This window comes from Leptospira dzoumogneensis (genome assembly GCF_004770895.1).
GTDB lineage: Bacteria > Spirochaetota > Leptospiria > Leptospirales > Leptospiraceae > Leptospira_B > Leptospira_B dzoumogneensis.
This window is the reverse complement of record NZ_RQHS01000022.1, coordinates 1-57,671: the sequence shown is the minus strand read 5'-3', so window position 1 is coordinate 57,671 and position 57,671 is coordinate 1. Positions and strand designations below refer to the sequence as shown.

The window sequence follows — 57,671 nt, the reverse complement described above, 5'->3', positions numbered from 1 at the left end:
TCATCCGCTTCTTCGGAAGGAACGTTTTTGAGTACGATTTCTTTTCCGCGATATAAATGCACTTTGCCAGGGCCCGCACCTACGTAGCCGAAATCTGCATCCGCCATTTCTCCGGGGCCGTTTACGATACAGCCCATGACTGCTATCTTGACCCCTTTTAGATGGCCTGTTTTTTCTTTGATTCGCGCGGTTGTGGTTTGCAGATCGAATAGGGTCCTCCCGCAGGAAGGGCAGGAGATATATTCCGTTTTTGTAAGTCTTAATCTGGTTGCTTGTAGTATATCAAACCCTAGTTGTAATACCGCTTCCGGTTCACTGTCGATTACTTTGATACGAAGCATGTCTCCGATACCGTCGGTCAACATTCCGCCGATCCCGATGGAAGATTCGTACAATGCAGTATCCATATCGGGATATTCCGTGCTCAAGAAGATCGGATAATCAAAATCGCTGAGTATACGTGCGAGTTTTCTGTAATCGTGTAATATATGAAAGGTTTGGATGGAGAATGCTACCGATCCTATTCCTGCATTCTTAAATTCTTCAGGAAGTCCTTTTAGGCTTTCGATTTGGTAGGCTTGGACGTTTAGTTCGGTGATCCCTTTACCTTCTCTTTTATGCAAAAATTCTAATAAAGAATCCCTGTTTTGGAAATGATGGAACGGATCCACTGTTACTTTAGGAAAAGGGATTAGGTCTTCTAATATGTCTTCGAGTAATAATTCGTTTTGTTCTACTATGACTCCCATAGGAACGGATGAGGTTTTAACTGCGGAAATACATTCTTCTCTCAGGAATTCGTCCGTAGGCAAAGGTACTGAAACCATTTCCAATTCTAACGATCTGGATCTTGCATAATTTTTAAGGGAAGCGAGCTCCTGCGAAAATCCACTTTCGGATCCGAAAGGTAATACCGATTCGATCCGAACCGCATGGTTTTCTCCAAGGGAAAGACTTCCTACTTGGATCGGTCTGCTGTAAAATCTTTGGTAGGAGTAAGGGTTTCTGAATTCGGAATATCCTTGGCTTTGTGTTTCCGGAAATCTAAGTTTATTATATTTATCTGCGAGTAATCTTGCGACTGGAACTTCGTGGATCGGATCTTCCGTTAAGGAAACTCTGATAGTGTCGCCTAGTCCGTCTTCTAAAAGAGAGCCTATACCGATTGCGGATTTGATCCTTCCGTCTTTTCCGTCTCCTGCTTCGGTCACTCCTAGATGCAGCGGATAATCCATCTGTAATTCCATGAATCGGCTGCATAATAATCTATAAGCCTGGACCATCACTTGCGGATTGGAGGCTTTCATGCTTACTATAATATCTTTATAAGAAAGACTTTCTGCGATCCGAATAAATTCTATCGCCGACTCCACCATTCCCTGCGGTGTGTCTCCGTATTTATTCATAATACGGTCCGATAAGGAACCGTGGTTGGTCCCTATTCTCATAGAGACTCCCAACTCTTTACAACGAAGTACGAGTGGACTGAATACTTCGGAGATCCTTTCTAATTCTTCTTTGTATTCTAGATCCGTATAATCTCTGACTGCGAATTTTTTCTTATCGGCGAAGTTGCCCGGATTGATACGGACCTTCTCCACCCATTCTACGGATTTCATTGCAACGCTCGGAGTAAAATGGATGTCCGCAACTAGAGGCACCTTACTTCCTAACTTTTTAAGTTCCTTACGAATATTAGGTAAGTTATCCGCGTCCGGTTGAGAAGGTACAGTCAATCGAACGATCTCACAACCCGCTGCTTCCAGTTCCAGAATTTGTCTGACTGAGTTTTCGGTATCTCTCGTATCCGCAGTGATCATAGATTGGATGCGGATCGGATTATTTCCGCCGATCCCAATATCTCCTACTTTTACCTCTCTGGTCCTGCGGCGTTGGTAAGAGAATGGAGAATGATTGTATCGGAAGTTCATGAGTGCTCTCTAGTTCCATTAAGAAGGGCCCGAACCGCTTGTCATTTAGGATTTTTCCCGAATATACCCGAATCCGAGAGGTTTTTATAGAATTTGTAGTACATCCTGCCTCTAAGAGTAGCAGCCAAAAGGGCGGGCAAATTGAATAAATTGACTGGAAAAGTGGAATAAGCAGTATAGCTGGAACCCGATATGAATCTACTGAAACGTTTTTTTAAAAAGATAGAGTCCACGGAAGAGGCGGAGTCTTTCTTAAATTTTTCTTCTTATATTTTGTTTTTGATCGGGTTTTTACAGAGTATTCTTTTCACCTTTCTATTGGGATCTTTCCGGAACTTCTATATGGATGTTCTTCTTATTTTTATCTTCGGGATAGTGGTCCGATTCGCTAGAAGCAGGGTCAGCGTTATTCTTCTTTGTATTTATTCCCTTATCATTCTTCTCGGAACAACATTGACTTGGTTCGGGATTGCGGCAGGAGGCGGAAATAATATATTTCTGGCATTACTTTTACTTCTTCTTTCTATTCGGACCGCACAGGTGAATTTTCAATTCCATAGGATGACGGATACTAAACTTGTTTGGAAAAATATTTGGATCCGGCATCTGATCGCGGTCGGTTTTGCATTTATACTTTCTTCTTCTTTTTTTATTTCTTTTATTATAATTTCTAAATTTTTAGGGATCACCGAGATGAATTCTCTTTATGGAGAGATTATTTTTGAATCTTTTCCAATCTCTTATATTTTTCTTTTGCTTCCGGGACTTCCTTGGGCGAAAAAAAGAAGAATGTACACTGGCGCCTTAATTCCTTCCTGATCGCGGGCTTCTATTCCAATTTTTGAACATGTTTTGGTAGAAGGACCTTTGTAACAGGCGCTATAGTGATTTTGAGCTTTTGCTCACTTTTTTTCTCAGAAGATCAAAAAATCTAAAAATAAAATAATCACGATTTGTTGTGCTATTAACTGGCCGGGGAATCCATATACACACATAACGTTCCGATTTGTCCGAAGTTTTGAGATCAAAACATTTGATCAATTCGTATAACAGACGTTTGTTCCCCGATTTGTGTCGTTCATTCCGAATGACCCTGAGAAATTTTTAAATAACTCGGAAAAATACACCAGGGACGAGCTGATTGGGAAAAACATTAGATGGGAATATAAATGAACTTTTTATATAGAAAACAACGTTTTATAAAGATCTTACCGGTGCTCGGGATCTTTTGCATGTTAAGTTGTTCTTCCGAGGGAGGAGGGTTGGATCCTGTCTCCGCTCTTCTTGCTGCAATTTCCCCCGGTTCTTCCAATCCTGGGGAAAATCCTCCTCCTGGAGAGGCGGGAACTCCTGCATGGCTTAGCGCGTCTGACGCGGTATTCAGTGATAAGGTGGAGATCCGTTGGGATCCGGTCCCTGCCCAGGAATACAGAGTTTTTAAAAAATTAGTATTCGAATCCACTTACCAACAGATCGGTTCAGTGACTGATCCTGTTTTTATTGATCCGGTGTCCAATTCCCAAAGTTTATTCCAGTATGCCGTTCAAGTTGTGGATCCGGAAGGTAAAGTTTCACCTATCAGTCTTTTTGATACGGGAACAGTCGGATTCAATTCTTCTTGTTCTGCGAAATTGAATTCTCTTGGGGGAGGGACTTCTCTTTATTCCAGGTTTAAGAATGGTTTTCCGGGAGCTGCGCTTTCCGTTTCTTCTTTTGGGAACTCAGTGCTTGTTGCAAGCGGTGGAAATGTTTATATGATAAATACGAATGGGGATATGATCGGCGTTTGGACAGGGATCTTTCCTAAGGCGATGGTTGTAGATCCTGCCAATCGTATTTTTGCTTTGGCCGGAATGAAAATATTCGAACTGAATTCCGATTGCACCCAAACAAGTTTGATCGATCTTCCTGCGGATTCTTCACCCAAAGATCTGGCTCTGGATACTTCCGGAAATTTGTATATTAGCGAAGCAAATTTTAATACGGGTACGGATCGTATTTTCAGGTATTCTTCCGCAGGGGATCTGCTAAAGACCTGGGATCTTCCCGGAACATTCAGAGAACCTTATGCGATCTATATCCATCCTTCCGATAATAGTCTGCTGGTTGCGGATAATTCCAATTTCGAGCTGTTCCAATATGATATAAGCGGGGACACTCCTGTTCAACTCGCATCTAAAGAGATTACGGTAGGTCAGATCGTTGATATGACCATGAGTGGTGCTCAGATATTAGTTGCCATTCAGAGGAATACTTTTCCGGATAACGGACCTTATCTGGTTCGCTTTCATAGCGGAATGTCGGGCGGTTCGGTGACTATGAAAATAAATCCCGCCGGACCTTCTACCATCCAAAGTATTGCAACAGATAATCGTAATGGAAATGTTCTGGCCGTAGATACGGAAAGATCCGCTGTTCTTTCCTGTGCGGCTCCTATCTTCTCCAATTGTGCTCCAAGTATAGTTGGGATCTCTCCTTTGAGGATCGTTCGAGACGATAAGAAGAATTTTTACATTCTTCATTCTACAAAACAGATCACTAAGTTGAATGCAAACGGGGCTCATCTTTCCAGTTTTGCCCTACCTTCTTTCCAGGGATCTTCCGTGCAAGGCTCAGATCTGGAAATTGATGGTGACTTCTTATATATTTCAGGCAGAAACTCTTTAGATGCAAAGGTTTTAGTAAAAGTCAAAACTGATTTTACAGGAGCCACTACTCGTACATTGCCCGGGAATTCATTTGTTCCATTTACAAATATTGCCGTGACCGACGGAAAAGTATTCAGCGACTATGTGGATTTTGGAGAAGAAGATACGTTTACTTATTTGAATTTCTCTTCTATCAATGGAGGAGGGGACGGGAATTATTTAGATAATCCTTATAGAGAATTATTCATTATGAGTACCGTAGAATTGGAAACCGATTATTCAGGGAATTTTTATCATATGCTGACCGGAATGGGAGAAAGCGATATCCACACTTCTATTTCTAAATTTAATTCTACTAGTTTAGAATGGAATAATTTGGTCCAGTCTGCTACGACTCCTTTCCAACAGATCACAACCGATAAGTCCGGGAATTTATATACATTAGAAGGAACTTCAGGTAACGGCTACAAATTGTTTAAGAGGGACGGGAATTTTACTGAGTTGAACCAGATATCTATACCTACGAATCAGATCTCTCCGTCTGCATTGTATGTTTCCGATACAGGAGATTCTTCTTTCCTCGCAACCCCTTGGTCTCTGCATAAAATTATGTTACCTTGATGGACGAGGCGCAGAGTTTTAGAAGGCACGGCGGGTTTTTGGCACGCAGAGGCGCTAAGGCGCGGAGGATATAAGGTTTACTAAACCCAAAAATCTCTGCGACTCTGTGGCTCTGCGTGAGAATTGTCCTCTGTGTGAATCCGTTTGTCGGTAGGATTTTAATTTTCCAAAAGTAAAAAAAAAATAGAGGGCCCGAATTTGAGATCGGGGGGTGGGAAATCCGATACTTTGGTTATAGAAAGTCTGGAAAGATTTTCAAAACAAAGGGCCTAGGCATGGAATTTCTGGAACCAAAAGACCTTACGGAAAATAAATCCTACCGGATCCGCCTAACCGTTGCCATCTATAGAAATAATATTTTATCTTATAAGAACGATATAGTAGTTCCTTCGGTTTATATGAGAAGGAACGAAGCGAGAGCTCATATCCGCAAAGAAGTGACAGAACGTCTGGCACATTCTTCTTTTTTCCGTTCTCCTCGTCCGGACTATGATCTGGTTCGTTATTCTGAAGAAGCTACTTGCAACACATTTTTGAGATACAGGATCATCAGCGGAAGTCCCAGCGAAGAAACAATTCCGAAGACTGTTTAAGAAAGATCCGTAACTTAATTGTCTTGAATTCCGGTCTAGGGTTGTAAAAACTTGACTGCGAATCCGGATTATGGCAGGCCCAGACAGAAAGGTCATAGAAAAAAATTCCCATGGAGAGTACGTTCTAACCGCGTACGGGGAATTTTTAAGTTATTTCCATACTCATATCCAACTTTTCGGGACATTGATCTCGGCTAAAAAAATTCCCGCAAAAGAACAAGAAGCCCTTAAGGCAAAGATCCGCTCTTATATTTCCAGTAACGTCCAAAAGACGGATCATTTTTTCGATCAACTTCCTCAGTTCGCTCAATTCCTAGGAATGGGTTCCCAAGAACTTTCTTCTTATATGAATCGGAACTTCTTGGGAGCTTTGAATAAGGTAAAAACCAAACTTATAGAACAAGAGTCTGTCGCAGAACAAACTCCTCGTAAGAAAAAATATTCCAAAATATCCGACGAGATATTAGAAGGACTTGGATTCACATTCCCGGCAGGACATAGATTCGAATCGGAAGAAGGAATGATCTATCTGGTAGAAATTTCTACCGGTAAAAAAAGAGAAGCTGCCGCCTTGGGAGAAGTAGCAAGAGAAACCGCAGCAGCAGGTGCAGCTGCGAGACCGATCCCTGTACCTGTTCGTAAAGGGCCTGAAACTCCTATCTTAGAAGAAATATTAAAAAAATATGGTGAACTATTCTCCGGCAAACCTTTGATCATGAAGGTGGAAGAATTAGAAGAAGATGATTCTCCTATGCAAGTCGGCGAAGATATACTTGCAGATGTGGAAGATCTTCATTTCGACGGGGACTTTGGAGGAGATTCTCCTAGCTTCTCCGAACCTCCTGTGAGTATTCCATTTTCTAAATATATGGACCAGGTAGGAAAGGTAAGAGTTTTCCAAAAAGCAGGACAATTGGAAGAGTATAAACGTTGGGTAGCTTCTTTGCCTGTTGAAGAGAACGCACTTGTTCAATTACAAACTTCTCTTTTGAAAGAATCCAGGGGAGAAGTGGTAGAGTGGGATGGAACCCTAGGCCAGCTCGGTTCTCGCACAGGCCTTTCCGAATCCAGACTCAGAAAAGTATTGGAACTAGGGCGTGATTTTTTCCGTATCAGAAACCAATTGGAAGCGTCTTGGAATAAAGCAAGAACCGCAAGTCCTGCAGTAGCGGAACTAGTAAAAAAAGCTTGGCCTCATATTCTAAGAGTCATGGATGAATATCCTGATTTCTCTCAGATCAAAGGAAAGATGGACCAACTTCTTTCCCGTATCCCTGATGCGAGCCAGAGAAAAATACTCACTGATCTATTCTTGAATCCTGTCCTTTCTATCCGCAGAAACTAATTTCGCACGGAGAGCACCGAGTTCGCTGAGATAAAATGTAAAAATGAATCCCTCTGTGTTCTCAGTGGGCTCTGCGCGAGATAGGGGATTCAATCCAAAACCGAATCTTTTAGTACTGCACTTCTTCCATCTTCTTTTTTGATCTGCCAAAAGATAAAACTGGATGATAGAGTGATGATTCCCATACAAGCGAATGTGCTTCTAAATGCTAAAAGCATATTTTCCGGATCTTGACCGAATAGATCTCTGAATGCTTCCAATGCTCCTGCGGCACATGCGACTCCCATTCCCATTGCCAACATTTGTACCATGGAGAGCATCGTATTTCCGCTGCTTGTAAATTCTCCATTCAGATCTTTTAAAGTAAGAGTGTTCATCGCTGTGAATTGGAAAGAGTTGAATGCACCGAAACAGAATAATTGAACTGAAAAAATCCACCAAATCTCCGAGGATTCTAACCAGAAAAAACTGCTCATACTCAGGCCTATCAGTAATGTATTGGTGACTAAAACTTTTCTATAACCTAATTTATAGATTAATAATGGAGCAAATCTTTTGATCCCGATGCCTGCGATTGCCATCGGTAAAAGCATTAAACCTGCTTTAAAGGGAGGATATCCCATATTCACTTGTAAGAATAATGGGACCAAAAAAGGCATACTGGAACTTCCTAACCTAGAGAATAAATTTCCCAGAAGTCCTATGCTTAATGTAGGGATGGAAAAAATTTTGGGAGAAAAAAGAGGCCTAGAGGTTCTGGCAGCATGGATCCAATAAGCTGCGATGCTTGCCAGTCCAAAGATAGTAAGAAGAATGACTCCCGCCTTCTGCAAACCCAAACTGGATCCTGCATCCAATGCTAATGAAAAGGTAACCATTCCGAAAGCCAGAAGTAGATATCCTTTTAGATCGAATGCGAATGAATTCGGGATCGGATTTCCTTTCATGAAAATGGAAGATGCAATGATCCCTATAACACCCACAGGAAGATTGATCAGAAAGATCCAATGCCAGGAAGCGGTTTCTACTAACCATCCTCCTAAAACAGGACCCACCAGTGGACCGATCAGACCTGGGATGGCCACAAAACTGATTGCTTGTAAGAATTGTTCCTGAGGAACAGAGCGAAGAAGTGCGAGACGTCCCACTGGAAGTAAAAGTGCTCCTCCTACACCTTGCAAAATCCTGGAAAGAACAAGCTGGGTCAGATTCTGAGAAAGAGCGCAGAAAAGAGAACCTATAGCGAATAAGGATAAGGCCCCGATAAAAACCTGTCGTATCCCGAATTTGTCGGAAATCCAACCGGAAGCGGGAATGATCATCGCCATAGTGAGCAGATAGGCGACGACTACGGACTGCATTCGGAGAGGACTCGCATCTAAATTTTTTGCGATCGCAGGCAGAGCTGTATTGACGATTGTCCCGTCCAGAGTCTGCATAAAAAAGCCGCAGGCCACGAGCCAAAGTAAAGCCTTGGTTCCCTTAGATTCTTCTGTCATAGGAACTTAGACGATATAAGTCGTATATATGAGATTTGGCACTGGATTCCTTTAAAAAGATCGTTTTCAAACTAGGCACTCGCAAATTTACTGGTCTAAGAATCGGACATTTGCTACAAAATTCAGCCAAACATCGCGTGGGTGGGGGTTTCCTCTGTCCGTGGACCAAGGCAAGAGCAGTGTCCCGGATTTTATATCAACCCTAAAGAGGAACCTTAGCGGATGTTAAACCTTGACGAACAGTTGCGGATCCAAAAGTACTTGGAGGAAAACGGTCTATATGACAAGTCCTTCGAGCGCGATAACTGCGGAGTAGGCTTCGTCGCTTCTTATAAGGGCGAGTCCAATCACCGAGTTGTATCCATGGGTTTGAAGGCGGTCGCATGCCTTACCCACCGCGGAGCCGTAGATGCAGATATGCAAACCGGAGACGGCGCCGGGATCATGATCCGTATTCCTAAAAAACTGTTTGCGAAGTACATCGAGGAGATGGGTCATAGACGCCCTGACGAAGATTCCATCGGTGTGGGTATGGTGTTCCTACCAAGAGAGGACATAGACAAACAAGATGTTTGCCGAAGCCTCATCGAATCAGCACTTATGCAATTCAACTTCAAGCTTTACGCTTGGAGATATGTTCCTGTAAATCCTGAGGTTTTAGGACCTAAGGCAAATGCTTCTCGTCCTCAGATCGAACAAGTATTGATCGGAAAACCGGATGGGATGTCCAACGAGGATTTCGAGACTAAATTATTCCTGATCCAAAAGAAAGTGATGAGAGATGCTCTCAAACTTTCTATGAGCGAGGACTTCTATATTTGTTCCTTCTCTTCTGAAAGGATCACTTTTAAAGGATTATTTAACGGGAACCAGGTCTCTCAATTTTATGAGGATCTAAAAAGTGAGGAGATGGTTTCTCCTTATTGTATCTTCCACCAAAGATATTCTACCAACACTTTCCCAAGCTGGGCATTGGCTCAACCTTTCCGTGTTCTTGCACATAACGGAGAGATCAATACCATCGTAGGGAACAGGATTTGGATGCTCGCAAGAGAAGAAGAACTCGCCTGTGAAAAATGGGGAGAGTTCCAAAAAGAGATCCATCCGATCATCAGACCTCATTTATCCGACTCCGCAAGTTTGGACAACGCAATGGAAGCGATTGTACGTTCCGGTAAGGACGTTCTTCATGCCAAAGCGATGCTTATTCCGAATGCATGGAGTAAGAACGTTCAGATGTCGGAGGCTTTAAAGTCCTTCTACGAATATAATAACACTTTGACCGAACCATGGGACGGACCTGCTGCTCTCGCATTTGCAGAAGGTGACTGGGTCGGAGGAAGTTTAGACAGAAACGGACTTCGCCCTGCAAGATATGTTGTGACCGAAGACGGACTAGTCGTTATGGGTTCCGAAACTGGTTTAGTTCATATAGACGAAGAGATCATCACCAAAAAAGGAAGATTAGGTCCTGGTGATATGCTAGCGATCAACCTGAAAGAAGGTAAGATCTACTTCAATGAGGACGTCAACGCTCTATTCGAGAAAAAATACGATTATAGAGAATGGTCCAAAGAGAATGTTGAATATCTGGACCAAACTATCGACGAGTCCATCGCTAAAACCGTAACTTACAGCGGAGATGATCTAAGAAGAAGACAGATCCTTTTCGCATATTCTCCATACAAACAAAAAGCGGTGATCAAACCTCAGGCGATCGCAGGTAAAGAAGCGATCGGTTCCATGGGGGATGATACTCCTCTTTCTATCTTGATGCTTTCTCGTATCGGATTGTATACATACTTCCGCCAGAGATTTGCGCAAGTTACAAATCCGCCGATAGATTATCTAAGGGAGAAGGGAGTAACTTCTCTTTATACTCGTCTTGTTAAGAAGACAAATCTATTCGCGGACGAAAAGCCTCAGAACTGTTTAGTACTTTCTCATCCGTACCTGACTAATCTTGGATTACAAAGGATCAGGGAGAAGGACGGAAAACAATACAAGGTTGTGACCTTGGATGCGACTTTCGAAGCTCATCATGAGGAAGGCGCTGCCAGAAATTATCTAGAACTTGCATTGGATCAGTTGCTTGCGGATGCAATAAAAGCTGCAGAATCCGGAGTGAATATCCTAATTCTTTCGGATAAAAAACTGAACAAGGATCGCGCTCCTATTCCTATGGAATTGGCAGTTGCAGCAGTTCATAATCACTTGATCCGCAATAAAAAACGTGCGGCTACAAGCATTCTTGTAGAGACAGGATCTGCATTCGAAATCCATAATGTGGCCGTTCTACTTGGGTACGGAGCTTCCGGGGTGAATAGTTATCTGATCTGGGATACTCTTCACGACCTATGGACCAAGGGAGATTTCGATGCAGAAGACGGCACTCGTCCTTCTTTTGCTTCTCTTTGCACTAACTATCGTGCGGGAGTGGATGACGGACTTCTCAAGATCATGTCCAAGATGGGAATTTCCATCATGTCGTCCTATGTGGGCGGACAGGTATTCGAGGCGATCGGTCTTTCTAGAACCCTGATCTCTAAATACTTCCCGGGAACTTATTCCAGAATTTCCGGGATCGGTATCGGCGGTATAGAGCAGAATATCCTGCGCAACCATGATTCTGCGTTTAACAAAGAGATCAATCCGGAAGACTTTATCTCCGAGAAGGATGACCAACCTCATAGATGGTCCCCTAAAGTAGTAAAATTCATCCGCAAAGCTGCGGTGGATAATGACTACGAAGCATTCTTAGAAGCTTCTAAACTAATGGAAGAAAGTGATCCGATCAATATCCGAGATCTATTCGATTTCGTGGATCGGACTTCTGTTCCAATCGAAGAAGTAGAAACTGTTTCCGAGATCCAAAAACGTTTCTTAACTCCTGGTATGAGCCATGGTGCACTTTCCATCGAAGCTCACACAGACCTTGCCGTAGCAATGAACCGTTTGGGAGCAAAGTCTTCCTCCGGAGAAGGTGGAGAAAATCCATCTCGTTACGTTGTGGATGAGAAGGGAGACTTAGCGAATTCTTCCATCAAACAAGTAGCTTCCGGAAGATTCGGAGTAACTTCCGAATATCTAAACTCTGCAAAAGAGTTGGAGATCAAGATCGCTCAGGGAGCAAAACCTGGAGAAGGTGGACAGCTTCCAGGCAAGAAGAACAACGAGGAGATCGCGACGAACCGTCATACTCCTCAGGGAATCGACCTGATCTCTCCTCCACCTCACCACGATATTTATTCTATCGAGGACTTGTCTCAGCTGATCTACGACTTGAAACAAGCCAACCATACCGCACAAGTATCGGTAAAACTGGTATCCGAAGCAGGTGTGGGGACGATCGCTGCCGGTGTTGCAAAAGCAAACGCCGATGTGATCCTGATCTCGGGGCATGTGGGAGGAACCGGAGCGGCTTCTCTAACTTCTATCAAACATGCAGGATCTCCTTGGGAGCTTGGTCTTTCCGAGACACATCAAGTTTTAGTAATGAACGGATTGAGAGACAGAGTAGTTCTCCGTACTGACGGCGGTATCGTTTCCGGAAGGGACGTGATCATCGCTGCATGTTTAGGTGCAGAAGAGTATGGAATTGGAACTGCTTCTCTTGTTGCATTAGGTTGTATCATGGCAAGAAAATGCCATTTGAATAACTGTCCTACGGGAATTGCTACCCAAGATCCTAAGTTCAGAGCGAAATATAAAGGATCTCCTGACCAAGTCGCTACTCTAATGACACTTCTTGCAATGGAAGTTCGTGAGTATTTGGCGAAGCTTGGATTCCGCTCTATGGATGAGATCATCGGAAGAACGGACCTTCTGAAACAAATTACTCGTTATGAGCAAGACCGCTTGGATTCTTTGGACTTGAATCCGATCCTAGTACGTCTTCCTCTTCTTTACGATCCTAAAAAGAAAAAAGACAGATTCGTAAGAAGAGAATCCGTCGGAGAAGTTCTGGACGACCGTATCCTGAAAGATGCGGAGCCTGCGTTAGAAGGAAAAACTTCCATGTCCCTTTCTTATTCTGTGAAGAATACGAACAGGACTGTGGGAGCAAAAGTTTCCGGAATTATCGCACGTAAATACGGAGCCAAAGGTCTTCCTGGAAAACTGGAGATCATTCTGGAAGGAACTGCAGGTCAGTCCTTAGGAGCATGGCTCGTAAAAGGAGTGCAGATCACTCTTCACGGGGATGCAAACGACTATGTAGGAAAAGGACTCTGCGGTGGAACCATCGTGATCCGCAAACATAGACGTTCCAAACTGAAACCGTATGAGAACGTGATCATCGGTAATACCTGCCTTTACGGTGCTACTTCCGGAAAACTTTTCAGTTCCGGTAGAGCCGGGGAAAGATTCGGAGTTAGGAACTCCGGAGCGGATGCAGTAGTAGGTGGAGCAGGTGACCACTTCTTGGAATATATGACCAGTGGGACCATCGTTTGTTTGGGAACAGTCGGTAAGAATATGGGTGCCGGTATGACCGGAGGAAGTGCTTATTTCTTCCAAAAAGACTGGGAATTGGAGCCTTTAATCAATAAAGAATACGTAAAAATCGTGGATCTTGAAAATGAAGATTACGATATCGTAAAGTCTTTGATTACTGAACACACTAAGTTGACCGGATCCGAACTTTCGGAAGAGATCCTGAAAACTTGGGATGCTTCCAAAAAATATTTCGTGAAAGTTACTCCTAAATAAAGTAAGTTTCTAGAATTAACCTATCAGACCGAAGGGCAAGGTTGCAATGAGTTCGATAAGAATTCGGACTTAAAAGACCTTGCCCTCTCTGTGTACGGATGATAGACTGGTTTAAGCATTCGTCTTGCTGAAAGGAAAGATACGAATTGTTACGATTGCATATAATTCTGGCGTTTGTGGCAACAGCCTTGCTCTTTGCCGTCGCAGATAGACAGCAGAGGCGGGATAGAGAAGAACCTGATTTCTCTTCTTCTCCATTACTAAGTGTGATGGAGGGAGAAATTTCCGACCACAATACTCATCCTACGTTCAAGTTCTCATTCTCGGATCTCAAGGGACGAGCTAGAGCATTATCTAAACTACGTTACATCCCGCCTAAACATTCCACTACGGACTTCTTAAAAGGTCTGCCATGGAACCAATATAAGAACATTTTTTTTCGTCCCGAAAGATCGGTTTGGAAGAAGGAAGGAAATCCTTTCCAGCTACAGTTTTTGCATCCTGGACATTTATATAATACGAATATAAGAGTATTCGAAGTGAGAGGGGATTTTGCGAGAGAGATTGTTTATGATCCTTCTTCTTTTGATCTATCTAAACTGAAAGGTGTGGGAGAGCTTCCACCTAATCTAGGTTATTCGGGATTCAAGATCCATTTTCCGATCAATACTCAAGAACATACGGATGAGTTTGCTGTTTTCCAAGGTGCAAGTTATTATAGGATCATTTCTAAAAAACAATGGTACGGTCTTTCTGCTCGGGGGATCGCAGTTAATACCGGTATGCCTTATCCGGAAGATTTTCCTTCTTTCCGAGAATTTTACGTAGTTAAACCGGACAAGACAGACTCCACGATCACTGTGTATGCTCTTTTGGATGGGAGGACTGCCACAGGCGCCTATGAATTCCAGATCACTCCTGGAAAAGTTTCCGCGGTAAAAGTAAATGCGGAAGTGACTCTTAGGACCAAGGTGGATCGACTTGGGATCGCTCCTTTGACGAGTATGTACTGGTATAGTGAGACAAGAGGGATCCCTAAAGGTCAGGCGTATCCTGAGTCTCATGACTCAGACGGACTACTGATCCATTCCGGAAAAGGAGAATGGATCTGGAGGCCTCTGGACAATCCTAAACGTAGCACAACTTATACTTTCTCGGATGATAATCCGAGAGGGTTCGGACTCATCCAGAGAGATAGAGAATTCCAAAATTACCAGCATAGCGAGATGAAATACCAGCTTAGACCGAGCGCTTGGGTAGAACCTGAAATCCCTTTCGGAAAAGGTTCTATTCATCTTTTGGAAAATCCTACAGTCCAGGATTCGGACGATAATATGGGGGCGTACTGGATGCCGGAACCTATTCCTCAGCCAGGAACTCCATTCGATTTTTCTTATACAGTCCGTTGGCCGGACACGGATCCTCTTCCTGACTCCATCGCAAAAGTGGTTGCCACTCGGATCGGGGACGCGCAGGGAGATCCTGATCTGAAAATGTTTTATGTGGATTTCAAAAGTTCTAATTTAAGTTCATTGGATCCATTCGCATATATCCAAGCAAGGATCGATACAGGAGAAAATGCGGAACTCTCAGAATATTCGGTCCAAAAGATAGAAGAAACCGGAGTATGGAGACTTACCTTCGGAGTGTATCCTAAAAATAAATTTAGACCCTCCGATCTGAAGGCTGCATTAAGCAGAAACCAAGAGATCATTTCTGAAACCTGGAATTTCGTACTTGAGCCGAACTAAAAAAAAGTCAGAAGACTTGGGTACCTCAGGTCTGTCGGAAAATCTTCATCTTTCCAAAGAATGGGAACGTTTGGAACTTTATCTCAGAGGAATGGGGATAGAAGATAGTTTAGAGATCCATAATACTCTTTCCAAGGTTTTCGAAAAGTCCAAATCCTCCGATAAAAATATATTCGAAATTTTTAAAGAAGAAACTTCCGTAAAACTACATCGTGATTGGGAAAGCAGCCTTCCTCCCTTGGAGCCAGGTTCTATGGTGCCAAGACCGATCGATTTCGGGCCGCTTGCTGACCTTGCTTCTCCTTCTGCAGAAAAACCGGAACCGGTTGCATTGGTTTTGACCGCATTATTCTGGGCCGCAGTTTATATATCTTTGGCATTCTGGTATTTCTCATGAACGCCGAAATTTTTCCCACTAGTATACCCGAGCCGGAAGGTATCTTAAAGGAAGCATTCGATTCCAGAAAGTTTACGTATAGAAGATTAGGATTTGTAGGGGTTCTGGGACTTTTATCCTTATTCGGGATCTATTTAGAATATCGTTTTCTTCTAATAAACGGTATCTCTCCTTTGGAATGGGCTACACTTCTGCTCTTCTGCTTTTTATTTCCTCTATTGGCATTCGGAGCTACCACAGCGATCTTTGGAACGATCCAAAGAATAAGAGGAGGAGATCCTACACGTATATCCGGATTGATCTCAGGTCAGAATGCAAGCCCGAAGGAACTTCCGCCAACTGCGGTAGTCATTCCGATCCATTGCGAAGATGTTGCAAGAGTCGCAGCAGGTTTGGAATCCATGATGAAGTCCGCGGCTTCGGTCGGCTTAGGGGAAAACCTAGACTTCTTCTTATTATCAGATACAACCGATCCTGATATTTGGCTGCAAGAAGAGAAAGCGTTCTCCAAACTTTCCAGAAAGCCGGAAACAAAGGGAAGGGTATATTACAGAAAAAGAAGGATCAACTTAAACAAAAAATCGGGAAACATCGCGGACTTTTGCAGAAGATGGGGAAGACGTTATAGATATATGATCGTCTTGGACGCGGACAGTTTAGTGACCGGTGAATGTATGTTGAACCTGATCCGTCTTATGGAAGCAGTGCCTAACGCAGGCATCATACAAACGGTCCCTAAGATCATCCGAGGCAAAAGTTTATTCCAAAGACTAGCACAATTCGGGACCTGGCTAGGCAATCCAATCTTCGGCGCAGGATCTTATTATTGGCAGGTATTCTCAGGACCTTTCTGGGGCCATAACGCGATCGTAAGATTAAAACCTTTTATGGAACATTGCGGACTTCCCGGTTTGCCTGGAGAAGGTGCCATAGGAGGAAAGATACTCTCTCACGACACCGTAGAAGCGGCCTTAATTAGAAAAGCTGGATATACCGTTTGGTTCGCTTACGATTTAGAAGGTTCTTATGAGGAATGTCCTCCGAATCTTTTGGAAAGTCTAAAAAGGGACAATCGTTGGTGCCAGGGAAATCTGCAACATTTCTGGTTTTTATTCGTAGGCGGTCTGCGTATTTCCAGCAGGATACATATTCTATTAGGTATCCTTTCTTACGGAAGTTCTCTTCTTTGGGCGCTGCTGCTTATCGCTACAAGTTTTACGGTCATGGCGGATACCGATTATTACCGTCTGGCTTCCATTCCGGAAGAATGGGCTCAATTCCAAGAGAGTATGTATCTTCCTGTATTTTATGGATTACAGATTTATACTATTCTAATATTATTTATGCCTCGAATTCTTTCTTTTCTGGACGGTTTATTTTTTCGCAGGAAAGAAAGTGGGATCGGATTTTTTTCCTTTATCATCTCATTTTTCGTGGAATTCATACAATCTGTGATCTTGGCTCCCGCCTATATGGTCCAGTATACTAGATTCCTTTGGATGACTTTCTGGAATAGAAAGATCGAATGGGGGCCCCAAAACAGGGATCCCTCTCAAGGTATAGATAGAATGGCCGCTGCTCGCGCCTTACTTCCTCAAGCATTTTACGGAACAGGCATCTCTATCTGGTTATTCGTATATTATCCTGTGCTCTTTTATTGGCTGTTACCGATTACAGGCGGTTGGCTTCTTTCTTATTTCTGGGGAGTATGGACTTCTTCTTCTAAACAAGGAGAACTTTGGAAAAAAAGAGGATTTCTTTTAACTCCGGAGGAATCCAAACCGGATACTCTTTTATCGGATACTGAAACTTTAGAAAAAGAATATTCTGAGTTCTTGGAAGGAATGGAATCCGGCAGAGGGATTTTTCTTTCCGTTGTGGATCCTCTATTATTTCGTTTTCATACTTCTCGTTTAAGGACAAGGAAGAAGGAATCGGACGCACGTAAAAGATATATGGATGTCCTTGTCTCTAACTGGAAAGAATCCGGTCCTGGATCTTTGAATTCAAAAGAGATGAGTAGGCTTCTTTGGGACAAACGTATTCTGAGCGATCTTCATTTTTGGTTTTGGGAAACAGATCTTTCTAAAACCCACCCTTGGTGGAAGGAAAGATTTTTAGAATACCAAACCAGGATACGAAAAGAACAAATCGTCTCTTGGTTTAGATAGAGAGACACAGAGTGATTGGAGACGCGGAGACGGATCACGCAGAGCCGCAAAGACGCAGAGTTTTTTAGGATTATAGTGGCAGGTAAAAAGGTTTGCAGGAAGTCGTATCTATCTCCCCTCTGCGACTCCGTGTCTCTGCGTGCCATTTGCTCGGTGCCTCTTTTTCCACTGCATCTCCGATCACTCTGCGCCTCTACCTCACTGCCTGATAGATTTCCTCTATAGCTCCCTTCGAGAATACAAACTGCCAAAGTTGTATCTTTCTGGAACGAAATGCACCTGCACAACTTAAAAGATAAAACTCCCACATACGTCTGAATCTTTCCCCGTATTTATTCTGGATCTGACTCCATCCTTTCTCGAAATTATTGTACCAGGCCATGAGTGTCTTATCATAGTCCGGGCCGAAATTGTGGAGATCTTCCAATACAAAAAGATTTTCACTCGCCTTAGTGATCTGTGCCGCAGAAGGAAGATGCGAGTTCGGAAAAATATATTTTTCGATCCATCTATCCGTTGCCTTGCTGGATTCATTGGAACCGATCGTATGAAGCAAAAATAATCCCTTCTCCTTTAGGGATTTATAAACTATTTCCATATAGGTCCTGTAATTTTTATAACCTACATGTTCCATTTGTCCTACGGAAAGAATAGAATCGAAATTGTCTTTTACATCTCGATAATCCATTAATTCGTATTTTACTTTCAGGTCTTTTGATCTTTCTTCTGCGAGTGTTAATTGTTCTTTAGAAACGCTGATCCCGAATACTTCTGCACCGTATTCTTTGGCCGCGTGCCTGGCGAGTCCTCCCCAACCGCATCCAATATCCAAAACTTTCATGCCAGGTCTGAGATCCAGCTTCCGACAGATCAGGTCCATTTTATTTTCTTGGGCCTCGTCCAATGTGTTCGCATTCTTCCAATATGCACAGGAATAGACCATTTCCTTGTCTAACATCAGCTCAAATAGATCGTTCCCAAGATCGTAATGCCTTTCTCCGATCACAAATGCTCTTCTTTTGGATTGGCGGTTCAATATTACAGATTCTAGATATAGAAAAAAGTTTCCCCAGGTTTTGGCGGCCTTTTCAATTCCTTTATCTAATAATCTTCTGACTGTTTCATCGAATCTTTCGCATTCGAACCAGCCGTTCATGTAAGCTTCTCCCAAACCTAAGGAGCCGTTACTCAATATTTTTTCGAATAGTCTATCATCCTTTACTTGGATGTCCCAATCTGCATTTCCTCCGAAGCTGACTCCTGCCTTCGCAAATAATTCTTCTACCTTACCGCGGACTTTTTCTTTCCACATGACGCCCTCCCTAAGCAATCGCAGTCGCGGAGTAAAATACTCGATTTTTATAAGGAAGAAAAGTAAAAAAGGAAAAAGAAGATATTAGACTGTATTCTATTCTACCAAACGCTTGTTAGTCGAATACTGTAACTTATTTGAGAAGTTCTAAAATTGAATTTTGGATCTCACGTATCGTATCTTTTTGGAATCTTGGATCAGGAACAACGTTAGAGGATATTGCGGCTTTGGAAGCTTCTTCCCAGCGAAAAGAAAATAGGTCGTCGTGGGAGATATAGGAGGATTTATACTGAGATTGTAACGTTTTTACCAAGTATTTATATTCCGGAAAGTTACCTCTATCCGTATAAAGTATAGGAGTTCCTGCAAAGTAGGACTCACTTAAAATACCGTATCCAGGTTTAGTCAAAACGAAATCGCTTGCCCTGAGTAGATCAGGATAATGACAATTTGGAATGGTCACAATCCCCAGATTATTTTTGGCTTCTATTTTCCATTCTATTCCGCCGATCACGATCCTTCTTTTGGATGGGTCCCATTCTTTCCAATCAAAATGAGAAGAGTCTATTCCATAAGCGCCGAAGGAAAATAAATAATATTCGATATCTTCTTCAAAACCGTAATATTTTCTGGCTTCTTCTTTATTTAGATTCGGTTTACGTCCTAACAAACCGATCTCTTTAGTATTTAGGATAGAAGTAATCGGGCAGGAAAGAGGAAGGACAAGTCCCAGATCGCAGAGTGCATATTCTTTCTTTAATTCTTCCGAATACTTTTGGAATATTTCAGATTCATAATATGAATAGATATAATCCCAGGTAAAATTCCCTAAAAATAAGGAAGGTATCTTTAATTCGGAGGAAATTAAAAAAGGAAAAGAAGAAGAATCCGACCAAATCAGATCCGGTTTTTCTTTTTTGAGATATTCAGTTTCTAATTGTAATAAAGAGTCTTTATTCTTCTTAAATTCTAAAATTTCAGATTCAGTGGAGTCCAGGTCCATTCCTAAAGAATCTTTTTGAACGATCCCCACATCCGATCTTGTTTTTCTGAATTGGATCCTGTTTTTGACCTTTCCCCAGATGCCGGAAATATCTAAGGAAGATGCGAATTCTTCTCCTCTGGGAGAATGAATCGTCGCGGTCCATTCCGGATGATTCAATAAAATTTGAAGGATTGCTTCTAAGCTGCGGCTGATATGACCGAAACCGTGGCCGCTTATATATGCGGAAATATGGATCTTTTTCATTAACGGTTTTGTCGATATAGTAGCACCAAAGCGCACAAGTGCATTGCGTGGGCTTGTATCATCCTATAATTCCTTTCCAATCAATATGAAATACTACCAGGAGCGTACGGAGTATTTCTTAGATACCTTTTATCCAAAGTTCTGCCCTGAATGCAAGATTCAACTCAGAAAGCGAGTGGGGCTGAGAAGCCATCTAATCCCTTGCGAGAGTTGCCACCGCCAGGCTTCGCGATTCTCATATCCGATTCACTTCTTTTGTCAGCAGACGGAATTCATTTACAGCGGAACGAATTAATCTTTGTCTCTGTTCGGTATCTTTCCCGAAGGGCCAATCGAACGGCATAAGGAAAACTAGCAAAATCTGAGCAATAAACGAATGCTCTTCCGATCTGCGAATTGTGGATAATTCCTTTTGATTTGAATCGAATATTTGTAAAGCCAAAGCTAACGAACCTTTTTCCTCTGTCGGAATAATTAATGCCGTAAGTCCCGAAAGAATTAAAATCCCAGTATTTTGGTTCATATATAATCGAATATTTGCAGAGACCTTATAATGAAAAGGATCACCTTCTTTAACTAAGGTATATAGGCCGGTGCTATCTAACTCGTCCTTTATCTCATTATAATACTTCTCACCAATAATAATTTTATTTCGTTCGGTGGTGAGTAACTTACCATTAGTGTAAGAGGCGTAATCTATTTGCAGTAAGACTCTCTTTTTTTCCGTCGGTGCTACAATTATTCTTTCGAACGGAGGAAGTGTAGGGTTTTCGGGATAGACGGTATATCTGCAATTCTCTAAGAAAAAAATAAATGAAACTGAAATAATTCCAAACGAAATTATATTGATAGATGTTCGGTTAATTTTATTCATTTCCTTGATGACGTGTATTCTAAAAAGATTAGATTAATTACTGTTTTTATGTCTTTCGGAGTTGCCGTAGATTTACTCTCACCGGCTATCGATAGCAAAGTGCATTTTGTTACAGACATTTTTCAAGCGATCTCGCGCAAACTCAGGTGAGGGAGGGATACCAACCGATGTGCTAATTGTCAATCTGAGATTTTTGTCGAAGTACTTCGTACATTAAAATTCCGGCGGACATTGCCAGATTTAAACTATCCGCCACTCCCTTCATAGGAAGAGAAATATATTGATCGCTTTGGGATCTTGCATATTCGCTTAGTCCGTACTGCTCGCTTCCAAAAACAAGTGCGACTTTTCCTTTTAGGTCCGCATCCCAATGAAGTGACTTTGCTTCGGGAGTCACTGCAAACGTTTTGTATCCTGCATTTTTAAGAATAGGGTATAGTTCTTTGATGTCCGACTGGAAGACATCTAATGTGAATAAAGTTCCGGTAGAAGATCGTATAACGTTCGGGTTGAATAGATCCAGCCTCGGATCTGCAACGAATACTTTATGAAATCCTGCACCTTCCGCAGTCCTTAGGATGGTGCCTAAATTTCCTGGTTTTTCCACACCTTCGATCACAAGTATAGGATCATCTGAAAGTTTTGTTTTGGATGATAAGGAGAAGTCCGGTAATTCGGCAGTGGCGATCAGACCGTCCGGCCTATCCCTATAAGATATCTTTTCGAAAATTTGTTTAGGAACTAGGATCGTTTTTGCATCTATAGAAGATACAAGATCTTCTTCATTCTCTCCTAGATAACAATCAGGGCAGGTGAGTATATATTCGAATTTTACTTTGCCTGAGATTTGTGCTCTTTGGATCTCTCTAAAACCTTCAATGAAGAATGTGCCGGACTTTTCTCTGTTCTTCTTCTCCTTTAGTCCGGAGATATACTTCAGCTTTTCGTTTGAAAAACTGCTGATTTCCAAAATGTTCTTCTTCAAAGTTTTACTCTGTTGGAATAAAATACGCAGTTGGAACCTGCAGGATGTAATCTTCCGGTGGTTTCTGTGATGGAAAGTTCTTCCGTAAGATAATTCCCGGGAGTTTTGATCCTTCCTTCTAAAATTCTGCGAAGTGCAAGGGGGCTAAACCCTGTTGAGTGGCAGGTCAAGAATACAAACTCGGGTTTATTATCGCAGAGTTTCATGAGAAGATCCATCATCTCAGGTAGATCTTTTTCTATCTTGAAAACTTCTCCGCTGGCTCCTCTTCCGAAAGTGGGCGGATCCAAGATAAAACCTATATATTTTTTTTCTCTTCGGATCTCTCTATTCAGGAATTTTAATACGTCTTCTATGATCCAACGCACTTTTTTATTTGCTAAACCGGAAACCTGCGCATTCTCTCTGGCCCATTCTACCATTCCTTTAGAAGAATCCAAATGACATGCGTCCAATCCTCCGGCTAATACCGATAAGGTGGAAAGTCCTGAATACGCGAATAAATTCAGGACTTCTCCCTGTCCAGAGAGTTGTGAAGAAACGTTTCTGATCCTGTCCCAATTGCTCAATTGTTCCGGAAAGATCCCGAGATGGCCGAATGGAGTAAAACGTATCTTAACCGTTAAAGGCGGTATTTGGATGAGAAACTCGTCTTCCGAATCCGGCCTGGAAGCACCTGATCCTTTCCAACTCCAGTTTCCTCCACCCTTATCGCTTCTATGATATTCTCCGTCAGCGTCCTTCCAAAGAGAAGCCTGGGTAGGGGGCCAAGCAGCAACTGGAGAAGGGCGGATCACTTTATATGGGCCGACTTGTTCTAACTTTTTGAAATTTCCGGAATCGATGAGTTGGTATGTATTTTTATTTATGCTCATATGTTATTGATCCAAGGGCTCGCATTTTTTATAGATATGCACCTTGAAATATTTCCCTTCCGGAAATTCCTTACGTGTAGGATGGTCCGGCTCAGGTTTTAATTTAATAAGATCCTTGTACTTCCATCCTTTGTTTGCCAAGGTTTCTCGGCCAATCTTTTCGAATTCGGACTCTAAGATTCTACCGGAACAAGAAAGTAAGATCAAGTCCCCTCCAGGTTCCAAATAAAAGAGTGCCTTAGTTATTAGACTACGATAAGCTTTTTTCCCTGCAGGAACAGCGGCCTGGTTCGGAGTCAAATTGGGCGGATCCAAAACGATCAGTGAAAATTTTCTGTCTTCTAAAAATCCCCAGTCTTGGAATAGATCCGCTCTGACCAGATGATGTTTTCCTTTGGTGAGGATCGTATTCTTCTTCTCGAAATTTAAGAGTTCTTCCTCCGGCAAAATATGGGATGCAAATTCTTCGAGTGCTTCTTTAGCTCCATCCGCGGAGAAGACTGATTTTGCTCCTGCTTCTTCTAAACATACAGAAGTAAGTCCGGTGTGGGAGAATAAGTGAAGGCAATCTTTATCATGAGCTAATTCCGGTTTTTCTAATATAAATCGGCGTAAATTTCGGACATCCAGAAAGAATCCACCTTTCTGGCCTGGGATCTTAGTTTTCCATTGGACTTGGTTTAGGAAAATTTTTTCCTCATACGGGACTTCTTCTTTACCTCGTAAAAAACGAATAGGTAAAGATTTTTCCGAGCCTATACGCTGTGGAGAGATCCATACGATCTGTTTCGGGATTGGTTCCTCCGACTTGGAAGAAGCGGAATAAAGAAGCCGAACTACTAATCTAGAAAATGTTCTTAATGATCTTGAATAGGTTTGGACCACCCAGGTTGATCCATAACGATCCACTGTGACTCCTGGAATTAGGTCATTTTCTCCATGTAAAAGTCTATATGCGTTTGTTTTTGCCCTAAGAGGTTTTCTGAGTTCTAACGCTTTTTCTATCGTTTGTTGTAATTGAGGAATTGAGAATTCATTTCCTCTTTGTATGATTCTTATTCCAATCGGACCGGAAGAAGAATAGATCCCAAATCCTAATGTTTCATTCGATCCGGAAACAAGTTTCATCCAATCTCCGTCTTGGAATGCGGAGATTGCGGTGGATAATTTTCCGTTTAAGATCCAAGGATGTCCTGAGTGTAAGACTGACTCAGTTGTTTTGTTCAGTTGGTATCGACGGAATCGGTTTTGTTTGGACGAATGGATTTGCAAAACTTTGGGTCTATCTGAAATGTCTAATTAATAGGGACTATGTTATCCTACTTGGATCACACTTCAATTCATTTCGACAATTTGCCGAAAAGAAGCCTTGACAAAGGAAAGTCTTAGAGGGGAAAATCGAGTATGTCTTCTAGACGGCCAAAAACGGATATATTGTCTCCAGAATTACTTCGTCAAGCAGCCGAATCTGCTAGAAGAAAGGCATTTCGCAAAAACCTCCCTATAGCGATTTATGAGAACGGAGTCGTGGTTCTTTTATATAAAGACGGAACGAAAAAATTCCCAGAGGAAGTTTCTAAAAAGATATCTCACGAATAATGCAACCTCGTTTTAGAATGTTTGCAGGGCCGAACGGTTCAGGAAAGAGCACTTTTTATACAAAGTTACGAAATGCAGAAATTATTCACACTGACTTTTATATAAGTGCCGATCGGATCGAGGCCGGACTTAGAGAAAGTAAAAGATTCGTTTTTAACGCGTATCGGATCAGTGTTTCGGAAGAAGAGTTTTTTCAGGCCTTATCTAAATCCAGTTTAATCAATAAACAAAATAATCGGAATCCTTCCGACTGGTTTTCCTTGTCTGGAGGAATTTTGAACGTGAAACCTTCCGGAATAAATTCCTATTCTGCCGCTATGATTGCCGACATTCTTACGAAAAAACTAATTACAAAGCGGCAGAGTTTCTGCTTCGAAACAGTAATGAGCCATTCATCTAAGACAGATTTGCTACGTTTAGCTAAAATGGCCGGTTACAAGATTTACTTTTATTTCATTTATACTCAAGATCCAAAATTGAATATCCAGAGAGTGCTTCAGAGAGTGAATGAAGGCGGCCATAATGTGGATACTAATAAGATACTAGAAAGATATAAAAGAAGTTTTAAATTATTACCTACAGCATTAAAGATTTCAGATCGAGCTTACTTATTGGATAATACGGAAGAATTTGAAACTGTTGCTGAAAAAGAGGGAGAAAATTTTTTCTGGCATACTTCAAATATCCCTAATCCACTTAAACCGGTTAAAAAACTTTATCCATATAGATCCTAATCGTGCAGGACCCCTGAAATAAAAAAGGACAGAGCATAGCCCTGTCCTTTTAAAAATATCAGTCTTGAAAAATCTTACTTTTTCTTAGCGCTATCGTAAGAAGTGTCGGTTGCTCCGGTATAGATCTGACGAGGTCTACCGATTTTCATATCAGGAGATTCGATCATTTCTTTCCATTGAGCGATCCAACCAGGAAGACGTCCCATTGCAAACATTACAGTGAACATGTTCACAGGAATTCCAAGAGCACGATAAATAATACCGCTATAGAAGTCTACGTTCGGATAAAGTTTCCTTTCTACGAAGTAAGAATCTTTAAGAGCTGCTTCTTCCAATTCTTTAGCAATATCTAATAGAGGGTCGTTTACTCCCAATCTGGAAAGAACAGCGTCACATGCTTTTTTGATGATCTTAGCTCGTGGATCGAAGTTTTTATAAACTCTATGTCCGAATCCGGAAAGACGGAATGCATCATTTTTATCTTTTGCTTTTTCCACGATCTTTTTCACTGAAAGACCGGAAGCCTTGATCTCTAAAAGCATTTCTAATACTTCTTGGTTTGCTCCACCGTGGCGCGGTCCCCAAAGAGCGCAGATACCTGCGGAGATCGCTCCATACAAGTTTGCAAGAGAAGAACCGACTAAACGAACCGTGGAAGTGGAACAGTTTTGTTCGTGGTCCGCATGAAGGATCAATAAAAGATTCAGAGCTTTTACGATCTCAGGATCGATATAATATTCTTCACTTGGAACTGAGAACATCATATTTAAGAAATTACTGCAATAATCCAGGTGGTTCATCGGGTGAACTGTAGGTTGTCCCAAAGATTTTTTATAAGCGAATGAAGCGATTGTAGGGAACTTCGCTAAAAGACGCACCATAGAGATATGTCTATGATCCGGATTTTCCGGGTCATAAGAATCCTGGTAATAAGTAGAAAGTGAACCGATCATTGTAGACATGATCGCCATCGGGTGACCGTCTTTAGGGAATCCATTATAAAGACGTTTTAGATCTTCATGGATCAAAGTGTGCATGGTCAGCTCTTTGTCCCAGTCTTGTAATTCCTTGTCGGAAGGAAGATGACCATAGATCAAAAGGTAAGCCACTTCAGTGAAGCTTGATTTTTCGGCTAATTGTTCGATCGGGATCCCACGGTATCTTAAAATTCCCAACTCTCCATCCAGGAATGTAACTGCACTAGTGCAGGCACCGGTATTTAAATAACCGTTATCTAATGTAATGTATCCTGTTTGTTGTCTAAGTTTGGAGATGTCTATGGCCTTTTCGTTTTCTGTTCCCGTAATGATGGGTAGTTCATATTCTTTACCGTCGATTTTTAAGATTGCGGTGTTTGCCATTTTTTACTCCTATTAGATGAATGATATCGGACGAACCGGCATAAGGTAGACCTTAGGACAGAGAGGTGAAATTGAGAACTCGGCCCGGTCCTTAGAACTATTTCACGGATCTGAAATTCTAGACAATCCAAAAAAAAGAATCCGTTTTGTCTGCTCAGCGGTTTTTGTACTGCCTTAAACTTTGGTAATTATAATAGTTCGACGTTACGATCCTGCAATAATCACGAGGTTCCTTTAGAGGAAGTTCCTCTAAAAAATGATTAAAATCTCCATGATAATGATTACGTTTCCATTTTCTGAGATTTCCAGGACCTCCGTTATAAGCGATAGAGGCCCATTTCAAATCGTTTTCATTGGAAGAAAGAAGGTATTTTAGGAATTTTGCACCCATTTGGATAGAAATTTCCGGATCAAAAAGAGAATAAGGACCAAGCCCCAAACCTTGGGCTAATCCCTTTCCGGTAGGTCCCATAATCTGCATGAGGCCTCTCGCATTGGAAGAAGATACGGCATTCTCCTTAAAAAAGGACTCCTGCCTCATCACCGCATATACGATATCTTCTTCGATCCCGAAAGATTTGGAATAATGAGAGACAATATCCCTATGAGGTCTGGGGTAAATTCTGGACGCTAGTTTGGAGGGAAGAAGGATCACATCATCCGGGATCTTTCTTCTTTTCATTAGATTTCTTGTATGGAATACGGTCAAATATTGGTTGCCTGTAACTTCTCCCAGCGCTGCAAAAATTTCGTCTTTTTCTTCTTCGGAAGTTCCGGTCTGTAAAACGAATTTATCCACCAGAGAACTTGCGTGTGCCATCTCTCCGATCTCTAAATATTCTTTAGCGTTTTGTAATAAAGTATTCCCTCTGACCTTACTATGAGCGGAATCGATCCGAACATCCAAGGAGAATGAATCCGGGAAATAAGCGAATTCCAGATCTCTTCCTATAATTTTATCGGAATATTTAGGATCACCCGAAGTTAGAGAAAGATATTCGAATAATGTATCCTTATTTCTTAAAGGGGAATCCGGTTGTTGGATAGAAGAGATCTCAGTTGCAAATTCTTCCCGGATGACTCTTGTATAATAAGAACCCGGAATGAATTTATAATAAGATCTTAACCAAGAGAGAAGTTCATCCTGTTTCCCTTTGGATTTTAAACTTCTCAAATACCAATACACCAATCTACCTTTGACAGGAAGATTCGGGATCCTTTTTAAAGCCTCTTTCCAATAAGATTCCTCTAAAAAATGAGAATGGTCCCCGATTAAAAGATCGATCAGCTCGTCTTGGCGGATCAGGTTATAAGGATTTTTTTCAAGAGAAGAAAGTAATCCGTTAAAATATTTATCTCTTTCTCCCAGGCGTTTATAAGCTCTTGCATACGCATATTCTACTGATTCGGAAGAAGATAGATTTGTTTTTTCCAATAGATCTAAGCCCGATTTTGCCAGGTTCTGATTGGAGAGCTCCACAGACATTGCAGCGGTAAATTCGGGAAAATATTCCGCATAACTTTTATGTTTAGAAAAGAGAGAAGAAAGCCTTTCCGGATAATATTGTACTAAACCTCTCGCGGCAGCCTTCCAACTTTCCGGTCTTTCAAAAACGACAGAGCTGAAATATTGGTGGGAGGATATAAAAGATTTTTTATCACCTGCATCTAAAAAGGGAAGGAATAGCACTCCTTTTTCTAAAGGGATCTGTTTATAAAAGGATTCTCCCTTCCAGGTCCTTAGATCCGTATAAATATCTTTTTTAACGTAAGAAGGAACATTGGCATCTTCTGCCAAAGCGTATAAAAGATTTTCTCCCTTCTGTACTTCTCCGAATTTGTATAATGCCTTGGCGTATCTGTAATAAGCCATAGCACCGAAATATTCTTTTTTATCTTTTTCGGAAAAACTTTCGGCGTAATCTTTTGCTTCTTTGAATTCTCCATTTTCATAATGGATCCGGATAATTTCCCCGATCACATTTTTATAAACAGGATCATACTCTGGAGGAAGTTTTTTAAGATAAGAGATCAGTTCGGAAGAAGATAAACTTTTTCTTTTTACCATTTCCTCATACAGTTTCCAAAAACTCATTTTTGTAACTGCATTCATAGGGGGGAGAGGGTTTTTGATCAGTCCGAGGAGTTCCTCCTTGGTCACTCCTACCACAAGCCTTCCCTTTAATAAGGATACCAGATACCTGAATTTATTTCCATGATCTCCGTCCGGGTGGTGTTCGTGAAAACGAACGAGAGCGTAAACCTCGGATTCTTTAGAAGGGGATCTCTCCCTAAAAATCCTGCGGATTTTTTCTAAACTATAGGATTTGACCAAGTATTTTAGGTCGTCGTCCGCAAAAAGACTGCCGACAACTAGAAACGGGAGTAACCCCAGAATCGTTTTTTTCATGCGATTCTTCTCACTTAATCTGCCTTAAAAAGGGTTCAACTCCAAAAAGGAGTCTTTATGCATATATCGGTATCAAATACAGAATGGCCTGAAATAACTTTAAGGCATCCGGACTTCGAAAGTAAAAAACAGGATCGAAAACCTGATTCTGAAGTCATCCGACTCAAAACGAAAATTTTGGATCATTATAGCGGAAGTATTCTCACACATTTGAGGCCTTCTCATTGTTTCAGAGCGGATTTATTCGGAAGATTTGTATTCCATTCTCCTCGTTTAGATTGGATCAGAGAAGATGGGATTACAGAAAGAGAAGAAAAATTACTACGATTATTCTTCCAAGAGTTACTGGATGAGCTAAAAGGAAATCTGGTTTGGGACCCGGAATTATTTTTCTTATGTTCCGCATTCTTATTATGTGAAGATAGGATCCGTGATTACCAAGAATTGGTCTATTCTTTCGGAGAAGATCTGAAAGAAGCGAAAGAAGGAAGAAGATTACTCTATTTTATAGATGCGATCTCCGGATCCGAGAGCTTTTTGAAAGAAGGTCTGGAAAGAAAAGAAAGGATCTCGTATCGCCATAAACAACAAGGATTGAACCAGGAAGAGCAGAATGAATTATTCGACTTGGTAATTTCTTCCCAAGAACCTGATCTGGCAGGACTTGCTTATTTCTATTTTAAGGATAAAAAAGAAGGGATCCGGAATATAAAAGTTTTAGATGCAAGTATCGCGAGAAGGATAGAGGAATTTTCCAGAACGGAAGCAGACTTCTTCTTAGATCAATATTCTCTTAGACATCCGATCCTGGACAGATTTTTCTTAGTTAAAAAATGTAAACCGAGAGACTTCGTATTCGAATGGATTTCCGAAGAAAAAAAGAAAAACGGAAGAGAAGAGCTGAAAGAAACTCTAAGAGACTCCATCCAAGAAGGAAGCGACGACTCTTTATTCGAACGTTATAAGATCCTAAAAGAACAGGGGATGTCGTACACACTTAGGCCGTTCGAACTTTTGGTTCTTTGGAATTCTACTGTCGCCGGAGAATTGGATTCCGAGATGATCTCGGTTCGCGATCAAACTCCAGGTTCTTATTTAACCCAAAGAGCGATCGCGGTCCAAGAATTTAAGGACAAAAAATTCGAAACATTCAGAGAAAGATTGCTGCTCACTGGAAGATTCCAATATTCTCCTGAAATGGTATACCTAAAAGCGATCTCTCTTTTGGAAACCGGACCTGTGGAAGAGGGAGTCCAGCTTATGGAATCTTTGGTGCACAAATTTCCACAGTCCGATTTTTTGAGATTGGTTTTGGAAAGATATAAGAGTAAGAATTCTTGAATTCGACTCTGTGTTCTTCGTGCTCTCTGTGCGAAACTTCTCCTAATTTGGTTGCCAATCGGCTGGAGAATTTCCTTGCCTTATAACTGTACTTCTTCTAAAATCTGACCTAAAGACCCCATGGCAATCACCCAAGAACAGATCCTAGAGTTACAGAGACACCAGAAGATGATCCAGCAATTGGAAAAGATCCAAAGGTTGTCCAAAAACGACGAACAGAAATACAGGGTCTCCAGGGATCTGGAAAAATATAGGAATCGGATGAGGGAGATCTCTCCGGAGGGAATTCCGGATAATCTAGAAACTGCAGCGGAGCAGATCCGTATGTTCCGTGAGAATCCGGATGCTGCAGGCCGCATTCTTGCCAAGTATCCTATCATGAAAATTTCTCCGAACTCTAATGATACTGAGGTGAATCAGATCGGTACCTGGATCAATGTGCTGGATCGGGAGTATCTTCCTATATTAAACGAAACTCATATTCGTTTCGACTTCTCTCATGGGAACGAAAAGGACGGAGTGGTCAAACATATGGAGAACATCCGACGGAACATCAAAGTTTTGACGGAGACTATCGAAGAATACCAGGCTGCTGAAAAACAAGATTTCAGAGAACAGCTAAGCCGGATGAAGAATAAACAAACCCGGATTTTTATCGCAGAAGCTTTCGAGATGTTCCAGAAATTTAATGAATTCCTTTCCAAGGTTTTGGGAGAATTCAAGGCGGGAGGGGGAGTGATCATGAATATAGAAGATAAGATCACTTTCAATTCTAGATTTGAGAAGGCCACTGAATTGGAAGGCAAATCTATTCCGGATGCCTTGGATGAATTCAGGGAATTCACCGCAGAAGTTTTGGATCGGATCAACGTTCCGAATATCAAACATTAAGATCTGGATTTTTTCAGTTTAGCGCGGAAGTAAATTCCGCAAAACGAATCATGACCTTTACGATCAGAAAACTTTCTTCCGATGAAACTCCACCTATGGATTTGCTACTTCTCGCAGATCCGAACGAAGAGATCGTTCTTTCTTATTTGGATCGGTCCACTGTGTATTTGATGGAGTCGGAGGATCTAGAATTGATCGGAGTGTATCTTCTTCTTCCTACCCGACCACATACTGTAGAGATCGTGAATATTGCGGTCTCTGAAAAATTCCAAGGCAAAGGATTCGGAAAAAAATTACTTTCTCACGCCTCTGAAACGGCGAAGTCGGAAGGGTTTTTTACTCTGGAGATAGGCACAGGAAATTCGAGTATCGCTCAACTGGGTTTGTACCAAAAATGCGGCTTCTCCATTTCCGGGATCGATTTTGGATTTTTTCTCAGGAATTATCCGGAGCCGATTTGGGAAAATGGCATCCAGTGCAAGGATATGATCCGACTAAAGCAGGATTTTCCTTAGGATTTTCCGGAAATTCCGGGGTCACCCTTCCTACAAACTGCTATAATCCGAGACTTGAGTAAAAACCGCATCAAAACTAAAAAATTCCTTTTCCTATGCCCAGGGGGCCGTTTAGCTTGTGTTTACACCGGATCTATTCGATCCGAGTCTATAGGATTCAGAATTCATGGCACTTGTTAAGAACTCCTCCGAAGTTACAAACTCCACAATCGGCGAAAATTCCTACTTTAATGGAAAATTCTTCATCAATGGATCCTTAAAGATTGATGGAAAGTTCGAAGGAAAATCTCTTCAAGCGGAACAATTATATATCGGAGCTTCCGGTAAGGTTCGCACAAACATCACTGCTGCCAGCGTTATTATAGAAGGTATCGTAATCGGAAATATCACCGCTCGTAATAGAGTGATGCTTCTTCCTACATCTAGAATTTTGGGAGATATCCGCACACCGGAATTGATCATCCAAAACGGAGTGGTGCTCGAAGGGCGTTGTATCATTTCCAGCGACCTGAAACATTCCAACAAAGATCATATCGAATTGGAATATGCTAAGGACTCTCTTACCTTAGAAAGACTTTTCGGAAAACAAACAGCAGCTAAGGAAGCTTAAATCCACCGGTATAGGCCTTGATTCCCATCCTTATCACAGAGGGTGACCCTTGTGGGATCGGGCCTGAAATTCTTCAAATGTCTTGGGAGAAGTTAAACATCTTCTCCCAGCAAAGACAAATCTTGCTCATCAGTTCATCTTCTTCTCTTTCTTATCCCGGTTGGCAGGAAATCAAAGATCCGTTTTCCATATCTTCTCCAGGACTTTATCTTTGGAGAACGAATTCACTCTCTTCTTCCGAACAAAAATCTTTGGTGATCGGTAAACCGAGTGCCCTATCCGGCAAGGCTGCGTTTGCAAGTTTAGAAGAAGCGGTCCGTATCCAAAAGAAGATCGGCGGCAACTTGATTACACTTCCATTAAGTAAAGAATGGGTGATCAAAGCCGGAGTGAAAAAGTTCACAGGCCATACCGAGTATTTGGCGGAAGTATATAAGAAAAAAACATATATGCTTATGGCAGGAAAAGAACTGAATGTTCTTCCTTTAACCACTCATGTTCCATTGAAGAAGGTACCTTCTTACCTGAAAAAGATCCATATCTCCAGTTTTATTTCTGCTATTCGTTCCGCTCCGATCTCTAAAGGTAAAATTGCATTCTTAGGTTTGAATCCTCATGCAGGGGAAGGCGGAAAGGTTGGGGACGAAGAGAAGAAGATACTAATGCCGATCATCTCCAAGATGAGAAAGGCAGGTTTAGATGTTACTGATCCACTCTCCGCAGACGGTGCGTTCAGTGAAACTTCCAGAGCGAAATACTCTTTGTTTTTGGCATGTTATCATGACCAAGGGCTTATCCCTTTTAAGATGTGGGAGGGAAAATTCGGAGTGAATGTAACTTTGGGACTGGATTTTATCCGGGTTTCTCCGGATCATGGGACTGCATTCGATATAGCGGGCTTAAGAAAAGCGGATCCGGAGAGTTTTCTGCAATGTTTAGAGTGGGTGTCCGGCCAAGTTTCTGCCGAAAATGATCTTAGGAGATCTCATTGATGTTTCTCGCCCAGTCAGGTTCCTTATTGCAGCAGATCGTATTTCCAATCTTTTTGATTTGGTTCGTGGGTTTGACATTTGTGCTGATCCGAAACGATATAGAGATCATTTGGAAGATCGCGACATTTTTCGTTTTTGTGTTTTACTTCTTCCAATTCTTTCCTGAATTAAAAGAAGCTTATGAAAGATTATCCAAATCTTATCCTTCCGAGATCTTAAGCTGGCTCTACGGGATCCCAAGAGCGATTTACTTTTTCTTATTATTCCTCTGGCCTATCGCAATCGTTCGTATGTACTATACTGCTTCTCCACTTTTAGCGAATATGACTGCGAGAACTTTGGTGGCAGCTACCTTGGCCTATTGGATCTTCTTTTTGATCTATCACCAGTTCACCGGCCAGATCGACGAATTTTTCAAGACTAAGTTTATAGAATGGATTACTATCGTTCCGACCGGGAAATGAATAGGTTGAAATTTTAGCAGATCACTTTAAGATGAGTTTGCTTCTTTTTAAGTCCAAAAAAATGCCAAGGAACAATATATCAGGAAACACAATAATAAGGATATGTTTGATCCTAATTTTCCTGTTGGATTTTTCCTTCTTATCCTTTTTTCAGAATACGGATATCATAGGGACCCGTCATTCTCTAAGCGATACCAAGATCCAAAAAAAAGCTCTGGGTAAAAAATGGATCCTATTTCCTTCGGAAGAAGAGGATAGAATTTCCATGGCTTGGGAAAGTGATTCCACTGAATACGATCCTGAAAGCCGTCTAACGGAATTTTCCTTTTACAGAATTATAATAAATAATAGTAGTTTTAAGTTTTCCCTTCGGTTTTACGAAAAACTTATAAGTTTACTGATTGATATTCCCCCGCCTGCGTTAGCATAATTTATCGATTTATTTTTTCGTTCGAAAGGATCGAGCGAAGCCTGCTAACTTAAATTAAGGGTGCGTTTATGTACGCTTGTGATATCATTTTTCGGAATCGATCTATTCTATTCCTTTTTTTCTTATGTATTGCCTATCTTGAAATATTAGGGGGAGAACTCCCTGAAAACGATCCAAAGGCAAATATTATATTAACTGAATCCGAACTAAAACCTTCTCCGAATAGAAGTAGATCTATCACGTTACAAGATGCGGAGAGAATGTTCTTACGAAACAATCTTTCCTTACTTTCTTCTCGTTTGGAAGTAGAGTCGAAGAAGGCGGAGATCATTCAGGCAGGCCTTTGGGAAAATCCTACTTTTTATGTGGATCAGAATATCTATAATAAAGAGACAAAACAATATTTTGATACTTCTAAAAATGGCGAAACGGTGGTCCAGATCCAGCAGCTATTCTATATGGCGGGAAAGAGAGATAAAAGAGTTCAGCTCGCTAAATGGAATAAAAGTGCCGCAGAACAGATGTTTTACGATACTCTTCGTTCCTTAAAATTGGAATTAAGATCCAGTTTCTTCCAATTGTATTATTCCAGGAACGCATTGGAATTTTATGAGGAGTGTATTCCCCGCGTAAAAAATACGATCAAAGGTGCGGAGAATGTTTATAAAAATAGACAGATCCTTCTTTCCGAACTTTTGAGATTGAAGTCCATACTTTTCCGATTAGAGACGGATCGTTCCGAGCTGATCAAAAATATTTTGGAAAGGGAGAAGGCCCTAAAGATCCTGCTCAACGAACCTGATATGCTCGATGCAGAGGTCGTTCCTGTTTTTTCCGGGATGGAGGATGCCGTCTTTTCTCCCTTAGTATTGGAACCGGATCGTTTGCTCAATGTCGCATTGGAACATAGACCCGATCTGAAAGGACTTGAACTTTTAGTGAATGCGGAAAGAGCAAATCTTACACTACAGAAAGCAATGGCGGTCCCTGATCTTTCTATAGGAGGAAGTTATGACAGGGCCGGTAATTATATTAAAGATTATTATGGAGTCACCATCTCCATGCCCATACCTGTATTCAATCGAAACCAAGGGAATATTAAAGCTTCAGAAACCGCTTTGGCTTCAAAAAAAGCGGAGTTGGAAGAGAAACTTTTATCCGTAAAATCGGAAGTTCGTTCCGCCCTAGGAATAGCAAAAGAGAAGGACCGGCTTCTTCAGGAATATAAGGAATCCTTTACTAAGGATTATAAGAATCTATCCGCTTTGATGATAGAAAATTACAAAAAGAAGTACCTAACTATCTTGGAATTCGCGGATTTTTTCGAGTCTTACAGCGATAGTACGTTAAAAATGATCCGATTACAATCCGACAGAATAGAAGCGGTGGAAATATTGAATTTTACGGTGGGTAAAACCGTTTTTGGCGAGCTTTGACCGAATGGATCGTATATTCGAATTTTATAAAATGAATATAGAGGGAAGGCCGGTGCGTTGGGTGATCCTATTGTTTATAGGCGCCTTACTTCTTTGGGCGAATTCATGGTATTCTTCCTATAAACTCAAACAGGCTTGGAAAGAGGAACTGGATCGAAGTCCGAAGGTGGAACAAAGCGGAGAGAGGATCGTTTTCCCTAAGGATTCTCCCGGTCTTGCACGTATTTCTACCTTGGTTGTGGGAAAAGGAGACGCCGTCTTCTCGGTAGTCGCTCCTGCCAGAGTGATCGCGAGTATCAAAACTTCTGTGAACACAGGGGAGAAGATCATACTCTTTGATTCCGGAGAAACCACTCAGCTTTATGCGGAATACAAGAGAAGCAGGGCTGTCACTTCTAAGGCTTTGAAAGATCTGGCCCGAGTTAAAGACATGTATGTAAACCAGGCGGCAACCGGAAGAGAAGTAACGGAGGCGGAATCCAATTATGCGATCGCAAAAGCGGAAAGTGCTGAAACGGAATCCAAGTTAAGAACGGTAGGATTTAATCCTAAGGAATTGGATTCAGTTTCAGGTTCTACTCTTTGGCTGATCTGCGATGTGCCGGAGTCCAGACTGAATGAAGTCCAAAAAGGAGAGGATGTGAAGATACAATTTTTGTCCTTTCCCGGTAAGAACTTCGTAGGAAATGCGGAAGCGGTAGGAGAAGTAGTGGATCCTGCTTTGAGAGCTGTAAAAGTAAGGGTTACTTTAAGAAATCCTAATGAAAAAATCCTGCCTGGAATGTATGCCAGAGTGGACTTCGGTGATCCTAGGACTTCTGTAATTGCAGTCCCGAATAAGGCGATCATTACCGTGGATGAAAAGAATTACCTTTTCGTATTGGATGAAAACGGGGTTTTTATTAGGAGGAGAGTTACTCTAGGAACCTCCGGTGAGGAGCAAACGATTATTTCCGACGGTATATCCTCCGGGGAAGAGATAGTAACAAACGGTGCGATGTTATTAAAGGGTTTAAGTTTCGGATTTTAATATGATCGAAAGACTCATCTCCTTCTCACTTCATCATAGAGCGCCTAGTATCATACTTGCGATCGCAATTCTTTCATTAGGAGCCTGGTCTTGGATAGAGATCAAAAAAGAGGCATATCCGGATGTGGGAGATACTCAGGTAAGTGTGATCGCTCTTCTGCCGGGCAAAGCCGCATTGGAAGTGGAGAGAAGAGTGACTCTTCCTTTAGAAAGAGAATTAAATGCGGTCCCTTATGTTCTCACCAGAAGATCCAAAACGATCTTTGGATTAAGCGTTTTACAACTTGTTTTCGAAGAAGGTGTAAGCGATTTCACTGCAAGACAATTGGTCTTGGAAAGATTAAGAGATGTGGATATTCCGGAAGAGGCGGAGGTCTCTCTTGCCCCCTTGACCGGGCCGGTTGGAGAGATCTTTCGTTATACTTTGGAAGGTACGGAAGATTTTACTCCTATGGATCTTCGCACATTACAAGATTGGGTAGTGATCCCAAGCCTTCGACAGGTGCCTGGAGTCGCGGACATTATCAATTTCGGTGGACTACAGAAACAATACCATATCATCACCGATCCCGGAAGATTATATAGATACGGTCTTACACTTTCCGATGTTTTGGACGCGGTAAGATCCAATAATAGGAATACCGGAGGAAATATACTCACAAGAGGGGACCAAGGTTTCGTGGTCCGAGGATTGGGGGCCATACAGAATGTGGATGATATACAGAATATAGTAGTCACCGCAGTCAAAGGAACCCCTATCTATATCGGCAATCTTGCATCCGTCGAAGAATATCCAAGAAGACCAGACGGTATTTTCGAATACGTTATCCGACATCCAGTCACCGGAGAGATCCGATCCGGGACAAATAGTGTGCAGGGTATTGTCGCGATGAGAAGAGGAGAGAATCCTTCCGAATTGATAGAAAGAGTAAAGGAAAGGATCAAAACCTTAAACGAGACAGGTCTGCCTAAAGGAGTAAAGATCTCCGCTACTTACGATCGAACTGAGCTGGTACAATATACGGTAAGAACAGTTTATAGGACTTTATTCGAGGGAGTGAGCATAGTAACGCTAGTGCTTATATTTTTCTTGGGAAGTGTACGCTCCGCATTGGTTGTAGCATCTACTATTCCCGTTTCCTTACTTTTCGGATTTCTTATGATGAAGCTGACAGGGATCCCTGCTAACCTTCTTTCTTTGGGAGCGATCGATTTCGGGATCATAGTGGATGGCGCCGTGGTCATGGTAGAGAATATTTTTAGGAAATACTCCGAGGCAAGATCCCAAAGAAAAACAAAATTGAGCTTCGACGAAATACTGAATATCACTCATGATTCTTCTCTGGAAGTGGGAAGAGAGATCTTTTTCTCCATAGGGATCATCATATTCGCATATCTGCCTATTTTCACTTTTCAAAGGGTAGAAGGAAAACTGTTCTCCCCTATGGCATTCACACTTTCTTTTGCGATATTCGGAAGTTTACTTCTGACACTAACAGTCATTCCGGTACTCATGACATTTATTTATAGGAGCAAGCTGGAAAAATACGATCCTAAACCTTTAGAAAGCCAAAATTTCATTCTTATAAAGATCCGGGATTTTTATAACTCACTTCTCGCCTCCCGTTTACGTGCTGCCAAAAAAACCGTGGTTTATTCCGTCATGGGGATTATTATAATATTAGGATTTAGTTATTATAGAATAGGTACCGAGTTTTTGCCTGAGTTGGACGAGGGTGCTATTAATATACGCGGCTTTTTCCCGGTCGGAATGCATTTAAAAAGCGGGGAGCAGTATTTAGGTACGGTGAAAGAGATCCTATTAAAGAACGAACAGGTCTCCGAAGTTTTGATCCAATTAGGAAGAAATGATGAGGGAACCGATCCATACGGTCCGAACCGGATGGAAATACTTGTAGGTTTGAAGGACTACGAACTTTGGAGGGAAAAAATATCCAAGGCAGAACTATTAAAACGTATTAAGGATACACTTTCAGCGAGTCTGCCTGGAACACATTTTTTATTCTCTCAACCGATTATAGATAACGTGACCGAATCGGTGACCGGAAGTGTGTCCGATCTGGCGATTTTTGTGAATGGAGACGACCTTCTTCTTTTGAGAAATTATGCAGGAGAGATCCTAGAGATAGTAAAGTCCATTCCAGGCGCCACAGAATCAGGAATAGAACAAGAAAGAGATCAGGCACAGCTCACAATCGAGATAGACAGGAAAAAATCCGCCCGCTTCGGGATCAATGCCAAGGGAATCTTGGATACAATAGAGGCTGCGGTAGGCGGAATAGAAGTAGGGGAATTATACGAGGGAAGCAGACGATTCGATATTTTAGTCAGGTATACTACTGATTTTAGATCTTCTATAGAAAGGGTGAAAAATCTATTAGTCGCTTCTCCATCGGGAGGAAGGATCCCTTTATCCGAATTAGCCTCGGTGGAATTAAAGGACGGGCCTACGATCATCCAAAGGCAGGACGGCAAAAGACAGATCTCGATCCGAACCAATATAAGAGGAAGAGACCAGGGAGGTTTTGTAAAAGAAGCCAAAGAAAAAGTGGAGTCGAGTATACAACTTCCGGAAGGTATTACGATCGGATGGGGAGGTCAGTTTGAAAATTTATCTAGAGCGGGAAATAGGCTGAGGATCGTTATTCCAGGCACGTTATTCTGCATTTATTGTTTTTTGTTTATGATATTTAGAGACGGGAAGTATGCGTTACTCGCGATGTCCGGGATCCCGATCTCTATGACCGGAGGTATTCTCGCATTATTATTGAGAGGTATGAACTTCTCCGTTTCCGCAGGAGTCGGTTTCGTATCCTTATTCGGTATTTCCACTATGACCGGAGTGTTATTTGTTTCTAGAATGATCCATCTTTTAAAAGATAAGGATCATCCGGATCCCGAACAATCGGTATTGCAGGCAGCGGCATTACAATTCCGCCCTAGACTGATGACTGTACTACTCGCATTACTCGGGTTGATCCCCGCCGCAACTGCGTCCGGCATTGGCTCCGATGTACAGAGACCTTTAGCGACCGTGATTGTGGGAGGACTTACCTTGGAATTATTTACTCTGATCTATCTACCTTGTATTTTCTATCTTAGTATTAAAGGGAAGAAGATCTAATGGAAAAATTCTTCTTTAAGGTCTCAATCTTTCTTTAATTTAATCCCTTTATGTAAAAATTCTAACGGACCTTCCGAGATACGATATGCATCGTATCCTTCCGTTCTTAAAATTTTAACTGCTTCTTCCGAAAGGACACAATATTTCCCTCTACAATAAGCGAAGATCTTTTTACGTTTGGAAAGTTTGTTTAACTTTGATCTGAGTTCTTTAAGCGGAATAGATATAGAACCTTGCAAATGCCCCGAGTTATATTCGTTTTCGGGTCTTACATCTATCAACGTAATATCCTCAGACAATACGCGCTTTAAGAAGCCCTTATATTCTAATTCTTCCATTTCTAATTCCGGATCGAAAAATGAATTCATCTCTATTTGTATCTCTGCATTGAATTCTTTTCCTGCAAAAGAGATCGTATCAAAAATTTGGATACCGGCCTTTTCTATTTGATAGAAAATATTTCTGCCTTCTTTTCTATCTCGGACTAGTCTTGTCTCCTTTAAGATCTTTAGATGATGGGATGTTGCGGCAATGCTCATTCCGATCTCTTTGGACAATAGATCCACGTTCTTTTCCGCTTGAAGCAAAAGATCCAGTAATTCTATCCTTTTAGGATCGGAAATTGCCTTTCCATATTTTGCTAGGGAAGAATAGATAAAATCCTTAAATTCTCGCCCGGTTTTTCCTGAGTTCATAATTCCTCAAATATTCAAATATGTATTTGAATATTTTATTGACTGAGGTCAAGTTGTTTTTTACAAATGGTCTATGAAGGTAAGAGATAGCGGGATGCCGGAAGCGGCTTATTGGGACACACTTTTTAATGTCCCATTGATTTTGGATAGAATGGGTGTATCTCAAACTAACGGGCAAATTGTAGAATTCGGGTCCGGATACGGGACTTTTACTCTTCCTTTGGCTGAGAAAAATAAGAATAAGATCCATGCTTTCGAGATAGAGACTGACCTAGTGAACGATCTGGAAGAAAGAGCGGAGTCGTCCGGGATTAAGAATATATTCTCGATCGAAAGAGATATTATTTCTTTAGGAACGGGACTTGAGGATAACTCTGTAGAGTATGTGATGATCTTTAACTTATTACATCATGAAGATCCTGTCTCTATTTTAAAAGAAGCGTTTCGGATCTTAAGACCAAGAGGGACTGCAGGACTTGTGCATTGGAACTACGATCCAAATACTCCACGAGGACCAAAGATGGAGATCCGTCCTAAGCCGGAAGGGATCTATAGACAGGCCATTCAAGCGGGATTCAAACTAGGATCTGAAAAGCCTATCGATCTTCCTCCTTATCATTACGGATTTATTGCGACTAAGCCTATGTAAAATTCACGCCTGTTTTAGGCGCGAATTAGTTTAGATGAGTCTTTACTAGGTAATACTTTCTTGTAGATTTGTTTGTTCCGGTTTTTTAGAAGTCAATTCTGCAAAAGTTTTTTCATACTCCGGATGAACCGTTCCGAATAGATAATCCCAGACAGTGGAATAAAGTCCGTAATTATAACGGAAACTTTGGTGGTGCATATCATGATTCGTATTCGAATTCACCAGTTTCAGGATCTTATTCGTACCCATCCAGCTCGGAAAAATTTCATAACCGCTATGACCCAATACATTTCGTATAATTTGGAATGTCATGAAGATCATCAAAGCTAATGGATGAACGGGAAATAAGAGTGCTACGATCGGCATGATGAGAGAATGGACCAACGCCTCCCAAGGACTGAAAGAATAAGCGGTCCAAGGAGAAGGTGTAACCGAATCATGATGGACTTTATGCACTGTTTTATAGAACAAACGGGTATGCATTAATCTATGTGTCCAATAAAAGTAAAAATCCTGTATACCTAAGATCATGATCGTACTTAAGATCAGATATCCCCATCCGTAATCTTCTATACGTTCGTAAAACTTAAAGTAACCGTATTTTCTGAAAAGAAATACGATCAATGTCACCGAAGTGTATACGATTACGGAAGAAACAGAATATAAAAATTCTTTTCTGAACTGAGAAGGTTTCGCATTCTTCTCTTGGATCTTTCTAGATTGAAAAGGATGTTTCCAAATATAGAATACCAAAAACGCAATGCCTGCGAATAGAAAGTATCTTAGAAAATCTATTAGGAATATGATTGGGATTTGGGGAACCAAATCCATCATGTATTGGAATAATTGTTTGTGAAAGCACATATTCGATCCTTTGCTCCTGTGTAGGATTTGATGGATCATTAAAACATTTTTTCAGATTTACATCCGATGGATTTCGGACAATCGCTGATCGATTCCGGATTCGATCGGCTATTTTACGAGATTGTTTTGTTTTCTGAAATCGCTTGGGGTCATTCCTACAATTTCTTTAAATGCCCTATTGAACGGTGCCAGGGAACCATAGCCCAAATCCATTGCGATCCTAAGTACCTGGAAATCGTTTTTGCCGGGATCTGAGAGTATAAACCTTGCTTCTTGTATTCTGTAATGATTTAGGAATTCGTTGAAGTTCCTGTATCCAAGTCCTTTATTGATAAGTCTACGGACCTTCTTTTCCGGAACATTTAACTTTTTTGCCAAGGATAAGATTGTAAGGTTTTCTTGTAAGAATACTTTTTGGTCTTTTAATAGAGAATCCAGTTTTTTGAGCAGGCCCTCATCTAAGGGCTCTTCGGCTGCTTCTTCCTTTTGTATTTCTCCGACTGGAAATACATTCTCTCTAAATTGGAAAATCCTAAATGAAATGAAAAATACCAAAACAAATATAAAGGAAGAATTGATCAGATCTAATTGTGCGGAATATCCTGCGTCCTTGGTGATCACTTCCATTAATACGACCGATATGCTATAAAGTCCGGTGACCCAGGAGAAGATGACCCTGAACTCTCTTCTGGATTCCAGCAGATCTATACTCTTATCTTTTAATACTCTTCCTAAGGTGGCTAGGATAATTCCGAGATAGAATACTTGAGGCATGCTGAATAATACTTTTGCAAAGACGGAATCTTGGCCTCTTATGTCTGAGATCAGAAAAATATAAAAACAGAATATATTCAGAGAAAGAAATAATACCGCATGCCGGATTTTAAGTTTGAATCCATCTTCGAATAGGCTGGATACGAATAGATAGAAAAATATAGAAACCGAAAAACAACCGATATGTACCAGGATCAGTAAGAATATATTTGTAGAATGGTCCAGCCAAGGACAAATAAAATAAGCTATCAGAGAAGAAGTGAATAAACTTCCGAGTAAACTTTGAATACTTAGTTTTACTCTAATTATAAAGTTTAAGATCAGAAAGCCCAGTTGAGCGATCGTGGCCGCTTTTAAGTATTGGATCAGATTTGTAGTTTCGAACATTAATCTAGGATAGGCAATGAAACTGTGGCGAGTACCACTTCGACAGGTTTTTCTCCCAGAGAATGATCGATAACATTATGTATGGAAAAAATCCCGCCGTGTTTTTTTATTACGAAGTCCACAATCGTCAATCCTAAACCGGTAAAATATTCCTCTTCTTCCAAATTTTCATCCACAAATCCGGCGAGTCTATAGAACGGTTGTTTGACCAGTAGTTCCTTGTTTTTAGGAATACCCGGGATCGATTGTGGATCGAATTCGTTTTTCAGATTGATATTCAAGTATCCCCCTGAAGCGGAGATGTAAATGTTTATGACCGAATTATTAGAAGAATATTTCAAAGCATTGACTAATAGTTCCGTAAATATTCTGCTGAGTGAATCCGGATCAGCATCTATATCATATCCGTTCGCAGGAAGTGAAATCTGAGGAATTAGTACATTCTTCTTTTTGCTATATTGTTCATTGGAACTTTCCAGTTTTAATCTGGACTTTTCCAATAGATCGTGTATCTGTTCGCTGTTTGTTTTTTGAAAAGAATCTTGAAAGTTTTTATTAAGTATCTCTAAACTTTTTTCAAGGGAACGAAGTCCCTTTTTGGTATAATAAATATTTTCGAAAAGTAATTCGACTACATCTGAAGAAAAATTATAAGATGAATTTTCTTTTTTGGCACTTGCTTGGAGTATTTCTACTATGCTTACGATTGCTCCAAAACCTCCTCCGCTAAAAAAACTTTGTTTTAGGTTATTAAGTGTACTTTTGGAAAGATCTATATTTTTATCTAGATCGGTAAGCCAAGACTGTTTGTAGAGTATCCAATTTAACTGAGCCTTAAGACGTTCTTCATTTTCCTGCGTCAGGATCCTTTCACTTTCTTTAAGGCGTATAAATTCCGAGATCCTTTCCAGAATTTGGTAAAATCTATCTCTGTCGATCGGTTTGATAATATAATCGAATATCCCTAATTTCATAACTTTGATGATGATCTCCGGAACATCATTGCCGGAGATAACGATGAATAACGACTCTGGCTTTTTTTCTTTTATCGTTTTGATAAACTCGAATCCGTTCATGACAGGCATTTCCAGATCCACTAAATACAGCGAATATTCTTTTGATTCCGCCATTTCGCAGCCGACTTTTCCGTCCGGAGCGGTATCTGCATCTACGCCGAAACCTTTTGCTAATCTTGCGATAAGATCTCTAGTTTCTTTTTGGTCTTCTACTATCAAAATCGGGTTATGTAGGTTTAATCTAAGTGCCATTGTTAAAGCAGAGCGTGTTTTAAATATTTTGCATATATAAATATTCTAAATAAGAATTTTAAATTTTCGTTATGCCGGACCAATTGCAGTGAATTTACGTAACTTTGTAAAGATGAAAATGTGAAACATTTTTCTTAAATCAGGAATAATGAATGGACGAAGTTTGGGATTATGCGTTATCCGCCTTTTCTTTGGCAAAAAAAAACCTATCGGGAAAAATAAAGCACAGATCAAAACTCTTTTCCCTATCAGCATCATTTCTCCTTATTATTTGCCAAAACGGCATAAATTAACATTGTATATAGATTCAGTTCCAGGGAATTTTAATATTAAAAAGTGTCCAAACTTATAAATTTAGAAAAAGCTATCATAAAAATTTTATACTATGATCTATGCTGACTTATATAGGGTCTATGTATATAGGAACTTTTTATGAGGCTGCCGATAGCAAACTGGATGGGAGTGAAACTTATAGATTAAATCAATTCCGAACTTGGAGGTTCGCCATGGAGCCAAAACTCATTTTAGAAAACTTGCTCAATCCGCCTGTTTTATTTTTCTTCTTAGGAATTCTTGCGGTATTGCTTAAGTCTGGCCTGGAAATACCTGATACATTATCCAAATTTTTTGGTATGTATTTGATGTTTGCTATAGGCTTTAAGGGGGGATTCGAATTAGCAGAAGCCAAGTTTACCTCTGCAAATTTATTTACTTTGATTGCATGCAGTGGGATGGCATTATTAGTCCCCCTTTACACATTTTTCATTCTTAGATTAAAATTAGACGTACATAATGCGGCGGCGATCGCGGCGACTTACGGTTCCGTAAGTGCAGGTACATTCGTGACTGCTCACGCTTTCTTGAATAATTTGCATTTGGAATTCGATGGATTCTTAGTAGCAGGTCTCGCTTTAATGGAATCTCCTGCGATCATTATCGGAGTGGCGATCGATCGTATTGCAAAGAAGAATATAAGCGGCGAGTTCTCTTGGAAAGAACTTTTGAGAGAAGCTTTCTTAGGAGGATCTATTTTTCTTTTAGTAGGTTCTTTGGTCATAGGGATGTTGACTGGAAAAAGCGGCTGGGATGCGGAGAAACCTTTTGCGGATGCTCTTTTTAAGGGAATGCTTTCCTTCTTTCTTTTGGACATGGGCTTAGTTGCCGCAAAAAAATTGAAGGATTTGAGAACTGCAGGTCCCTTTTTAGTGATCTTTGCGATCTTGGTTCCTTTGATGAATGCCTCAATCGGATTAGGACTTGCTAAACTGATCGGTATGACTGCTCCGGATGCGTTCATGTTCATGATACTCTGCGCTTCCGCTTCTTATATTGCAGTAGGTGCAGCGATGAGAACTTCCGTCCCGGAAGCGAACCCGAGTTTGTATCTTCCGATGTCTCTAGCGGTTACTTTCCCTTTTAATGTGATCATCGGGATCCCATTGTACTGGTTTGTAGTCCAACACTACTTGTGAATAATTTAGAGAAGATTACTCTTTACAAAAAAGAATACCGAATTAAAACTCCATGGGATTTATATCCTAGGAGAGAATGGAATGATATTAGCAGCAAGAATTTTAGCGGCTATCGTCGGCTTATTGCATGTTTGGATCTTCATCATGGAAAGTGTATTATGGATGCGTCCTCGTATTCACAGAAGATTCGGAGTAACGGATACAAAATTAGCGGAAGCGATGAAAGGGGTCTTTTTAAACCAGGGATTCTATAACTTATTTCTTGCAATCGGTGCATTATACGGTGCGATCTTTTTCGAGATACATTCATGCCATGCCCCTGCGATCCTAGCATTCTCTTGTCTTTCTGTTTTCGGAGCCGGACTTGTATTATTAGTTTCTAAACCTGCGATGGCAAGGGCCGCAATTATACAAGGACTTCCTCCTTTGATTGCTGTTGTATTATATTTTATTTCTATCTACGGGTAAAATTTATGACCTTTCGCTCGGAAGATCCAAGCAAGGTTCTTGTGTTTTTCGGGCGAAACCATTTTAGCTTAATCAATTACTTAAGGTAGAATTTTCGGGACCGGCCACGGCACTAAGACACGGAGTTGTAATCTATCTTTCAAAAATGTACTTGTGGGAATTGTTTGAAATCGGATTCTTAAGCTAACATTCGCAAGTCGAAAAATAAAAAGCGCAAATCCTGTAGATTCGAAATTCTATTTTCAATCCAAGGAATACCCGATGCAGATCCGTTCCGCAATCGTCCTAATATCTATATTATTTTTTCCATATTTACTTTTCTCAGAAGAGATCCAAGAGATCGGATCCTTTGATTCGATTACCAGCTTAAATTCAACGGATAATCATACCTGGGAAATCACGGAAGAGGCTTTAGATCCGAAACAATTCTCTCTTTCTTACTTAAGCGGAGAAGATCCCGGAATTAAAACAAATCCGTACAATGCACCCGGAGTGTATAGGGTTTCCCAAGAATCAATACGTAAGGTTTATATAATTAAGAAATTTATTGCTCCTGAAGTTTGGAAAGCCGCTGGAGTATCTGTTCGTCTTGGAACTTTGACGGATAAGGATAGAACTTATCTAAACGGAAAACTGATCGGAGAGACAGGGGATATGAATTCTTCGCAACCCCAGGCTTATGATAAGATCAGAATATACTCTATTCCTCCGGGGTTAATACGAAGAGGGAAGGAGAACATACTCGTTCTGGAAGTGCAAAAATATTTTCATCCGGAAGCGGGGATAGAACAAGATAGGACGGAAATCGGAGATACACAACTCATTCAGGGGGATTATTATAGGACAGAATATACCAAAATTGCACTGCTAATGATCTATCTCACCGTAGGGGGTTATTTTCTTTTTTTATTTATAAGAAGAAGGACAGATACCGAAAATCTGTATTTCGGACTGTTTACTATCTTTCTTGTGGTTTATCAATTCCTCAGAAACCAGATCAAATACGAGCTGGGAATTCCGTTCTTATATATGAAAAAAACGGAATATATTATTCTGACTGCTCTTATTCCTATATTCGCGAATTTTATCCGATCTTATTTTAAATTCCCAAGAGGGAAGTTTATCAACGTATTGGATGGGATTTATGGGATTTTTATACTCTTCTATCTGGTTTCGAACGATGTTATTTTATATAATAAGCTGAATAGTTCCGCGGTGCAGCTAGGCTGGGGAGCTTATATGGTTCTGATCTTTTATTATTTGATCCATAAGATCAGAACAAAAGACAGGGATGCACTTCTCATCTTGATCGGAGTTTCTATCGTAGCCTTGTCCACAATTTTGGATACGATGTCCAATCGGAACCTATTTGTTTTTCCTAGAACTGTGGGTTACGCATTCTTCTTCTTTGTTATCAGTATCGCTACTATTCTCGCGAATAAATTCGTACGTCTAAATGAACAAGTTGAAGAACTGAATGAACATTTGGAGAATAAGGTGGAAGAGCGGACCCAAGAATTAAACGAGTCCCTTGCCAATGTTAATAAACTGAAGACCCAGCAAGACGGGGATTATTTTCTAACTTCTTTACTGATTCGCCCTTTGTTCACTAATAATACTGCCAGTCCCTCTTTGAAGATAGATTTTTTTTCTAAACAGAAAAAGGCGATTTTGTTCAAAGAGAAACATTATGAGATAGGCGGGGATATCAGTATCTCCGGAAACATTTCCATCCAAGGAGAGAAATACACGGTATTCGTCAACGGAGATGCGATGGGAAAATCTATCCAGGGCGCTGGCGGGGCACTTGTGATGGGGACGGTTTTTCAATCCTTATTAACCAGGACCAATCGTAACGGTGGATATTCCAAAGCTCCCGAATCCTGGTTAAAAGAATCCTTTTTAGAACTCCAAGGCATTTTTGAATCTTTCGACGGATCTATGTATATTTCAGTAGTGATCGGTTTATTGAATGAAAAGACCGGAGCGCTTTATTATATCAATGCGGAACATCCTTGGCCCGTATTGTACAGGGACGGTGCGGCGGGATTTTTGGAGAATGAACTCACTCTCCGTAAGATAGGTATTCCAGGGAACGAAGAGAACTTCTTCGTAAAATTTTTTCAATTACAAAAGTATGATGTTCTGATCTTGGGTTCGGACGGTAAAGACGATGTTATGATCGGAACTGACGAAAGGGGCAGGATCGTAAACGAGGACGAAACGAAATTTTTGAGAACTGTAGAGGAATCGAACGGAGATCTAAAACAGATATATGAAAAGACTCTTCAATTCGGAGAATTGACCGACGACTTCACTTTATTAAGATTAGAATATCTGGCAGACCCTCAATCAAAAAATGAAATTCCTCTGAATGAAGTGCTGGAACAGGCAAAATCACTCTATAAGAAAAAATCCTATTCTTCTCTTATCGATTATTTGAATGAATACAAAACGATTTTTTCAGATAGAGAAGAATTCTTTATCCTTCTTGGAAAATCATATTTGAAACTGAAAGATTTTTCTTCCGCGGCTAGATCGTTTGAAAGAGCCGCAAATTTGAATCCAAAAAGATTGGAGTCTCAGTATTACGCGTCTTATTCCAGTAAGCTGAATAAGGATTTTCAAAAGGCGGAATACTTCGGAAAGATCGCTTACTCTTTGGATAAGAATTATCTAAATAACCTGATCAATATGGCGGATATTTATAAAAACTTAAACCAATCGGAAGAAGCCAAAAAATTCGCAGAAAAAGCGCAAGTGATAGATCCGAACCATCCAATCCTTATAAAACTTACGGATGTTTTTTAGAAAAATTTAAAATATACCAATTGATCCATTCGTTCTTGGTAGCAAACTTCAATCCGGTTACCGATTTTAAGGCGGATATAAGCAGCTTTCTATTCCTAGATCTTGAATCTTCTTGGAGTAACTTAATTAAAACAGGCACACTTGCCGGATCTTTTTTAGCTCCTAATTGAGAAACTGCAACCTGGTGAAGGTTGATATTTTCGCTCTCCGCATATTTTTCCAAAATTTTACGGGATTCCTCTCCCGGAATAGAGGTGATTGCCGAGAGAGTGATTGGTGCTAAATCGGGAAATTCCTCCGTTTTTTTATCTAAAAGAGAAAGAGATTTAGGAGAAGCGATCATTCCTAAACTTTCGGAAGCGATCTTAGCCAATTTTTGATCTTTAGACTTGCAAGCTTCTTCTATATAAGGAAGTCCTTCTTCCGAGCCTATGGCTCCCAATGCCCAAACAGCTCCGTATCTTGCCTCTGTTTGGTCTTCTTTTAGTATTTTAACAAGCACAGGGATACTTTTTTTATCACCCAAATATCCTAAGGATTGGGCTATGATCTCTCTGTCTGGAATATTAGGATCTAATAATGTTTTTTCGATCTCTTCTCTTGCTTTGGGAAATTTAATACGACCTAAAACATGTGATGCCGGAGCTTTTGCCAAGGATTTACCCTTAACTAAAACTTCTAAAATACGGGGAGAAAACCCTGGATCCGGAACTCCGATCAAAACATCTGCTGCTCTATACCGGATCTCTTTGTCTTGGTTCTCTAAAATTGGAAGGACTAAAGGTAAAATTTTAGGATCTTTGATATCGATAAGAGCAATGGAAGAATTTTCTCTTCCCTTATCAAAATCCGCCTGTATCGCTTTTACTAAAAGTGGAATAGATTTTTTACTTCTGATCTTTCCGAGAGCCAAGTAGGCTGCCGCCAAGGTAGGTCCAGGCTCGGAATGAGAGGACAGATCTATGAGATAATCTTCCGCTTCAGGAATATTCAATTTCCCTAATGCCATAGCAAATGTTTTGGCTTTATCCGGATCTTTATTCGATTTGGCTGATGCTAAAATAATGTTCCCTGATTGTCTCGCATTGATCCGGACCAAGGTATCCACGGCTAATAATCGAATGTTTGCATCTTCTTGGTTTAAAAGACTTGCTACACGATTTCCTGCCAGAGGATCTTCCATTCTTGCAATTGCTTCCAGAACGGTTCCTAGATCAATTCCTGATCTAGGATTTAAAAAATTCAGAATTTCAGGAAGAGAAGATCTATCTTTCCAGATCCCTAGTGCCAAGATTGAAGGTCCTTTTGTGATCTCTTCCGAAGATCTCATCCATTCTCGAGCGATCGGTATGAACTTTCTTTCGTTTCTGGATGCTAATTCTAAAATTGCTTGGGCTCTAGTTCTCGGATTCTGGCTTTTCAGATCCGATGCGACTTGTCCTATACTTGGAATTTCTTCTTCCTGTACTTCGGGTAGAAGGTCCGGACGAGGGGGGCCAAAACATCCTAAAGTCAAACCAAAAGCCGCCGCTCCGAACATACACGACAGTAAAAGCATAATGAAAACAGAATATACTTTAAACTTCATAAACATTATCTAGGCACCGATTCGGAAGCTTGTCTTAATTGTAACAGTTCCTTCTGCCAAGATATTATATCGGAATTTGCCTGAGGGATTTGAGAAACATCCATTCTACCTTGCTGGATCGCATATTGGACCAACTGTATCCTGGATTCTAATTCGGAAATTTTATAAGAGAAGTAGGCCTTCTGTTCTTCCGGGGTTACATTCGGATCGCTCGGACGTGTCGGAACTGATCCAGGTTGAGCATATCTTCCTTCATTCCTGGACAATGCAAACTTGGATTCGGCGGAAGTTACCTTATCCAACTGCTCTCTTGCTTTTTTCTCATCTTCAGATGTGAGCTGAGGACGGAATTCGCTTGGGATATAAATATTTTTAGGGTATCTTGCGGCAAAATCGATCCATTCTTCTCTGATCTTTTCCCTTTCTTCTTCCGATTTTTTTTCTTTAAAAGCCGCAGGCCAAAGTCTTTTAGCAGGTCCTTCTAAGTCGGGATCTTCTTCAAAAGGGTGAGGAGCATCCGGAAATTCTAAGGTACCGCTGCTGCCATATTTGCGATTTGCAATTTCGGAAGCTTCTTCTCCTAAACTGGGAGAACCGGTCCTTCTTTCCGGCCAAAATATAAATAAAATACAAATAATAAGAATAACCGCGCCTGAGATCCAGGGCCAATGAGAACGAAAAAATTGCATGATGATAGGAAATTTAGATTAGGATTGAATTTAGATATTCCCCGCCCTATGCGAGCGGGAAACATTTAGGAATTTTATAGTCCGTAACAAAGCTTATTCTATCAATAAGTATTTTGCTAGGGGCTAGCCAACAGCTATTAAACGAAAATTCCGATGACCCAAGAAATAAACTGACCGAACAGAGTGTCTGTCAGGAATTTTTTCAAATCAACCGGATTACGATTTAAGGAATCATAGTACCAAGCGGTGTATTCGCTCACTTGTGGAATCGAATAACCGTATTTGGAATTGATCGCTTTGATCAGCTCGTTTGCAAAAACAGAATGTCCATACATATTCGGATGCACTCCGTCCAAGCCGAAAATACCAGGTTGACCGGGTAGAGGCCAGTTTGCTTTTGCATAACCAGGGCTATAACCGGAAGGACTTTTGATCAAACGGCCATTCTCTTTTAAATCGTCAAAAAGAACTTTAAGATCCGCTAATGCAAATCCCATTGCAACAGCCTGAGCCTTCACTTCATTGTTTATAGAAGTTAAGAAGTTGGTGATTGTTGCCACTTCATTCTTATCTAAAACTTGAGAAGGATCTGAAACTGAAGAACGGAAGAATGCTTTCAAACCCGAATAGTTTGTTCTTCCTTGAGGATCGTTATAATTTTCCAAAAATGCGATAGAAGTTACATTTGGAACAGTGAACAGAACCCCGCCTTTGATAGAACCGATCGCAGCCATTTTAGACATTGTAGAACGGATATCTCTTAAAAATCTAGCTTGGTCCAAACAATCCGTAGAAGTGCTCAATGCAGTACAAAGAACATGGTTTGCCGCAGCAGTTCCGAACAAGAAGCTAGGCTTTACTGCCTGCATTACTTGCATTTGAGTTCCGGAACTTCTTAAACCGAATTGATGGAATTTATCAGGAGATTGGCAATCTGGAACTTGCACCCAACGATAAGTATACCAATACCAAGTTTCCCAATACCAATCCTTTGCCCAAGTAGTTGCATTGATATTCTCACACTGACCTGAAGTTTGAAGAACTGTAGTGTAATCTGCTCCGGTGATCCCTGCATGTGTTGGAGTTCCAACAGTAGATCCGTTTCCACCGATGATGGAAGCAGCGATGCAGAATACCCCGCAATCACCTTTAAGCACGTCTTCGAAATTTAAGTAAGGCCCCTTTAACACGTTATACGAAACGTTGGAACCGGCTTGTTTGGAAACTAAAACCGGATAAGCCCAATTCTGAGTTTTCTCTTCTACGGTTGCGCCATAAAAACCCTGGCTTAAGGAGTCACCGATTACTCCGGGTCTGGAAAACATTTGCGCCTGGCTTTGTGCCGAAAGCGTGGAAGCTCCCACGATTAGGAAAGTCCCGTTTAGGATTTTCCAAAAGTTTCGAATGTTCATTTTTAAATTAACTCCACTCTCTATTGAAGGAGATTTTTATATTCTCTTCAGGCCAAAGCATGAGAGCTGGAATTTCGAAGTCACTTCAATTATATTTTGCTTATAAAATAATTCATCTATATTGAACATTCGTAATATTACAGTGAGTGGGCTTTCACTGAACACTGTTAGAATTTAATGTTTGATATATAATTAAATTTTTATAATATACTGATTTAATCCCTTGAATGAGTGACTATATTGCAGGCGATAATTTTGAACAGTGTTCACTTGTTCCTTGAGGGATTAGTTGGGGATACAATCTATTTCCAAGCGGCTGAATGTATGGTTCGCCACAGTGCAGTTAGTCGAAAGGTTTGCGCTGTATCTTAAGAAGGTATTGGTAGTTCTGGTTAGAGTGCAGTTTGTAGGGTCATCCGGCTTATGAGAAGAGCCTAAATATAGATCGAGTGCTCCTCCTACCGGAAAAGTATAAGAAGAGCTAGAGGGGACAGTTTCAATTTTGACTACATAGTTGGGAGGGAACATATCCGGAAGATCTACCACTATCCCTTGGCCGCTGGAATTATCGGAGTCGCAGGAAATGATCGGAACATCATCAAACTCAATAGAGTCGAATGTTACCTGCGCCAGATTTGTACCAGGAGTTCCGTTATTATTTTGTAATAAAGGAAAAATGAATGAATTTGGAACGTCCGTTGTGCCTTCTTTGCATGTTAAAAATCCGAGAGCAAAAACCAATATAGCCGCTTTATATATCTTCATTTCTCGAATAACAATTGATTATCGAAAATTTGAATCAATTTTGCTTCTGTATATGTATAAAACCCCATCCTAAAACTCTCTGTATCTCCGTGTCTCTGCGTGATTTCCCCTTGTTGACTCTCCAAACTCGGCGACTTCTACTCTGAATTAGGCTTGCTCGGAGAGATGATTTTTATCAATCTCCATGTGTGATTCTTTTTTATTATCTATCTTCTATCCTAGGCCTGCTCGCGGGAAATATGTTCAATTATACCGCCATTATTCTTTCCCAAAGTATTTCCAATTCGGATACTTTCTCCGGATGGGTATTCTTCTTTGTATGTTTTCCTTTATTGTTCTTAAGTTTTACCGCGGGAAGATTGCTGGATAAATATTCCAGAAAATGGCTTCTTGCGGCGGCACAGGTCTCAATGGCCTGCGGTTCCGGATTTGCGGCTCTCGCATTACATTTGGAATGGATCTCTCCCGGAAAACCTTACCTTCTTCTTGTATCCTCGGTTCTTTCAGGGATCGGACTTTCGTTTGTGATGCCGGGAAGATTTGCGATACTTGGAGATCTATTAGAACATTCTAAAATAGGAAAACATAGTGTTTGGTTAAACACTCTTGTTCTTTTTGGGTATGGTCTTGCTCCTTTGGTGGCCGGATATTTTAAGGAATTTTTCTCCTTTAAATATGTTTTTATGGGCATCGGTTCCGCTTATGTTCTAAGTGTTTTCTTTTTGGTCTTGATCCCGGTGCAGATGAGGGAGAGAAGCCAAACTTCTTCTTCCGGGCCCGGGGTCTCTGAGCTTGTTTCTTATTTAAAAAATTCTCCTCTGGTTTCTCAGTTCCTACTCCTCATGGGTGCCGTGGTCCTATTAGTCGGCCCAGTCCAGGTACTTCTTCCTAAATATGCTAAGGAAGTTTTGGGATTGGGAGAAGGAGAAAGAGGCGCCTTACTTTCCGCTTTGGGAGTCGGTCTTGTGATCGGAGGGGGAGTTACCTTTCTTCTTCATGGTTTAAAGAAGAAGGGGCATATTCTTTTCGGATCAGCGCTTTTCAGTTGTTTTCTATTTTCACTCATCCCTTTTCTTGCGGAAAGTTTGGTTCTCACCGGCATTTTGTTTTTTGTATTCGGGTTTATGACAGGTGTGATCATCACTCTGATCCCGGCCGGGATCCAACAAAATACTGAAAATCATATCAGGGGAAGGATACTTTCTCTTTATAGCCTGGTCTTTCTTTTGGTGCCTGCGTTCTCCGGGATTTTATCCGGATTTTTTTCGGATCGGATTGGAATTCCTTCCACATTCGTTTGGTCCGGATTCCTGGAAATGGGAGTATTGATCTATCTCAGCTGGAGAATGGACCAGGTGAGGAGTCATTATTAGAGACGCGGAGATTTGGGAGGCACAGAGTTTTTGGCACGCAGAGACGCGGAGGCGCAGAGTTTTTTCACACAGAGACGCAAAGCCGCGAAGCTAAAAAGATTATTTTATTTAACTAACCCCAAACATCCTCTGCGTCTCCGCGCCTCTGCGTGAATCTTAGAGCGTAAAGAGGTTGCCAAATCGCCCTGGGATCAGGAATTTATATATTATGTTTCAAGGCGTATTTACTGCCATTATTACCCCATTCCGCAACGGGAAAATAGACTATGATTCCTATTTTTCTCTTTTGGACAAACAGATCCAAGCAAGGGTAAGCGGAGTGGTGCCTTGCGGTACCACCGGCGAATCTCCTACTCTTTCTCATGAAGAACACGCGGAACTGATCCGCGAAACCGTGAAACATGTCAAAAAGCGGATTTTGGTCGTGGCCGGTACCGGTTCCAACTCTACTAGAGAGGCTGTAGAACTGACCGAAGCTGCCTGCAAGGACGGAGTAGACGGGATACTCCAAGTGAATCCGTATTATAATAAGCCCACCCAAGAAGGTCTATATCTTCATTTCAAAGAGATCGCGGATCATTCTTCCGTGCCTGTGATGTTGTACAATATTCCAGGAAGAACTTCCGTAAATTTATTGCCGGAAACTGTTCTGAGACTTTCCGAACATCCTAAGATCAGATCCATGAAAGAAGCCACTGGAGATTTGGGACAAATGTCTAAATTGATCTCTCTTGTAGATGATAAGATGACTGTTCTTTCGGGAGATGATAATCTGACCCTTCCTCTTCTTTCCTTAGGTGGAAAAGGTGTAGTGTCCGTGATCTCGAATCTATTTCCGGAAAGTCTGGTGAAATTGGTGGAGTCTTTTCAAAAAGGGGACGTAGCTTCCGCTCAAAAGATCCATTATGATTTTATAGAATTATTCGCATTAGCATTTATAGAAACGAATCCGATCCCGATCAAAGCAGTGATGAGTTGGAATGGATTCTGTTCGGGTGAGATACGTCTTCCTCTGACTTCTCTGAGTGCGGGCGCTGGTGCGGACCGTTTGAAAAAAACGGTTTCCGATCTTTTGACAAAAGGTTATAAATAAGGAATTCGATTTGGCCCGCAAGAATCGTGTCGCAGTCATTGGTGCTTCTGGAAGAATGGGGAAGGCTATTATCCAAGTACTTTCCCAATCTAAAGTTTCTGAACTTTCCGCTGCGGTAGTAGGTAAGGGTTCCGTTTATTTAGGTTTGGATTCCGGTTTACATTCCGGACTCAAACAGAATGAAATTTTGTTTTCGGACGATCTTTCTAAATCCATTTCCGGATCGGATACTGTAATCGATTTTTCTATTAGAGAAGTTTTGTCGGATGTTCTATCTACCTGCAAGGAATTCAAAAAACCTGTTGTAGTTGGAACGACCGGCCTTACGGAAACTCATAAGGAATTATTAAAAGAAACTTCTAAAATTATTCCGATCGTGTATTCTCCGAATATGTCCATCGGGGTGAATCTTCTTTTTAAACTGACTGAGATCGCCGCAAAAGTGATGGGAGATCTGGCGGATATTGAGATACAAGATATTCATCATCGTCATAAAAAAGATGCTCCTTCCGGAACTGCGGAAAAACTAAAAACAATCCTTTTGGAGACTCTTTCCCGCACAGAGTCAAATATTGTACATGGCCGCCACGGAATTCTTCCGGAAAGAGATCCTAAAGAAATTGCGATCCATACTCTTAGAGCGGGAGAAGTGATCGGAGATCATACTGTCTATTTTTTCACTCCGGAAGAAAGAGTGGAAATTTCCCATAAGGCTCAAGACAGAAAAACATTCGCAGTCGGTTCCGTAAAAGCCGCCGAATTTTTGGTAGGAAGAGAAAAAGGCCTCTACGATATGTTTTCCGTATTAGGGTTATAAGGTTCTTGGAATGGATTTTTTAAAAAACATCAGTTTATTCCAAAGTGATAAGTTCGGGATCGTGATGGTCCTGGATATACTGATCGTCAGCTTTTTAATTTATCAATTTTATTCTACCATCCGCAGGACAAGAGGGGTTCAACTTCTTTTGGGGATCGGTCTTATTTGGGTGCTTGGGATTTTTGCCCAGACTTTGAATTTTGAACTTTTGGATTGGATCATTGATAATATCCGCCCAGCCCTCGTGTTTGCAATTATCGTTCTTTTGCAGCCTGAACTTCGTAAGATCACCGGTGATATGGCGAGGCTTAGATTATTCCGTCCTTTCCTTTTAAAAACCGCCACCGACCTGGATGAGATCGTAGAAGCTTCCAAGATCATGGCTAAAAACAAAACCGGATCTCTGATTGCGATCGTTAGAGAGCATAGTCTAAAAGATATCGCGGAGCAAGCGGTCCAGTTGGATGCGATTCTATCAACAAGCCTTCTTCTTACCATATTCAAAAAGAACACTGCACTCCATGACGGGGCGGTCATCATAGAACAGAACAGAATCGCATGTGCAGGTGCATTCTTACCTATGGCACAAAATTTGGACGATGCTCGTATGGGCGCAAGACATAGAGC

45 protein-coding genes (1 of these 45 running past the window's edge) are annotated in these 57,671 nt (G+C 41.1%); 27 read left to right on the top strand and 18 right to left on the bottom strand.

Annotation, left to right across the window (positions count from 1 at the left end):
• Positions 1-1,931: the 5' portion of a (E)-4-hydroxy-3-methylbut-2-enyl-diphosphate synthase gene (gene ispG, locus EHR06_RS17235; RefSeq protein ID WP_135758144.1), read on the bottom strand. 67 nt of this gene lie to the left of the window's left edge; only the first 1,931 of its 1,998 coding nucleotides appear in the window; it begins with the start codon at positions 1,929-1,931; its stop codon lies off the left edge, out of view.
• A 192-nt stretch (positions 1,932-2,123) separates the two neighbouring features.
• On the opposite strand from ispG, the gene EHR06_RS17230 reads away from it, so the two are divergent.
• From EHR06_RS17230 to EHR06_RS17215, 4 genes are all read left to right on the top strand, one after another.
• Positions 2,124-2,750 (top strand): hypothetical protein, encoded by a 627-nt coding sequence (locus EHR06_RS17230; protein WP_135758143.1) that lies wholly within the window; start codon positions 2,124-2,126, stop codon positions 2,748-2,750.
• Between the two features lie 350 nt (positions 2,751-3,100).
• A complete protein-coding gene (locus tag EHR06_RS17225) occupies positions 3,101-5,200 on the top strand; it encodes an NHL repeat-containing protein (protein WP_244288646.1) in 2,100 nt (699 codons plus the stop codon).
• A 275-nt stretch (positions 5,201-5,475) separates the two neighbouring features.
• A complete protein-coding gene (locus EHR06_RS17220; RefSeq protein ID WP_135758142.1) occupies positions 5,476-5,793 on the top strand; it encodes a hypothetical protein in 318 nt (105 codons plus the stop codon).
• Between the two features lie 70 nt (positions 5,794-5,863).
• A complete protein-coding gene (locus tag EHR06_RS17215; RefSeq protein WP_135758141.1) occupies positions 5,864-7,138 on the top strand; it encodes a hypothetical protein in 1,275 nt (424 codons plus the stop codon).
• Between the two features lie 89 nt (positions 7,139-7,227).
• Here EHR06_RS17215 and mdtD read toward each other — a convergent pair whose 3' ends face one another.
• Positions 7,228-8,637, bottom strand: a complete 1,410-nt coding sequence (mdtD, locus tag EHR06_RS17210; protein ID WP_135758140.1) for a multidrug transporter subunit MdtD — start codon at positions 8,635-8,637, stop codon at positions 7,228-7,230.
• A gap of 222 nt (positions 8,638-8,859) precedes the next feature.
• Between mdtD and gltB the strand changes: the two genes are divergently transcribed.
• From gltB to mdoH, 4 genes are all read left to right on the top strand, one after another.
• Positions 8,860-13,347 (top strand): glutamate synthase large subunit, encoded by a 4,488-nt coding sequence (gene gltB / locus EHR06_RS17205; RefSeq protein WP_135758139.1) that lies wholly within the window; start codon positions 8,860-8,862, stop codon positions 13,345-13,347.
• 146 nt (positions 13,348-13,493) lie between these two features.
• Entirely contained in the window at positions 13,494-15,098 is a 1,605-nt protein-coding gene (locus EHR06_RS17195; protein ID WP_135758138.1) for an OpgD/OpgG family glucan biosynthesis protein, read from the top strand.
• On the top strand, positions 15,085-15,495 hold the full coding sequence (locus tag EHR06_RS17190) for a hypothetical protein (protein ID WP_135758137.1): 411 nt from the start codon (positions 15,085-15,087) through the stop codon (positions 15,493-15,495). Before EHR06_RS17195 ends, EHR06_RS17190 begins: the two co-directional genes overlap by 14 nt.
• On the top strand, positions 15,492-17,666 hold the full coding sequence (mdoH, locus tag EHR06_RS17185) for a glucans biosynthesis glucosyltransferase MdoH (RefSeq protein ID WP_135758136.1): 2,175 nt from the start codon (positions 15,492-15,494) through the stop codon (positions 17,664-17,666). The genes EHR06_RS17190 and mdoH overlap by 4 nt, the downstream gene beginning before the upstream one ends.
• Positions 17,667-17,859: 193 nt before the next feature.
• On the opposite strand, the gene cfa is transcribed toward mdoH, so the two are convergent.
• The 6 genes from cfa to EHR06_RS17155 all read right to left on the bottom strand — a co-directional run bounded on the left by cfa (position 17,860) and on the right by EHR06_RS17155 (position 24,233).
• The gene (gene cfa, locus EHR06_RS17180; protein ID WP_135758135.1) at positions 17,860-18,978 is read right to left on the bottom strand and encodes a cyclopropane fatty acyl phospholipid synthase; all 1,119 of its coding nucleotides are present in this window, start codon (positions 18,976-18,978) and stop codon (positions 17,860-17,862) included.
• Positions 18,979-19,111: 133 nt separating this feature from the next.
• Positions 19,112-20,227, bottom strand: coding sequence for a glycosyltransferase family protein (locus EHR06_RS17175; protein WP_135758134.1), 1,116 nt, complete (start codon positions 20,225-20,227; stop codon positions 19,112-19,114).
• A gap of 235 nt (positions 20,228-20,462) precedes the next feature.
• The gene (locus EHR06_RS17170) at positions 20,463-21,101 is read right to left on the bottom strand and encodes a hypothetical protein (RefSeq protein WP_135758133.1); all 639 of its coding nucleotides are present in this window, start codon (positions 21,099-21,101) and stop codon (positions 20,463-20,465) included.
• Positions 21,102-21,273: 172 nt separating this feature from the next.
• Complete coding sequence (locus EHR06_RS17165; protein ID WP_135758132.1) at positions 21,274-22,086, bottom strand: TrmH family RNA methyltransferase; 813 nt, start codon at positions 22,084-22,086, stop codon at positions 21,274-21,276.
• Positions 22,083-22,961 (bottom strand): class I SAM-dependent methyltransferase, encoded by an 879-nt coding sequence (locus tag EHR06_RS17160; RefSeq protein ID WP_135758131.1) that lies wholly within the window; start codon positions 22,959-22,961, stop codon positions 22,083-22,085. Before EHR06_RS17160 ends, EHR06_RS17165 begins: the two co-directional genes overlap by 4 nt.
• Positions 22,962-22,964: 3 nt before the next feature.
• Positions 22,965-24,233, bottom strand: a complete 1,269-nt coding sequence (locus tag EHR06_RS17155; RefSeq protein WP_244288645.1) for a class I SAM-dependent rRNA methyltransferase — start codon at positions 24,231-24,233, stop codon at positions 22,965-22,967.
• A gap of 608 nt (positions 24,234-24,841) precedes the next feature.
• On the opposite strand from EHR06_RS17155, the gene EHR06_RS19190 reads away from it, so the two are divergent.
• Complete coding sequence (locus EHR06_RS19190; RefSeq protein WP_167492314.1) at positions 24,842-25,294, top strand: ATPase; 453 nt, start codon at positions 24,842-24,844, stop codon at positions 25,292-25,294.
• A 74-nt stretch (positions 25,295-25,368) separates the two neighbouring features.
• Here EHR06_RS19190 and EHR06_RS17145 read toward each other — a convergent pair whose 3' ends face one another.
• Both EHR06_RS17145 and EHR06_RS17140 read right to left on the bottom strand, forming a co-directional pair.
• Entirely contained in the window at positions 25,369-26,655 is a 1,287-nt protein-coding gene (locus tag EHR06_RS17145; protein ID WP_135758129.1) for a citrate synthase, read from the bottom strand.
• 154 nt (positions 26,656-26,809) lie between these two features.
• Positions 26,810-29,065 (bottom strand): lytic transglycosylase domain-containing protein, encoded by a 2,256-nt coding sequence (locus EHR06_RS17140; protein ID WP_135758128.1) that lies wholly within the window; start codon positions 29,063-29,065, stop codon positions 26,810-26,812.
• Between the two features lie 57 nt (positions 29,066-29,122).
• Here EHR06_RS17140 and EHR06_RS17135 point away from each other — a divergent pair, with 57 nt between their 5' ends.
• The 10 genes from EHR06_RS17135 to EHR06_RS17090 all read left to right on the top strand — a co-directional run bounded on the left by EHR06_RS17135 (position 29,123) and on the right by EHR06_RS17090 (position 39,919).
• Complete coding sequence (locus tag EHR06_RS17135) at positions 29,123-30,406, top strand: hypothetical protein (protein ID WP_135758127.1); 1,284 nt, start codon at positions 29,123-29,125, stop codon at positions 30,404-30,406.
• 120 nt (positions 30,407-30,526) lie between these two features.
• Entirely contained in the window at positions 30,527-31,297 is a 771-nt protein-coding gene (locus tag EHR06_RS17130) for a hypothetical protein (RefSeq protein ID WP_135758126.1), read from the top strand.
• A gap of 50 nt (positions 31,298-31,347) precedes the next feature.
• Complete coding sequence (locus tag EHR06_RS17125; RefSeq protein ID WP_135758125.1) at positions 31,348-31,812, top strand: GNAT family N-acetyltransferase; 465 nt, start codon at positions 31,348-31,350, stop codon at positions 31,810-31,812.
• A gap of 166 nt (positions 31,813-31,978) precedes the next feature.
• On the top strand, positions 31,979-32,422 hold the full coding sequence (locus tag EHR06_RS17120) for a bactofilin family protein (RefSeq protein ID WP_008592184.1): 444 nt from the start codon (positions 31,979-31,981) through the stop codon (positions 32,420-32,422).
• A gap of 77 nt (positions 32,423-32,499) precedes the next feature.
• Entirely contained in the window at positions 32,500-33,414 is a 915-nt protein-coding gene (locus EHR06_RS17115) for a PdxA family dehydrogenase (RefSeq protein ID WP_135758235.1), read from the top strand.
• Positions 33,414-33,878, top strand: a complete 465-nt coding sequence (locus tag EHR06_RS17110; protein WP_135758124.1) for a hypothetical protein — start codon at positions 33,414-33,416, stop codon at positions 33,876-33,878. The genes EHR06_RS17115 and EHR06_RS17110 overlap by 1 nt, the downstream gene beginning before the upstream one ends.
• 106 nt (positions 33,879-33,984) lie before the next feature.
• Positions 33,985-34,308 carry a hypothetical protein gene (locus EHR06_RS17105; RefSeq protein ID WP_135758123.1) on the top strand — a complete coding sequence of 108 codons (324 nt, stop codon included), beginning with the start codon at positions 33,985-33,987 and terminating at the stop codon, positions 34,306-34,308.
• Positions 34,309-34,376: 68 nt separating this feature from the next.
• Positions 34,377-35,744, top strand: coding sequence for a TolC family protein (locus EHR06_RS17100; RefSeq protein WP_135758122.1), 1,368 nt, complete (start codon positions 34,377-34,379; stop codon positions 35,742-35,744).
• A gap of 4 nt (positions 35,745-35,748) precedes the next feature.
• Complete coding sequence (locus EHR06_RS17095) at positions 35,749-36,774, top strand: efflux RND transporter periplasmic adaptor subunit (RefSeq protein WP_135758121.1); 1,026 nt, start codon at positions 35,749-35,751, stop codon at positions 36,772-36,774.
• Between the two features lies 1 nt (position 36,775).
• Positions 36,776-39,919 (top strand): efflux RND transporter permease subunit, encoded by a 3,144-nt coding sequence (locus EHR06_RS17090; RefSeq protein WP_135758120.1) that lies wholly within the window; start codon positions 36,776-36,778, stop codon positions 39,917-39,919.
• Between the two features lie 23 nt (positions 39,920-39,942).
• On the opposite strand, the gene EHR06_RS17085 is transcribed toward EHR06_RS17090, so the two are convergent.
• Positions 39,943-40,614 carry an ArsR/SmtB family transcription factor gene (locus tag EHR06_RS17085; protein ID WP_135758119.1) on the bottom strand — a complete coding sequence of 224 codons (672 nt, stop codon included), beginning with the start codon at positions 40,612-40,614 and terminating at the stop codon, positions 39,943-39,945.
• A 73-nt stretch (positions 40,615-40,687) separates the two neighbouring features.
• On the opposite strand from EHR06_RS17085, the gene EHR06_RS17080 reads away from it, so the two are divergent.
• Positions 40,688-41,263, top strand: coding sequence for a class I SAM-dependent methyltransferase (locus EHR06_RS17080; protein WP_135758118.1), 576 nt, complete (start codon positions 40,688-40,690; stop codon positions 41,261-41,263).
• Between the two features lie 45 nt (positions 41,264-41,308).
• On the opposite strand, the gene EHR06_RS17075 is transcribed toward EHR06_RS17080, so the two are convergent.
• From EHR06_RS17075 to EHR06_RS17065, 3 genes are all read right to left on the bottom strand, one after another.
• Positions 41,309-42,127 carry a sterol desaturase family protein gene (locus EHR06_RS17075; protein ID WP_135758117.1) on the bottom strand — a complete coding sequence of 273 codons (819 nt, stop codon included), beginning with the start codon at positions 42,125-42,127 and terminating at the stop codon, positions 41,309-41,311.
• Positions 42,128-42,235: 108 nt separating this feature from the next.
• A complete protein-coding gene (locus tag EHR06_RS17070; RefSeq protein WP_135758116.1) occupies positions 42,236-43,288 on the bottom strand; it encodes an AraC family transcriptional regulator in 1,053 nt (350 codons plus the stop codon).
• Positions 43,288-44,556: an ATP-binding response regulator gene (locus EHR06_RS17065; RefSeq protein ID WP_135758115.1), complete on the bottom strand. Its 1,269-nt coding sequence runs from the start codon at positions 44,554-44,556 to the stop codon at positions 43,288-43,290. Before EHR06_RS17065 ends, EHR06_RS17070 begins: the two co-directional genes overlap by 1 nt.
• 506 nt (positions 44,557-45,062) lie before the next feature.
• Between EHR06_RS17065 and EHR06_RS17060 the strand changes: the two genes are divergently transcribed.
• From EHR06_RS17060 to EHR06_RS17050, 3 genes are all read left to right on the top strand, one after another.
• The gene (locus EHR06_RS17060) at positions 45,063-46,028 is read left to right on the top strand and encodes a sodium-dependent bicarbonate transport family permease (protein ID WP_135758114.1); all 966 of its coding nucleotides are present in this window, start codon (positions 45,063-45,065) and stop codon (positions 46,026-46,028) included.
• A gap of 81 nt (positions 46,029-46,109) precedes the next feature.
• A complete protein-coding gene (locus EHR06_RS17055) occupies positions 46,110-46,496 on the top strand; it encodes a DUF1304 domain-containing protein (protein WP_135758113.1) in 387 nt (128 codons plus the stop codon).
• Between the two features lie 261 nt (positions 46,497-46,757).
• Positions 46,758-49,307, top strand: coding sequence for a SpoIIE family protein phosphatase (locus EHR06_RS17050; RefSeq protein ID WP_135758112.1), 2,550 nt, complete (start codon positions 46,758-46,760; stop codon positions 49,305-49,307).
• Here the strand turns inward: EHR06_RS17050 and EHR06_RS17045 are convergent.
• From EHR06_RS17045 to EHR06_RS17030, 4 genes are all read right to left on the bottom strand, one after another.
• Positions 49,291-50,904 (bottom strand): HEAT repeat domain-containing protein, encoded by a 1,614-nt coding sequence (locus EHR06_RS17045; protein ID WP_135758111.1) that lies wholly within the window; start codon positions 50,902-50,904, stop codon positions 49,291-49,293. The genes EHR06_RS17050 and EHR06_RS17045 overlap by 17 nt on opposite strands.
• Entirely contained in the window at positions 50,901-51,584 is a 684-nt protein-coding gene (locus EHR06_RS17040) for a hypothetical protein (protein ID WP_135758110.1), read from the bottom strand. Before EHR06_RS17040 ends, EHR06_RS17045 begins: the two co-directional genes overlap by 4 nt.
• A gap of 137 nt (positions 51,585-51,721) precedes the next feature.
• Positions 51,722-52,996: a hypothetical protein gene (locus tag EHR06_RS17035; RefSeq protein ID WP_135758109.1), complete on the bottom strand. Its 1,275-nt coding sequence runs from the start codon at positions 52,994-52,996 to the stop codon at positions 51,722-51,724.
• 285 nt (positions 52,997-53,281) lie between these two features.
• A complete protein-coding gene (locus EHR06_RS17030) occupies positions 53,282-53,761 on the bottom strand; it encodes a hypothetical protein (protein WP_135758108.1) in 480 nt (159 codons plus the stop codon).
• Between the two features lie 188 nt (positions 53,762-53,949).
• Here EHR06_RS17030 and EHR06_RS17025 point away from each other — a divergent pair, with 188 nt between their 5' ends.
• From EHR06_RS17025 to EHR06_RS17010, 4 genes are all read left to right on the top strand, one after another.
• Positions 53,950-55,134: an MFS transporter gene (locus tag EHR06_RS17025; RefSeq protein ID WP_135758107.1), complete on the top strand. Its 1,185-nt coding sequence runs from the start codon at positions 53,950-53,952 to the stop codon at positions 55,132-55,134.
• A 208-nt stretch (positions 55,135-55,342) separates the two neighbouring features.
• On the top strand, positions 55,343-56,227 hold the full coding sequence (dapA, locus tag EHR06_RS17020) for a 4-hydroxy-tetrahydrodipicolinate synthase (protein ID WP_135758106.1): 885 nt from the start codon (positions 55,343-55,345) through the stop codon (positions 56,225-56,227).
• A 10-nt stretch (positions 56,228-56,237) separates the two neighbouring features.
• Positions 56,238-57,044, top strand: a complete 807-nt coding sequence (gene dapB, locus EHR06_RS17015; RefSeq protein WP_135758105.1) for a 4-hydroxy-tetrahydrodipicolinate reductase — start codon at positions 56,238-56,240, stop codon at positions 57,042-57,044.
• Positions 57,045-57,054: 10 nt separating this feature from the next.
• The coding region (locus tag EHR06_RS17010; RefSeq protein WP_135758104.1) for a diadenylate cyclase at positions 57,055-57,671 on the top strand (617 nt) is incomplete at its 3' end.

Coding starts and splice junctions, on each gene's coding strand:
- EHR06_RS17170 (WP_135758133.1), bottom strand. CDS start 21,101: ATGAATAAAATTAACCGAACATCTATCAATATAATTTCGTTTGGAATT.
- EHR06_RS17125 (WP_135758125.1), top strand. CDS start 31,348: ATGACCTTTACGATCAGAAAACTTTCTTCCGATGAAACTCCACCTATG.
- EHR06_RS17080 (WP_135758118.1), top strand. CDS start 40,688: ATGAAGGTAAGAGATAGCGGGATGCCGGAAGCGGCTTATTGGGACACA.
- EHR06_RS17140 (WP_135758128.1), bottom strand. CDS start 29,065: ATGAAAAAAACGATTCTGGGGTTACTCCCGTTTCTAGTTGTCGGCAGT.
- cfa (WP_135758135.1), bottom strand. CDS start 18,978: ATGTGGAAAGAAAAAGTCCGCGGTAAGGTAGAAGAATTATTTGCGAAG.
- gltB (WP_135758139.1), top strand. CDS start 8,860: ATGTTAAACCTTGACGAACAGTTGCGGATCCAAAAGTACTTGGAGGAA.
- EHR06_RS17215 (WP_135758141.1), top strand. CDS start 5,864: ATGGCAGGCCCAGACAGAAAGGTCATAGAAAAAAATTCCCATGGAGAG.
- dapA (WP_135758106.1), top strand. CDS start 55,343: ATGTTTCAAGGCGTATTTACTGCCATTATTACCCCATTCCGCAACGGG.
- EHR06_RS17065 (WP_135758115.1), bottom strand. CDS start 44,556: ATGGCACTTAGATTAAACCTACATAACCCGATTTTGATAGTAGAAGAC.
- EHR06_RS17050 (WP_135758112.1), top strand. CDS start 46,758: ATGCAGATCCGTTCCGCAATCGTCCTAATATCTATATTATTTTTTCCA.
- EHR06_RS17060 (WP_135758114.1), top strand. CDS start 45,063: ATGGAGCCAAAACTCATTTTAGAAAACTTGCTCAATCCGCCTGTTTTA.
- EHR06_RS17095 (WP_135758121.1), top strand. CDS start 35,749: ATGGATCGTATATTCGAATTTTATAAAATGAATATAGAGGGAAGGCCG.
- EHR06_RS17135 (WP_135758127.1), top strand. CDS start 29,123: ATGCATATATCGGTATCAAATACAGAATGGCCTGAAATAACTTTAAGG.
- mdtD (WP_135758140.1), bottom strand. CDS start 8,637: ATGACAGAAGAATCTAAGGGAACCAAGGCTTTACTTTGGCTCGTGGCC.
- EHR06_RS17130 (WP_135758126.1), top strand. CDS start 30,527: ATGGCAATCACCCAAGAACAGATCCTAGAGTTACAGAGACACCAGAAG.
- EHR06_RS17175 (WP_135758134.1), bottom strand. CDS start 20,227: ATGAAAAAGATCCATATTTCCGCATATATAAGCGGCCACGGTTTCGGT.
- EHR06_RS17075 (WP_135758117.1), bottom strand. CDS start 42,127: ATGTGCTTTCACAAACAATTATTCCAATACATGATGGATTTGGTTCCC.
- EHR06_RS17055 (WP_135758113.1), top strand. CDS start 46,110: ATGATATTAGCAGCAAGAATTTTAGCGGCTATCGTCGGCTTATTGCAT.
- EHR06_RS17230 (WP_135758143.1), top strand. CDS start 2,124: ATGAATCTACTGAAACGTTTTTTTAAAAAGATAGAGTCCACGGAAGAG.
- EHR06_RS17120 (WP_008592184.1), top strand. CDS start 31,979: ATGGCACTTGTTAAGAACTCCTCCGAAGTTACAAACTCCACAATCGGC.
- EHR06_RS17090 (WP_135758120.1), top strand. CDS start 36,776: ATGATCGAAAGACTCATCTCCTTCTCACTTCATCATAGAGCGCCTAGT.
- EHR06_RS17220 (WP_135758142.1), top strand. CDS start 5,476: ATGGAATTTCTGGAACCAAAAGACCTTACGGAAAATAAATCCTACCGG.
- EHR06_RS17070 (WP_135758116.1), bottom strand. CDS start 43,288: ATGTTCGAAACTACAAATCTGATCCAATACTTAAAAGCGGCCACGATC.
- EHR06_RS17160 (WP_135758131.1), bottom strand. CDS start 22,961: ATGAGCATAAATAAAAATACATACCAACTCATCGATTCCGGAAATTTC.
- EHR06_RS17100 (WP_135758122.1), top strand. CDS start 34,377: ATGTACGCTTGTGATATCATTTTTCGGAATCGATCTATTCTATTCCTT.
- EHR06_RS17040 (WP_135758110.1), bottom strand. CDS start 51,584: ATGCAATTTTTTCGTTCTCATTGGCCCTGGATCTCAGGCGCGGTTATT.
- EHR06_RS17115 (WP_135758235.1), top strand. CDS start 32,500: ATGTCTTGGGAGAAGTTAAACATCTTCTCCCAGCAAAGACAAATCTTG.
- EHR06_RS17110 (WP_135758124.1), top strand. CDS start 33,414: ATGTTTCTCGCCCAGTCAGGTTCCTTATTGCAGCAGATCGTATTTCCA.
- EHR06_RS17030 (WP_135758108.1), bottom strand. CDS start 53,761: ATGAAGATATATAAAGCGGCTATATTGGTTTTTGCTCTCGGATTTTTA.
- EHR06_RS17085 (WP_135758119.1), bottom strand. CDS start 40,614: ATGAACTCAGGAAAAACCGGGCGAGAATTTAAGGATTTTATCTATTCT.
- EHR06_RS17225 (WP_244288646.1), top strand. CDS start 3,101: ATGAACTTTTTATATAGAAAACAACGTTTTATAAAGATCTTACCGGTG.
- EHR06_RS17035 (WP_135758109.1), bottom strand. CDS start 52,996: ATGAACATTCGAAACTTTTGGAAAATCCTAAACGGGACTTTCCTAATC.
- EHR06_RS17145 (WP_135758129.1), bottom strand. CDS start 26,655: ATGGCAAACACCGCAATCTTAAAAATCGACGGTAAAGAATATGAACTA.
- mdoH (WP_135758136.1), top strand. CDS start 15,492: ATGAACGCCGAAATTTTTCCCACTAGTATACCCGAGCCGGAAGGTATC.